General features: G+C 57.9%; 54 protein-coding genes, 1 other RNA gene and 1 pseudogene. 10 read left to right on the top strand and 46 right to left on the bottom strand.

The window, feature by feature from the left end; genetic code table 11:
• Nucleotides 1-55: 55 nt before the first annotated feature.
• The 6 genes and pseudogenes from NLU14_RS18520 to NLU14_RS18495 all read right to left on the bottom strand — a co-directional run bounded on the left by NLU14_RS18520 (nt 56) and on the right by NLU14_RS18495 (nt 5,312).
• A complete protein-coding gene (locus tag NLU14_RS18520; RefSeq protein WP_275709481.1) occupies nt 56-760 on the bottom strand; it encodes an ABC transporter ATP-binding protein in 705 nt (234 codons plus the stop codon).
• A 210-nt stretch (nt 761-970) separates the two neighbouring features.
• A pseudogene (locus NLU14_RS18515) lies at nt 971-1,399 on the bottom strand (hemerythrin domain-containing protein); the annotation flags it as partial.
• A 38-nt stretch (nt 1,400-1,437) separates the two neighbouring features.
• A complete protein-coding gene (locus tag NLU14_RS18510) occupies nt 1,438-2,196 on the bottom strand; it encodes an ABC transporter ATP-binding protein (protein ID WP_275709344.1) in 759 nt (252 codons plus the stop codon).
• A complete protein-coding gene (locus NLU14_RS18505) occupies nt 2,193-3,200 on the bottom strand; it encodes a branched-chain amino acid ABC transporter permease (protein ID WP_275709343.1) in 1,008 nt (335 codons plus the stop codon). Before NLU14_RS18505 ends, NLU14_RS18510 begins: the two co-directional genes overlap by 4 nt.
• The gene (locus tag NLU14_RS18500; RefSeq protein WP_275709341.1) at nt 3,200-4,075 is read right to left on the bottom strand and encodes a branched-chain amino acid ABC transporter permease; all 876 of its coding nucleotides are present in this window, start codon (nt 4,073-4,075) and stop codon (nt 3,200-3,202) included. Before NLU14_RS18500 ends, NLU14_RS18505 begins: the two co-directional genes overlap by 1 nt.
• 79 nt (nt 4,076-4,154) lie before the next feature.
• Entirely contained in the window at nt 4,155-5,312 is a 1,158-nt protein-coding gene (locus NLU14_RS18495) for an ABC transporter substrate-binding protein (protein ID WP_275709339.1), read from the bottom strand.
• Nucleotides 5,313-5,619: 307 nt separating this feature from the next.
• Between NLU14_RS18495 and paaX the strand changes: the two genes are divergently transcribed.
• Nucleotides 5,620-6,582 carry a phenylacetic acid degradation operon negative regulatory protein PaaX gene (gene paaX, locus NLU14_RS18490; RefSeq protein WP_275709337.1) on the top strand — a complete coding sequence of 321 codons (963 nt, stop codon included), beginning with the start codon at nt 5,620-5,622 and terminating at the stop codon, nt 6,580-6,582.
• A gap of 263 nt (nt 6,583-6,845) precedes the next feature.
• A complete protein-coding gene (locus tag NLU14_RS18485) occupies nt 6,846-8,363 on the top strand; it encodes a DEAD/DEAH box helicase (protein WP_275709335.1) in 1,518 nt (505 codons plus the stop codon).
• Here the strand turns inward: NLU14_RS18485 and NLU14_RS18480 are convergent.
• The 4 genes from NLU14_RS18480 to NLU14_RS18465 all read right to left on the bottom strand — a co-directional run bounded on the left by NLU14_RS18480 (nt 8,354) and on the right by NLU14_RS18465 (nt 11,752).
• Nucleotides 8,354-8,869 (bottom strand): dihydrofolate reductase, encoded by a 516-nt coding sequence (locus tag NLU14_RS18480; protein WP_275709333.1) that lies wholly within the window; start codon nt 8,867-8,869, stop codon nt 8,354-8,356. The genes NLU14_RS18485 and NLU14_RS18480 overlap by 10 nt on opposite strands.
• Before the next feature lie 448 nt (nt 8,870-9,317).
• The gene (locus NLU14_RS18475) at nt 9,318-10,157 is read right to left on the bottom strand and encodes a thymidylate synthase (RefSeq protein ID WP_275709331.1); all 840 of its coding nucleotides are present in this window, start codon (nt 10,155-10,157) and stop codon (nt 9,318-9,320) included.
• A complete protein-coding gene (lgt, locus tag NLU14_RS18470; RefSeq protein ID WP_275709329.1) occupies nt 10,154-10,942 on the bottom strand; it encodes a prolipoprotein diacylglyceryl transferase in 789 nt (262 codons plus the stop codon). The genes NLU14_RS18475 and lgt overlap by 4 nt, the downstream gene beginning before the upstream one ends.
• A gap of 15 nt (nt 10,943-10,957) precedes the next feature.
• Nucleotides 10,958-11,752, bottom strand: a complete 795-nt coding sequence (locus NLU14_RS18465) for a sulfite exporter TauE/SafE family protein (protein ID WP_275709327.1) — start codon at nt 11,750-11,752, stop codon at nt 10,958-10,960.
• Nucleotides 11,753-11,835: 83 nt separating this feature from the next.
• Between NLU14_RS18465 and NLU14_RS18460 the strand changes: the two genes are divergently transcribed.
• The 4 genes from NLU14_RS18460 to dxs all read left to right on the top strand — a co-directional run bounded on the left by NLU14_RS18460 (nt 11,836) and on the right by dxs (nt 15,892).
• The gene (locus NLU14_RS18460) at nt 11,836-12,621 is read left to right on the top strand and encodes an NRDE family protein (RefSeq protein ID WP_275709325.1); all 786 of its coding nucleotides are present in this window, start codon (nt 11,836-11,838) and stop codon (nt 12,619-12,621) included.
• Between the two features lie 47 nt (nt 12,622-12,668).
• Complete coding sequence (locus NLU14_RS18455; RefSeq protein WP_275709323.1) at nt 12,669-12,923, top strand: exodeoxyribonuclease VII small subunit; 255 nt, start codon at nt 12,669-12,671, stop codon at nt 12,921-12,923.
• Nucleotides 12,923-13,822: a polyprenyl synthetase family protein gene (locus NLU14_RS18450; RefSeq protein ID WP_275709321.1), complete on the top strand. Its 900-nt coding sequence runs from the start codon at nt 12,923-12,925 to the stop codon at nt 13,820-13,822. The genes NLU14_RS18455 and NLU14_RS18450 overlap by 1 nt, the downstream gene beginning before the upstream one ends.
• Nucleotides 13,823-13,957: 135 nt before the next feature.
• Nucleotides 13,958-15,892, top strand: a complete 1,935-nt coding sequence (dxs, locus tag NLU14_RS18445) for a 1-deoxy-D-xylulose-5-phosphate synthase (RefSeq protein ID WP_275709319.1) — start codon at nt 13,958-13,960, stop codon at nt 15,890-15,892.
• A gap of 18 nt (nt 15,893-15,910) precedes the next feature.
• Here the strand turns inward: dxs and ribA are convergent, their stop codons facing one another.
• The 6 genes from ribA to NLU14_RS18415 form a co-directional block, all read right to left on the bottom strand.
• Entirely contained in the window at nt 15,911-16,525 is a 615-nt protein-coding gene (ribA, locus tag NLU14_RS18440; RefSeq protein WP_275709317.1) for a GTP cyclohydrolase II, read from the bottom strand.
• 110 nt (nt 16,526-16,635) lie between these two features.
• A complete protein-coding gene (gene moaC, locus NLU14_RS18435; RefSeq protein ID WP_275709315.1) occupies nt 16,636-17,124 on the bottom strand; it encodes a cyclic pyranopterin monophosphate synthase MoaC in 489 nt (162 codons plus the stop codon).
• Between the two features lie 80 nt (nt 17,125-17,204).
• On the bottom strand, nt 17,205-18,164 hold the full coding sequence (locus NLU14_RS18430; protein ID WP_275709313.1) for a Nudix family hydrolase: 960 nt from the start codon (nt 18,162-18,164) through the stop codon (nt 17,205-17,207).
• 2 nt (nt 18,165-18,166) lie between these two features.
• On the bottom strand, nt 18,167-19,384 hold the full coding sequence (argJ, locus tag NLU14_RS18425; RefSeq protein WP_275709311.1) for a bifunctional glutamate N-acetyltransferase/amino-acid acetyltransferase ArgJ: 1,218 nt from the start codon (nt 19,382-19,384) through the stop codon (nt 18,167-18,169).
• A gap of 129 nt (nt 19,385-19,513) precedes the next feature.
• Complete coding sequence (gene secA, locus NLU14_RS18420; RefSeq protein ID WP_275709309.1) at nt 19,514-22,267, bottom strand: preprotein translocase subunit SecA; 2,754 nt, start codon at nt 22,265-22,267, stop codon at nt 19,514-19,516.
• A 175-nt stretch (nt 22,268-22,442) separates the two neighbouring features.
• Entirely contained in the window at nt 22,443-23,396 is a 954-nt protein-coding gene (locus tag NLU14_RS18415) for a M23 family metallopeptidase (protein WP_275709308.1), read from the bottom strand.
• Between the two features lie 292 nt (nt 23,397-23,688).
• Here NLU14_RS18415 and NLU14_RS18410 point away from each other — a divergent pair, with 292 nt between their 5' ends.
• Entirely contained in the window at nt 23,689-24,135 is a 447-nt protein-coding gene (locus NLU14_RS18410; protein WP_275709306.1) for a DciA family protein, read from the top strand.
• Between the two features lie 11 nt (nt 24,136-24,146).
• On the opposite strand, the gene lpxC is transcribed toward NLU14_RS18410, so the two are convergent.
• The 18 genes from lpxC to rsmI form a co-directional block, all read right to left on the bottom strand.
• Complete coding sequence (gene lpxC, locus NLU14_RS18405; RefSeq protein ID WP_250091080.1) at nt 24,147-25,061, bottom strand: UDP-3-O-acyl-N-acetylglucosamine deacetylase; 915 nt, start codon at nt 25,059-25,061, stop codon at nt 24,147-24,149.
• Between the two features lie 206 nt (nt 25,062-25,267).
• Nucleotides 25,268-26,425: a cell division protein FtsZ gene (gene ftsZ, locus NLU14_RS18400; RefSeq protein WP_275709303.1), complete on the bottom strand. Its 1,158-nt coding sequence runs from the start codon at nt 26,423-26,425 to the stop codon at nt 25,268-25,270.
• A 100-nt stretch (nt 26,426-26,525) separates the two neighbouring features.
• Complete coding sequence (gene ftsA, locus NLU14_RS18395; protein WP_275709301.1) at nt 26,526-27,761, bottom strand: cell division protein FtsA; 1,236 nt, start codon at nt 27,759-27,761, stop codon at nt 26,526-26,528.
• A 36-nt stretch (nt 27,762-27,797) separates the two neighbouring features.
• Nucleotides 27,798-28,637 (bottom strand): cell division protein FtsQ/DivIB, encoded by an 840-nt coding sequence (locus NLU14_RS18390; protein ID WP_275709299.1) that lies wholly within the window; start codon nt 28,635-28,637, stop codon nt 27,798-27,800.
• On the bottom strand, nt 28,630-29,607 hold the full coding sequence (locus NLU14_RS18385; RefSeq protein WP_275709297.1) for a D-alanine--D-alanine ligase: 978 nt from the start codon (nt 29,605-29,607) through the stop codon (nt 28,630-28,632). The genes NLU14_RS18390 and NLU14_RS18385 overlap by 8 nt, the downstream gene beginning before the upstream one ends.
• Complete coding sequence (murC, locus tag NLU14_RS18380) at nt 29,600-31,045, bottom strand: UDP-N-acetylmuramate--L-alanine ligase (RefSeq protein ID WP_275709295.1); 1,446 nt, start codon at nt 31,043-31,045, stop codon at nt 29,600-29,602. Before murC ends, NLU14_RS18385 begins: the two co-directional genes overlap by 8 nt.
• The gene (murG, locus tag NLU14_RS18375) at nt 31,038-32,123 is read right to left on the bottom strand and encodes an undecaprenyldiphospho-muramoylpentapeptide beta-N-acetylglucosaminyltransferase (RefSeq protein WP_275709293.1); all 1,086 of its coding nucleotides are present in this window, start codon (nt 32,121-32,123) and stop codon (nt 31,038-31,040) included. Before murG ends, murC begins: the two co-directional genes overlap by 8 nt.
• The gene (gene ftsW / locus NLU14_RS18370; protein ID WP_275709292.1) at nt 32,116-33,318 is read right to left on the bottom strand and encodes a putative lipid II flippase FtsW; all 1,203 of its coding nucleotides are present in this window, start codon (nt 33,316-33,318) and stop codon (nt 32,116-32,118) included. The genes murG and ftsW overlap by 8 nt, the downstream gene beginning before the upstream one ends.
• Nucleotides 33,318-34,658 carry a UDP-N-acetylmuramoyl-L-alanine--D-glutamate ligase gene (murD, locus tag NLU14_RS18365; protein ID WP_275709290.1) on the bottom strand — a complete coding sequence of 447 codons (1,341 nt, stop codon included), beginning with the start codon at nt 34,656-34,658 and terminating at the stop codon, nt 33,318-33,320. The genes ftsW and murD overlap by 1 nt, the downstream gene beginning before the upstream one ends.
• A gap of 14 nt (nt 34,659-34,672) precedes the next feature.
• Nucleotides 34,673-35,758 (bottom strand): phospho-N-acetylmuramoyl-pentapeptide-transferase, encoded by a 1,086-nt coding sequence (mraY, locus tag NLU14_RS18360; protein ID WP_275709288.1) that lies wholly within the window; start codon nt 35,756-35,758, stop codon nt 34,673-34,675.
• Nucleotides 35,743-37,134: a UDP-N-acetylmuramoyl-tripeptide--D-alanyl-D-alanine ligase gene (locus tag NLU14_RS18355; RefSeq protein ID WP_275709286.1), complete on the bottom strand. Its 1,392-nt coding sequence runs from the start codon at nt 37,132-37,134 to the stop codon at nt 35,743-35,745. The genes mraY and NLU14_RS18355 overlap by 16 nt, the downstream gene beginning before the upstream one ends.
• The gene (locus NLU14_RS18350) at nt 37,131-38,615 is read right to left on the bottom strand and encodes a UDP-N-acetylmuramoyl-L-alanyl-D-glutamate--2,6-diaminopimelate ligase (protein WP_275709284.1); all 1,485 of its coding nucleotides are present in this window, start codon (nt 38,613-38,615) and stop codon (nt 37,131-37,133) included. The genes NLU14_RS18355 and NLU14_RS18350 overlap by 4 nt, the downstream gene beginning before the upstream one ends.
• A 4-nt stretch (nt 38,616-38,619) precedes the next feature.
• Nucleotides 38,620-40,359 carry a peptidoglycan D,D-transpeptidase FtsI family protein gene (locus NLU14_RS18345; RefSeq protein ID WP_275709282.1) on the bottom strand — a complete coding sequence of 580 codons (1,740 nt, stop codon included), beginning with the start codon at nt 40,357-40,359 and terminating at the stop codon, nt 38,620-38,622.
• Nucleotides 40,360-40,389: 30 nt separating this feature from the next.
• Nucleotides 40,390-40,797 (bottom strand): cell division protein FtsL, encoded by a 408-nt coding sequence (gene ftsL / locus NLU14_RS18340; RefSeq protein WP_275709280.1) that lies wholly within the window; start codon nt 40,795-40,797, stop codon nt 40,390-40,392.
• 2 nt (nt 40,798-40,799) lie between these two features.
• Nucleotides 40,800-41,780, bottom strand: coding sequence for a 16S rRNA (cytosine(1402)-N(4))-methyltransferase RsmH (rsmH, locus tag NLU14_RS18335; protein ID WP_275709277.1), 981 nt, complete (start codon nt 41,778-41,780; stop codon nt 40,800-40,802).
• Complete coding sequence (mraZ, locus tag NLU14_RS18330; protein ID WP_275709275.1) at nt 41,777-42,229, bottom strand: division/cell wall cluster transcriptional repressor MraZ; 453 nt, start codon at nt 42,227-42,229, stop codon at nt 41,777-41,779. Before mraZ ends, rsmH begins: the two co-directional genes overlap by 4 nt.
• Nucleotides 42,230-42,534: 305 nt before the next feature.
• Nucleotides 42,535-42,896: RNase P RNA component class A (gene rnpB / locus NLU14_RS18325), an RNA gene on the bottom strand.
• A 52-nt stretch (nt 42,897-42,948) separates the two neighbouring features.
• A complete protein-coding gene (rsmI, locus tag NLU14_RS18320; protein ID WP_275709273.1) occupies nt 42,949-43,815 on the bottom strand; it encodes a 16S rRNA (cytidine(1402)-2'-O)-methyltransferase in 867 nt (288 codons plus the stop codon).
• A gap of 126 nt (nt 43,816-43,941) precedes the next feature.
• On the opposite strand from rsmI, the gene NLU14_RS18315 reads away from it, so the two are divergent.
• Genes NLU14_RS18315 through NLU14_RS18305 form a run of 3 tightly spaced genes read left to right on the top strand, consistent with a single transcriptional unit; the run spans nt 43,942 to nt 46,875 of the window.
• Nucleotides 43,942-45,888, top strand: coding sequence for a penicillin-binding protein activator (locus tag NLU14_RS18315; protein ID WP_275709271.1), 1,947 nt, complete (start codon nt 43,942-43,944; stop codon nt 45,886-45,888).
• Nucleotides 45,889-45,907: 19 nt separating this feature from the next.
• Nucleotides 45,908-46,282, top strand: a complete 375-nt coding sequence (locus NLU14_RS18310) for a YraN family protein (RefSeq protein WP_275709268.1) — start codon at nt 45,908-45,910, stop codon at nt 46,280-46,282.
• 2 nt (nt 46,283-46,284) lie between these two features.
• Entirely contained in the window at nt 46,285-46,875 is a 591-nt protein-coding gene (locus NLU14_RS18305; protein WP_275709266.1) for an SIS domain-containing protein, read from the top strand.
• 67 nt (nt 46,876-46,942) lie between these two features.
• On the opposite strand, the gene NLU14_RS18300 is transcribed toward NLU14_RS18305, so the two are convergent.
• From NLU14_RS18300 to NLU14_RS18245, 12 genes are all read right to left on the bottom strand, one after another.
• Nucleotides 46,943-47,365 carry a ClpXP protease specificity-enhancing factor gene (locus NLU14_RS18300; protein ID WP_275709479.1) on the bottom strand — a complete coding sequence of 141 codons (423 nt, stop codon included), beginning with the start codon at nt 47,363-47,365 and terminating at the stop codon, nt 46,943-46,945.
• Nucleotides 47,366-47,421: 56 nt separating this feature from the next.
• Complete coding sequence (locus NLU14_RS18295; RefSeq protein ID WP_027831043.1) at nt 47,422-48,051, bottom strand: glutathione S-transferase N-terminal domain-containing protein; 630 nt, start codon at nt 48,049-48,051, stop codon at nt 47,422-47,424.
• A 108-nt stretch (nt 48,052-48,159) separates the two neighbouring features.
• On the bottom strand, nt 48,160-48,915 hold the full coding sequence (locus NLU14_RS18290; protein WP_275709264.1) for a cytochrome c1: 756 nt from the start codon (nt 48,913-48,915) through the stop codon (nt 48,160-48,162).
• Nucleotides 48,915-50,147, bottom strand: coding sequence for a cytochrome b (locus NLU14_RS18285; protein WP_275709263.1), 1,233 nt, complete (start codon nt 50,145-50,147; stop codon nt 48,915-48,917). The genes NLU14_RS18290 and NLU14_RS18285 overlap by 1 nt, the downstream gene beginning before the upstream one ends.
• Complete coding sequence (petA, locus tag NLU14_RS18280; protein ID WP_275709261.1) at nt 50,147-50,743, bottom strand: ubiquinol-cytochrome c reductase iron-sulfur subunit; 597 nt, start codon at nt 50,741-50,743, stop codon at nt 50,147-50,149. The genes NLU14_RS18285 and petA overlap by 1 nt, the downstream gene beginning before the upstream one ends.
• 239 nt (nt 50,744-50,982) lie before the next feature.
• Nucleotides 50,983-51,375, bottom strand: coding sequence for a 30S ribosomal protein S9 (gene rpsI / locus NLU14_RS18275; RefSeq protein ID WP_275709259.1), 393 nt, complete (start codon nt 51,373-51,375; stop codon nt 50,983-50,985).
• A gap of 12 nt (nt 51,376-51,387) precedes the next feature.
• A complete protein-coding gene (gene rplM, locus NLU14_RS18270) occupies nt 51,388-51,816 on the bottom strand; it encodes a 50S ribosomal protein L13 (RefSeq protein ID WP_007154598.1) in 429 nt (142 codons plus the stop codon).
• Between the two features lie 230 nt (nt 51,817-52,046).
• Nucleotides 52,047-52,835, bottom strand: coding sequence for a TatD family hydrolase (locus NLU14_RS18265; protein ID WP_275709257.1), 789 nt, complete (start codon nt 52,833-52,835; stop codon nt 52,047-52,049).
• Between the two features lie 16 nt (nt 52,836-52,851).
• Complete coding sequence (prfC, locus tag NLU14_RS18260) at nt 52,852-54,432, bottom strand: peptide chain release factor 3 (RefSeq protein WP_275709255.1); 1,581 nt, start codon at nt 54,430-54,432, stop codon at nt 52,852-52,854.
• A gap of 101 nt (nt 54,433-54,533) precedes the next feature.
• Nucleotides 54,534-55,037, bottom strand: coding sequence for a ribosomal protein S18-alanine N-acetyltransferase (rimI, locus tag NLU14_RS18255; protein ID WP_338040807.1), 504 nt, complete (start codon nt 55,035-55,037; stop codon nt 54,534-54,536).
• Nucleotides 55,038-55,040: 3 nt separating this feature from the next.
• Nucleotides 55,041-55,859, bottom strand: coding sequence for a 2-isopropylmalate synthase (locus NLU14_RS18250; protein ID WP_275709253.1), 819 nt, complete (start codon nt 55,857-55,859; stop codon nt 55,041-55,043).
• 28 nt (nt 55,860-55,887) lie between these two features.
• Nucleotides 55,888-57,438, bottom strand: a complete 1,551-nt coding sequence (locus NLU14_RS18245; protein ID WP_275709251.1) for a 2-isopropylmalate synthase — start codon at nt 57,436-57,438, stop codon at nt 55,888-55,890.
• Between the last annotated feature and the right edge of the window lie 233 nt (nt 57,439-57,671).

Raw genomic sequence — 57,671 nt, 5'->3', positions numbered from 1 at the left:
CCCCGCCTCCGTGCGGGGCTTTTCGTGGCTGTTTTCGTAAAAAACCGGGAAAACACTACATGCCCAGGTACGCCTCACGGACTTTCTCATTACTGAGCAGTTCCCGGCCGGTGCCTTCAATCACCACCTTACCGGTTTCAAGCACATAACCCCGGTCTGCCAATGCCAGGGCCTGGGAGGCATTCTGTTCGACCAGAAAGATGGTAATACCCTCTTCCTTCAACTCTTTTACGATGTTGAAGATCTCTTCGATAATCAACGGTGCCAGGCCCATGCTGGGCTCATCCATCAGCAGCAGTCTTGGCTTGGCCATCAGTGCCCGCCCCATGGCCAGCATCTGTTGTTGACCACCGGACAGCTCACCGGCCAGGTTATGGCGCTTCTGGCGAAGTATGGGAAACTTCGTGTACATGCGCTCCAGATCGTCCATGACCTCTGGCGTCTTGCCACGGGTGTAGGCACCCAGCAGGAGGTTGTCATGGACACTGAGATCCTTGAACACCTGCCGGCCCTCAGGTACCTGCACAATGCCATCGGCCACTCGCTGATCGGCAGGAACCTTCGCCAGGTCCTTGCCCTCAAAGGTGATCACACCGCGGTCCGTCGGCTGCAATCCGGAGATGGTCATCAGCAGGGTAGACTTGCCGGCACCATTGGCACCCACAAGCGAGACGATCTCACCACTGTTGATATGGATATCCACATCATGCAGCACTTCAATCTGGCCATAGGACGTAGCCAGCCCCTTGATGGACAGCATCTCCTGCTTTGCGTGAGGTGCGGTCACCTGGTCTGCGTGCTTGAGCCCCAGCCCTCCGAACTGCTCCGGAGTGTAGCTGACAATCTGGTGGCGTAATTCCCGGAATTCTTCCCGGACCCGTTCGCCGAACAGTGGATCGTTCTCAACATCCCGGGACGCAACAATTTGCTCCCAGTCTTCCTCGGTCAGCAGTTTCCGGGCGCGGGGAATGACCACCCCTTCTTCCTTACGGATGTGCTTACGCAAGGATTCGGTGAAACGTGCCAGGGCATGACTGAACTCTTCACGCCCCTCTGGCCAGCCCTCCATGCAACTCTCCAGCAGCTGGCGCAACTCCATAAGCTTTTCGTGCCCGATCACGTAACCCTTGGCCAGTTTCTCCAACAGAGGCGCGGTCTCAGGGGATTTCTGACCAAGCCGCTTGTACAGCTCAATATCCGTGGGCGTGCTGTGAACCCGTTGGGAAAAATGCTGAATGTAATCAAAGATCGTTTTAAACAGTCGCTCGTCGGGGCGCTGTTCGTTCACGTTCATATCGCTGAGAAGCTGATCCAGCAGATCCAGAATCCGCCACAGTGCCTGATGCTCCTGAACGATAATTCGGACGGCCTGCTCACTGCGTGACTGGGCAGGCGCCATTTCAGTGTGTTGCTCGCTCATGTGAAATGTCTCCTTGCTCAGCCACCCAGATAGGCGGCGATAACGTCCGGGTTCTGACGGATTTCCTCGGGAATGCCCTCGGCCAGAACGCGACCATAGTTAAGCACCAGCAGGCGGTCGGATATTCCCATCACCAGTTTCATGTCGTGCTCAACCAACATCACGGTTATGCCCTGAGCCGCGATTTTCCGAATTAACTCCTCCAGTGCCGCGGTTTCCGTGGCGTTCAGGCCTGCCGCCGGCTCATCCAACAGGATGACCTTTGGTTCAGCCGCCAGCGCCCGGGCAATCTCGAGCCGCTTGAGCGCACCGTAGGACATGGCGGAGGCTTCCGCATCCAGATAATCACCACAACCGACGTATTCCATCAGATCCGCCGCACGCTTGCGGGCGGCAATCTCATTGCGACGCAGGGACGGCAACCTGAACAGAGTGGTGAACAGGCTGCTCCTGAGCTGGAGGTGTCGGCCGAGCATCACATTCTCGATGGCGGTCATATTCATGCAGATCTGCATCTGCTGAAAGGTCCGGCACATGCCCCGTTCCGCAAGCTGGTTCGGCTCGAGTTTCGCGGTACTTTCTCCGTTAAGCAGGACCTCACCCTTCGTGGGGATGTAGAGGCCGGTAATCAGATTGAACAACGTCGTCTTGCCGGCACCGTTCGGGCCAATGACCGAATAGACCTGCCCGGCCTCCACGGCGAAACTGACACCTTCCACAGCATGAACACCACCAAAGGCCTTATCCAGCCCTTTTACTTCAACCAGTGCTGTCATGCCTCACCTCCCGCTTTCTTGCGCATTCTTTTGGAAACGATCGCGGTGATGGTGGGCAACAGGCCCTTGGGCATAAAGATCATGGTCAGCATCAGGATCAGGCCGAACATCACTGTTTCCAGCTCCTGGAAATCCGCCAGAACCTGGGGCAACAGTTTCAGCACCACGGCACCCAGAATCACACCCAATGTAGAGCCCATGCCGCCAAGAACAACCATGGTGATAAAGAGAATGGAGAATTCGAAACTTGCCACCGCCGGCGTAATAAAGCCCTGGAAGTGGGCGTAAAGGCCGCCCATGATGCTTGCATAGATGGCGGAAATCACGAATACGAGGCTTTTGTACTTCGCAGTGTCGACTCCCACCACGCTAGCCGCTACTTCCGAGCCTTTCACGGAGCGTAAAGCCCGGCCGATGGGCGATTCGATCAGGTTCTGGGCGAACCAGACCGCCAGCAGAAGCACCACACTGACCAGGATATACCAGGCCTGAACGCCAGAAATGTCCAGTCCAAACAACGAATACTGGCCAAAGGTACTGAGCTCCCAGCCGAACAGGTCCAGGGCGGGAACCGGCATGCCGTCCGGGCCACCGGTAATGGCACGCTCGTTATTCAGAATGATGGCAATAATGAAGCCTACCGCGAGGGTTGCCATGGACAGGTAATGGCCCTTCAGTCGCAGGATCGGGCGACCCACAACCCAGGCAATGATGCCAACCGCAATGGCACCGACCACCAGCGCCGGCACAGAAGACCAGCCGTAGGTCCCGGTCGCGATACCCGTGAAGTAAGCACCCAGACCGAAGAACCCGGCATGACCAAGACTGATCTGGCCGGCAAAGCCCACCAGCAGGTTAAGGCCGACAACCGTAGCAGCAATGATGGCCATCTGGATGACCAGTTCATAGTGGAACGGGTTGCCCAGAAAAGCCGGAAGAATAATCAGGATTAGTGCGAGGACCATTAGCCCGCGGAGACGCGACTGCATAAACCGGTTCAGCATCAGACACGCTCCACGACTTTGGCACCGAAGAGTCCGCGGGGCATGAAAAAGAGCACCAGCAGAATCATGGAAAACGCCACTGCGTCCTTGTAATCGGATGAGATGTAGCCGGCCGTCATGGCTTCAACAATGCCAAGAGTAAGGCCACCGACAACAGCACCTACACCGCTGCCAAGTCCACCAATAGCCGCGGCGACAAAGCCTTTCAGGCCCAGGATGATACCGATGTCGTAAGAGGTGAAGGTAATGGGCGCCACCACGATACCGGCTACCGAGCCAAGCAGCGCAGACACCATAAAAGCTAGCATCAGCACCATCTGGGTCCGGATACCCACCAGACGCGCCGCTTCCTTGTTCATGGAGGTAGCAAGAATAGCCTTTCCAATCAATGTCTTGGTGAAAAATAACACCAATGCGACCACCATTACCGCACCGACACCCAGAACCCAGAGACTCTGACTGTTCAGCACTGCACCAAAAACCTGGATAGGCTCATTGGTACTGAAATTTTGCATAACATGATACTGCTTGCCCCAGACCATCTGAGCAATGCCGCGAATAAAGATCGACGCACCAATGGTGATAATAATCAGGGTAACCACATCGGCCTGTTTGGCCGGTGCAATGGCGAAGCGCTGAAGGGCAATCCCCAGCACACCCGCCAGAATGACCGCCAGCACGACCGCAAATACCATGGGCACTCCCATGGCCGTCAGGGAAACCGTCGCCATGCCACCAATCATCAGGAATTCGCCCTGGGCGAAGTTGATGACATGGCTGGCGTTGTAGATCAGGGTAAAACCCAGGGCTATCAGGGCGTACGTTGCGCCGATAGTAATCCCGGTGAACAGGTACTGTAAGAATTCTGCGAGCATAGCGGTGATTCCGGTCGAACATCGACTGGCGACTTACCCGAACGGGTAGTCGCCAGCCGCGAGACAGGTGAAAGGGAATTCAGTCAATCAGCTTCCAGTTGCCGTTCTGGACTTCCAGAATGCGGAAGGAATCTGCAGTGAGGCCATTGTGATCATCCGGAGACATATTGAATTCACCGGTTACCCCAACGTAGCCCTCAATGTTTTCCAACGCTTCACGAACTGCCTCAGGATCCGTCGACCCCGCCTCTTCAATAGCACGGACCGCCAGCATCAGGCCGTCGTAAGCGTAGGCTCCAAAGGTTGACACCTTGGCATCCCAGCGAGCCTCGTATTCAGACTTGTAGTTCTGAACCACGTCTTTCTGGGGATCGTCTTCCGGCAGTGAGTCCGGAACCAGCAGCGGTGACGCCGGCAGACGAAGACCTTCCGCCGCGGAACCGGCCAGCTCCAGGAAGCTGTCAGACGCTACGCCGTGAGACTGATAGAACGGAAGCTCTATTCCCAACTGGGCATAGTTACGGGTCACAATGGCCGGACCCTGACCGAAACCGAAATTGAGAACCGCTTCAACACCTTTTGTGTTACGGATATTGGTCAGCTGGGCGGTCATGTCTGTATCAGATCCACTGTAGGTTTCGTCGGCCACCACTTCCATACCCATCTGTTCGGCCACTTCCAGGGTCTGGGTACGGCCGGAGCTGCCGAAACCATCGGTACCGGAGATCAAGCCGATTTTGGTGATGCCTCGGTCTTTCATATCCGCCAGAATCCGCTCTGCCGCCATGCGGTCAGACTGCGGGGTCTTGAATACCCATTTTTTCACCGGCGTGGTGATGACTACCGCACCAGCCAGGGAGATAAAGGGGACCTGAGCCTGCTCCATCAGTGGGACCGCTGCCATGGTAGCACCGGTGGTGCTGCCACCCACGATGATATCGACCTGATCCGACCGGATCAGACGGCTGGCGAAGTTACGGGCAGAAGAGGCATTGCCAACGTCGTCGTAATGGATCAGCTCCAGCGGACGCCCCAGAACACCACCTTCTTCATTGATTTTTTCAACGTACATCTCGAGGGTTTTCAGCTCGGGATCACCGAGGAAGGATGCCGGACCTGTAACAGACAGGAACGACCCGATTTTGATTGGCTCAGCTGCCTGCGCACTCATCATCATGAGACCGGCAACAGCAACTACTGCGCATTTTCCTGCGCGACGCATCATTGTTTTAAGCATTGTTTTTGTTCTCCTGAATTGTGCAGGGGCTTGAGTGTGTTTTTGTCCCTTCATCCCTGGATTACAGCAATCCTGATTTTTCGCGGCCGGTATAATTTGATACCTTTGACGATTATCAAATGAAGTTATTGTATCATAACAACTATGTCAACTGATTTCAGGGAGTCCAACCAAGACCCTTTCAGTAAAGCCAGCACTCACGCAACGCGGCAGCACAGCAACCAGAGAGACAAGCCTTTACCTGACACACAAGACCCGCATAATACACACAACGTGTTTCATTGATTCTTATTTGCGAACCCAGACCATGACTGCAAAAAGCCAACTAGAACTGCTCGTCAAAAACTTCCAGGAGAAGCGGCCACTCCGAGCCGGCTCTCTGATCATTACCATCTACGGCGACGCCATCGTACCTCGTGGCGGTAATGTCTGGCTTGGCAGCCTGATGAAGCTGGTAGAACCCATGGGCATTAGCCAGCGGCTGGTGCGCACGTCAGTGTATCGCCTGGTTCAGGAATCCTGGCTGCAAACGGAAAAGGTAGGGCGATGCAGTTACTATAGCCTCACCGGCCCCGGGCTGCGCCGGTTCGAGCAGGCTTTTCAGCACGTATACATCCTTGATACCGAAGAATGGAGTGGCAGTTGGTGCCTGGTGTACCTGAATCAGCTATCGCCGGAGCTTCGCCAGAAAGTCCGGGAGGAACTCAAGTGGCTCAGCTTTGGCAGTATGGCTCCGGGCCTGATGGAACACCCTCGGTACACCCGCAGCGAACTGATTCCAATGCTGCAGGAATGGGGCGCTCTGGACGACACCATCGTGATGCAGACCATGCCCATGGAGCAGAAAAGCCCCAGAGCACTTCGCCTGCAGGTTCGCGAAAGCTGGAATCTGGATGAGCTGGGAGGCCGCTACCGACGCTTTCTAAGTCAGTTCCGCCCTTTGTGGCGCGAACTACAGTCCGAAGACACCCTCAACCCGGAGGAATGTCTGATTCTCCGGATACTGTTAATCCACGAATACCGCAAGATTCTGCTTCGGGATCCACTACTGCCCGACGAACTGTTGCCGGGTGACTGGGAAGGCCGCAGCGCCAAACAACTCTGCCGCAATTTGTACCGCCAGATCTATGTGCGGGCCGAGCAGTGGCTGGACGGGACCCTTGAAAATGCCTCCGGCCCTCTGCCTGGGCCGGGTGAAAAGTTCTACAAGCGGTTCGGGGGGCTGCGGGATTCAAGTACTTTTAGTGAAGCCGTGACCGAAACCGAATAACCGACCTCTGAAGCCAGCCTGTCCTGGAATGCACAATATCAAGTGCCCAAGTCAGGGAACTGGTTTTCACCTGCAGTTTTACATAGGGCAAAACTGCAGGTTGCAAATTGCCGAATGTCCGGCATCAACACAACCGCCCCTCCGGCAACTACCTACAGCCCCACCGGCATTAGCCGTGTTAAAGACACAACAAACCAGTTATAATCCCCGCCACAACATGCATTGCATTGCAATGCCCTACCCTCCGAATTCCGAGTACATTAATGTCTGAATTGTCTTTTGCCGAACTCGGCCTGGATCCAGCTGTCCTTGAAGCTGTTGCCGCCGTCGGCTATGAAAAACCCTCTCCCATACAGGCCCAGACTATTCCTGCGCTGTTGGCCGGTAAGCACTTGCTGGGTGTTGCCCAGACCGGTACCGGGAAAACCGCCGCTTTTGCGCTGCCGTTGCTGAGCCGCATTGACGCCTCTCTCATGGAGCCGCAGATTCTGGTTTTGGCGCCCACACGCGAGCTGGCCATTCAGGTGGCCGAGGCGTTTACCACCTACGCCAGCAAGTTCCGTAACTTCCATGTACTGCCGATCTATGGTGGCCAGGATTTCTTCCCCCAGATCAAGGGCCTGCGCCGCGGCGCCCAGGTGATCGTGGGCACCCCTGGCCGCATGCTGGACCACCTGCGCAAGGGCACCCTGAAGCTGGACAGCCTCAAGGCCCTGGTGCTGGACGAAGCCGATGAGATGCTTCGCATGGGCTTTATCGATGACGTGGAAGCGATTCTGGCGAAGACCCCGGAAAACTGCCAGCGCGCGCTCTTCTCCGCGACCATGCCACCGCAGATCAAGAAAGTTGCCCAGACCTATCTGCGCGATGCCACGGAAGTCAAAATCGAGAGCGAAACCCGCACGGTAGAGCGCATCTCGCAATTTGTACTGCCGGTGTATGCCGAGCGCAAACTGGACGCCCTGACCCGCATCCTTGAAGTGGAACCCTTGGACGCCGCCATCATCTTCGTGCGCACCAAGGCGGAAACCACGCTGCTGGCGGAAAAACTGTCAGCCCGCGGACATGCCGTGGCACCGCTGAACGGCGACCTGAACCAGCGTCAACGTGAGCAGACAGTGGAAGACCTCCGGCGCGGCAAGAAGGACATCATCGTAGCCACAGACGTAGCGGCGCGCGGCCTGGACGTGCCCCGCATTACCCACGTTATCAACTACGACGTGCCTTACGACACTGAAGCCTATATCCACCGGGTTGGCCGTACCGGTCGCGCTGGCCGCGAAGGCAAGGCGATTCTGCTGGTCACTCCCCGTGAGCGCAGCTGGCTACGTACGCTTGAGCGTGCCACCAACTCGCCGATGGAGTCCTACGAATTGCCCTCGCCAAACGCATTGAAGAAAATGCGCGAGGAGCAGTTTGAATCGCAACTGTTGGGCTTTGCCGAGGATGGCAAGCTGGCCAAGGCGATGTCGCTGCTGGATGAGATTGCAGAACGCAACGATATGGACATTGCGATGGTAGCCGGAGCCCTGGCCTGCTATCTGGAGGCGTCCCAGCCGGGCTCATTGCCCCTGGAGCAGCCAGAAGCACTGCCAGTTGTTTCGGCGACGGCACCACCACGTCGTGACCGCAAGGGTGGCGGTGGCCGCCCGGGTGGCAAGCCAGGATTCAAACCCGGCTTCAAGAAGGGCCCCAAGGGCCGTGGCGGCCCCGGCCAGAAGGGCAAGCCCCCGGGCAAAGGCGGCAAGCCCGCCGGTAAGCGCCCGCCCCGTCAGGGCTGATTGGTGCGCTGATAGACTACGAAGCTGTAGTCGTATGGGTTGTTGTCGGACGCGGAGAAATCCTCCCGTCCGATTTCTTCCCACTCTTCCCAGTTTACTTCCGGAAAGAACGCATCTCCCTCCACCTCGGCGTGCACCTGGGTGATGTAGATCCGGTCTACCATCGGCAGGACTTCTGCGTAAATCTGTCCGCCACCGATGATCATCACTTCGTCTCCGCCTTCAATCTCGGCCTGAGCTTCAGCTTTCACCAACGCTTCGTCCAGTGACTTTGCAGCGACCGTTCCGGCGGGTGCTTCCCATTCCGGGTTCCGGGATATAACCACGTTCATCCGCCCGGGCAATGGCCGGCCAATAGAGTCCCAGGTTTTCCGCCCCATGATGATGGGCTTGCCCATGGTGGCCTGCTTGAAGTACTTCAGATCCCCCGGCAGATACCATGGCAGCTTGTTATTACGGCCGATGACCCGGTTTTGGGACATGGCCACTATCAGGGCTTTCCTCATTGGTTGTTTATCCTCTTGCTTGGGAGCTGCCCGGATCCGGGGCCCTCGGGGTTTCGGGGGCTGCAAGAGGGCGGGAAGACGTGTCCAAAAAACGCCTCAAGGCATCCATGCGCGGCTTGGGCTCCGCCATCCATGGCTCCGCACATTTTTGGACACGTCTTCCCGCCCTCTCACGATTCAACGATACAGTCAGCTGATCCACGATCATTGCGGGATAGAGCACTTAACTGAGCTTAATTCGAAATAGCCCCTTAGTCTGGCTTAACCTTGCAGATAATCGAACTCTGTTGTTCCGTCGCAGGTCAGCGGGTGGGGCTTTCAGGAAATGTGCGGAGCCATGGATGGCGGAGCCCAAGCCGCACACGGACGTCTTGAGGCGTTTTCCTGAAAGCCCCACCCGCTGACCTGCAGCCCCCGAAACCAAAGGGCCGGAAACCAGGCCAAAAGGTCAAATAGCAATAGGCGCCTTAATCCCGGGATAAGGCTCATACCCGTCAAACTCGAAATCCTCCAGCTCGTACTCAAAGATCGATGAAGGCTTCCGTTTGATCACCAGTTTAGGCAACGCCCGGGGCGACCGTTTCAACTGCTCGAAGACAATGTCGTCGGTCAGGTGGTTCTGGTACAGGTGACAGTCGCCAAACGTATGCACGAACTCCCCGACACCCAGATCACACTGCTGGGCGATCATGTGGGTCAGCAACGCATACGACGCGATATTGAACGGCACGCCCAGGAACAGGTCGGCGCTGCGCTGGTAGAGCTGGCAGGAGAGTTTGCCGTCGGCGACGTAGAACTGGAACAGGCAGTGGCACGGGGCCAGCGCCATGCGGCCCTGGCGGACGTTGTCCTGGGGGCCAATGGATTCGTCCGGGAGTTCTGCCGGGTTCCAGGCGGACACAATTAGCCGGCGGGAGTTGGGCTTGTTGCGGATCTGGTCGATCACATCGCTGATCTGGTCCACCGTACTGCCATCCGGGCATTGCCAGCTACGCCACTGCTTGCCGTAGATGGGGCCCAGATCGCCATTCTCCAGCGCCCATTCGTTCCATATGGACACGTTGCGTTCTTTCAGCCAGTTATTGTCGGTTGAGCCCTGAAGGAACCACAACAGTTCCTGGATGATGCTGCGCAGGTGAACTTTCTTGGTGGTCACCAGGGGGAAGCCTTCCTGTAGGTTGAAGCGCATCTGGCGACCGAACACCGAGCGGGTACCGACGCCGGTGCGGTCACCGCGGTCCATGCCGTTGTCTACCACGTCTTTCATCAGGTCGAGATAGGCTTTCATTCAGCGTTTCTCCGGTATGCAAAAACCATCAGTGCAACGCCCGCAACAATCATCGGGAATGACAACACCTGCCCCATGGTCAGCCAGTCGAAAGCCAGGTAGCCCAGTTGCGGGTCCGGCTGGCGAACAAATTCCACCAGGAAGCGGAAGACGCCGTAGCATGCCAGGAACAGGCCGGACACCGCCATGCGGGGGCGTGGTTTGGAGGAAAACCACCACAGGATAATGAAGAATACGACGCCTTCAAGGGCGAACTGGTAAAGCTGGGACGGGTGCCTTGCCAGGGCGTCCGGAGCGGTGCGGAAGAGCATGCCCCAGGGAACGTCCGTTGGTTTGCCCCAGAGTTCACCGTTGATGAAGTTACCGATGCGGCCAGCGCCCAGACCCACCGGTACCAGAGGCGCGACGAAGTCCGCTATTTGCCAGAAGGTTCGGTCCACCTTGCGGCCGAACCACCACATGGCAAACATCACGCCCAATAGGCCACCATGGAAGGACATGCCGCCTTCCCATACCCGGAACAACATCAATGGATCCGCCGCAAAGGCACCAAAGTTGTAGAAGATCACATAGCCGAAGCGGCCACCGAGTATGACACCGAGGGCAATGTAGAACAGCATGTCCCCCATCTGGACTTCGGTGATCGGTGACCAGGGTTTACGCGCGCGGAGGCGCCCCAACCACCAGCCCACGAGAAATCCGACCAGGTAGGTCAAGCCATACCAGTGTATTTTCAAAGGCCCGATGGCGATGGCCACCGGATCGATTTGCGGATGCTGAAGCATCAATAACCCCTCAGGTCATAACAGGAAGCGGATACCCACCACGATCAACACGATGGCGAAGATTTTTTTCAACAGGGCCGCGTCCAGGCGGTGAGCCAGGTTGGCCCCGACACGGGCGAACAAAACACTGGTCAGGGCAATACCCAGCAACGCCGGCAGGTAAATGAACCCCAAACTGAGTTCCGGCAGATGCGGGTTCCGCCAGCCGGTACCGATATTTGCAAGTGCGCCAGCGATGGCAATGGGGAGCCCGCAGGCGGCAGAGGTCCCTACCGCCTGCTGCATTCGTACGTTGCACCAACTCAGGAACGGAACAGTCAGCGTACCGCCGCCAATACCAAAAATGGCCGACGCCCAGCCGATACCGGCGCCGGCACTGCCCAGGCCAACGGAACCGGGCACATCGCGGCCGGGTGTCGGATTTGCGCCGAACAGCATTTTCAGCGCCACCAGGATGACAAACACGCCGATGATCAGTTCCAGGGCCTCACCACTGAGCATGGAGGCTGTCCAGGCACCGAGGACAGCACCGACGACAATGCCTGCCGTCATAGGGCGAAAAACGTCCCAGCGAACGGCCTTGTGAAGGGAGTGGGAACGTATGGAACTAAGGGACGTAAAGACGATGGTCGCCAAAGACGTGCCAACGGCCAAGTGGGCGGTGATGTCGCCACTAACGCCCTGAAGGTCGAAACTGAAGATCAGGACAGGGACAATCACCAGCCCGCCGCCAATACCAAAGAGGCCGGCCATGGTGCCCGCGAGGGCTCCCAGGGCGAGATACAGGCCAATTACAGCAATCAGGGTCATACTCAGCCACACGCAGACAACAAATCAGGCTGGTATGATACACACCGACGCCCTTTTGTTCACTCGCCACTGATGAGCCCACCATGTGCCTGATTGTTTTTTCCGTGCGCCAGCATCCCGCCTTCCCCCTGGTGGTCGCCGCCAATCGCGATGAGTTCTTTCGCAGGCCCACAGCAACTATGGACTGGTGGTATAGCGAGACCGCAGGTCGCGATGTGCTGGCTGGCCGTGACCTGCTGTCCGGGGGCACCTGGCTGGCTGTGGATGGTGCCGGCCAGGTCTCTGCTGTCACCAATGTGAGGGAAGGCACCCAGGTACAAGGCACCCATTCCCGGGGCGAGCTTCCGTTACTGGCGCTGGCCGAAGAAAACAACGCCCTGGAAGCCCGACTGCAACAACACAAGGGACGTTATTCCGGGTTCAATCTGGTCAGGCTGGACGGACAGGCCGGCTGGTATTTCAGCAACCGCGATGCCCACCCCGGGCGCCATGTTCACCGGGGCACCTACGGCCTGAGCAATCACCTTCTGCAAACCCCCTGGCCAAAACTGCTCCGGCTCCGGAACTCAGTAACCAGCCTGCTTGAGGATGCCTCTTCAGAAAATACCGATGAACTCCATCAGCGTCTTATCGAGCGCTTGCAGGACACCACGCCTGCACCGGACCAAGAATTACCGGACACCGGCGTTGGCAGGGACACGGAGCGCTTTTTGTCATCGCCCTTTATTGTTGGGAGCGATTACGGCACCCGGGCGACCACCGTGGTCACTGTCAGTGCTTCCGGTGATATCCGGGTGACAGAGCAGGGTTGGGGCCCTGAAGGTGAAAAGGAGGACATAAGGCGGTTCCGCTGGCAGCGGTCTGCCTGAAGCTTTGATATAATCCGCCAAATTCCGCGAAGCAACCGGAGGCCCCTATGGCCGGTGAGAAAAGCGCGGCGTCCATCGCCGACTTTGAAAAATCCCTGGATGAACTGGAGAAGCTGGTCCACGACCTGGAACAGGGCGAACTGTCCCTGGAGCAGTCACTCACGGCTTTCGAACGCGGTGTGAAGCTTACCCGCGAATGCCAGCAGGCGCTCAAGACTGCGGAGCAGCGAGTGGAACAACTGGTTGAGAACAGCGATGGCACTCTGGAAACCAGACCTTTTACCCCGGACGAATCTGCCTGATGCCAACACCGAACACCCGCCTGACGACGTTCCTGGACAACTGCCGCAACCGGATTGATGCGGAGCTGGAGCGTCAGCTTTCCTCCGCTGGCAACGGGTCTGAGCGCCTTCAGGCGGCCATGCGTTACAGCGTACTGGGCGGGGGCAAGCGTATTCGCCCCGCCCTGTGCCTGGCAGCTGCGGCAGCCGTTGGACAGGCGCACGAAAATGCCATTGTTCCTGCGAGCGCCCTGGAACTGATCCACGCCTATTCGCTGATTCACGATGACCTTCCGGCAATGGACGATGACGAACTGCGCCGGGGCCGCGCCACCACCCACATTGCCTTTGACGAGGCCACTGCCATATTGGCGGGCGATGCCCTGCAGACCATGGCCTTCGGCTGGCTGGCTGAAGCACCAGGGCTGGTCGATCAGGTTCGCCTGGCGATGATCCGCGAACTGGCCTCCGCCAGCGGTCACCTGGGTATGGTTGGGGGCCAGGCGATCGATCTGGAATCCGTGGGCAAAAGCCTGACCATTGAGCAGTTGGAGAAGATGCACCGCCACAAGACCGGAGCCCTGATTGCTGCCAGTGTGCGAATGGGCGCCCTGACCGCTGCGGATGTGACCGAAGACCAACTGGCAGCCCTTACCATTTATTCACAAACCCTTGGGCTGGCATTCCAGGTACAGGACGACCTGCTGGATATCGAAGGCGACACCACGGTGATTGGCAAACCCCAGGGATCGGACCTTGCCCGCGCCAAGCCAACCTACCCGTCGCTGCTGGGAACCGCCGGTGCCAGGGACTACCTGTCGCAGTTGCTGGAGTCCGCGCTGGCCAGTCTGGAAGGCTTCGGCAAGGAAGGTGACCTACTCAGGGACATGGCCGGTTACGTGGTGGCCCGCACCCATTGATCCACGGCCGCACTGGCATGCACACTGACCATGAAGGACTGGAAGGGCCCGGCTGGCCCAATCAGTATGAAACCGGGTGCCTTCATCCCCTATAATAGAACTTACATTTTGACCACCCGGAAAAGACCCGAGCAGATGCAGGATACATATACATTCAAGGAAATCCCGTCCCAACGGCCCAACACGCCGCTGCTGGACAGGATTGACACTCCCGGGCAGTTGCGTGAGCTGGCAGCGGATCAGCTGACCCAACTGGCACGGGAGCTTCGCGCGTTCCTGCTGTGGTCAGTGGGACAGACCGGCGGCCACTTCGGTGCCGGCCTTGGCGTTCTGGAACTGACCGTTGCCCTGCACTATGTGTTCAATACGCCGGAAGATCGCCTGGTATGGGATGTTGGCCACCAGGCCTATCCTCACAAGATCCTGACCGGTCGTAAGGGGCGCATGAACAGCATTCGCCGCAAGGGGGGCCTGGCAGGCTTCCCGAAACGGGCCGAGAGTGAATACGACACCTTCGGCGTGGGGCATTCCAGCACCTCCATCAGTGCCGCCCTGGGCATGGCCATTGCCTCCCGCATGCAGGGCACTGGCCGCAAGAGTATTGCCATCATCGGCGATGGTGCCATGACCGCCGGCATGGCCTTTGAAGCACTGAACCACGCGGGGCACCTGGATGCCAACATGCTGGTTATCCTCAACGATAACGACATGTCGATTTCCCGCAATGTGGGGGGGCTGTCGAACTATTTCGCCAAACTGCTGGCAAGCCGCACCTACAACCAGGTTCGCGACAGCAGCAAGCGTGTGTTGCAGGGCACGCCACAACTGATGGCCCTGGCCCGCAAGACCGAGGAACACTTCAAGGGCATGATTTCTCCGGGCACCCTGTTTGAGGAACTCGGCTTCAATTACATCGGCCCCATTGATGGTCACGACCTGCCGCTGCTGGTGGAAACCCTGGAAAACATCCGCGAGCTGGACGGGCCACAATTCCTCCACGTGGTCACCACCAAGGGCAAGGGCTTTGCCCCGGCCGAGGCGGACCCCATCGGCTACCACGCCATCAACAAGATCGAACCGGTGCCGCCCAGCAAGCCAGAGCCGGTCGCACCCAAACCGTCCAAGCCGAAGTACGCCAATGTCTTTGGCCAGTGGCTGTGCGACGCTGCGGAGGCCGACGAACGCATCGTGGGCATCACCCCGGCCATGTGCGAAGGCTCGGACCTGCTGGCCTTCTCCCAGCGTTTTCCGGACCGCTATTTCGACGTCGCCATCGCTGAACAACATTCCGTGACCCTGGCCGCCGGCCTCGCCTGCGATGGCGCCAAACCGGTGGTTGCCATCTATTCAACCTTCCTGCAGCGCGCCTACGACCAGGTGATCCACGACGTGGCCATACAGAACCTGGATGTGTTGTTCGCTATTGACCGTGCCGGCCTGGTGGGCGAAGACGGCCCCACCCATGCCGGCGCCTTTGACATCAGCTATCTGCGTTGCGTCCCCAATATGATCGTGATGACGCCGTCCGATGAAAATGAAACCCGACAGTTGCTGCATACCGGCATGCTGTTCGAGGGTCCCGCAGCGGTACGCTACCCACGCGGAACCGGCCCCGGCGCCGAGATTGTCCGGGAACTGGCCCCCCTGCCCATCGGCAAGGGGCGTGTGGTAAGAGAGGGTTCAGGCATTGCCATCCTCAACTTTGGCACCCTGCTGACGCCTGCCATGGAAGCGGCGAAGGCACTGGGCGCAACCGTGGCGGATATGCGGTTTGTGAAGCCGCTGGATAAGGAATTGATCCTGTCGCTGGCAGAGCAACACGACCTGCTGGTGACCATCGAGGAAAACGCCATCGCCGGCGGTGCCGGCAGTGCCGTGACGGAGTTGCTCAACAGTCATGATGTCAGCCAGCCGGTACTGCAGATTGGCCTGCCAGACACCTTCATCGACCACGGCAAGCACGGGGAGTTGCTGTCTTCCTGTGGCCTGGACGCTGAAGGTATTCAGGGCTCCATTGAAACCCGCCTGGAGCGCATGAAATACAACCAGTCGCTCAAGGCGGTTCAGTAAGCAGGTTACCGGAAAAAATCAGACGGCGGGGTCGTCGTCCTGGTGGGTCTCGAACCAGTGGCCAAGCTTGCTCTGCTTGGTGTTCAGGTAATGCTCATTGTGGGGGTTGCGCCCCACGTGCAGCGGCACACGTTCGGCAATCTCAATTCCCAGTTCGGTGAGGGCGTCGACCTTGCGGGGATTGTTGGTCATCAGCTTCAGGCTGTGGATGCCGAGATGCTCCAGCATATCCCGGCACATACTGTAGTCGCGCAGGTCCGCCGCGAATCCGAGTTGCTCGTTGGCCTCGACTGTATCAGCGCCCTGGTCCTGGAGGTTGTATGCACGGATCTTGTTCAGCAGACCAATACCACGCCCTTCCTGACGCAGATACATCAGAATACCGCGACCTTCCCGGGCAATACTGCGCAGGGCCTCTTCCAACTGGTAACCACAGTCACACCGCATGCTGTAGAGCGCATCGCCGGTCAGGCATTCCGAGTGAGTCCGTGCCAGCATTGGCTCGGGACTGCCAAGATCACCCAGCGTGAGCGCCACATGTTCCTTCCCGGTGTCCGGCTCTTCAAAACCGTGCATGTCGAAAACGCCGAAGGGGGTTGGCAACCGGCATGTCTGGATGTAACGAACGGCCACAGTGCTTCCTCGTGGTTCAGTCAATCGGGCCGCGCATTCTATCACGTGGCCACCTTCCTGGCGTAGTCTCTGCACGGTCATTCCTCCGGTTAGGCTGATGTATACAGCACTTACGATCCGGAGCCTGGAGCAGACCAGTGGCCGCTGCGACCGCCCTTCTTCTCCAACAGGCGAACATTGTCCACCACCATGCCGCGATCGACGGCCTTGCACATATCGTACAGGGTCAGAGCTGCCACGCTGGCGGCTGTCAATGCCTCCATCTCCACGCCTGTCTGCCCGGAGAGCTTGCACAGGGTAGCGATATGAACGGAGGCACCGTCGTCGCCCGGCGTCAGGTCCACCTTGACCGAGGTCAGGTTGAGCGCGTGACACAGTGGAATCAGTTCATGGGTCTTCTTGGCAGCCATAATGCCGGCAATCCGGGCCACCGCAAGTACGTCCCCCTTGGGGTGCTGGCCCTCCACAATCATTGCCAGGGTTTCCGGCGCCATCCGGATCAGGGCCTCTGCCCTGGCCTCACGTTCGGTGACGGCCTTGGAGGTCACATCCACCATGCGCGCGGCGCCTTTATCGTCAAGATGCGTCAGTTTGCTCACAGGGTCTCCCGGTGATCATTGATGAAGGTGGTATTGGGCCTATCATACCAGAGCACGCAAGCCCTGCGGCCTGATCAATATCAGACCCGTGGCCACCAGAAACTGATACCGGCAATACCCTGGGCGCCAGCACGGCGGGCTTCGGCAACGTCCTGCGGAGAAAGCCCTCCCAGGGCGTAAACAGGGACCGTAGCGGCTGCAACAAGTTCCCGGAAACGGCCCCAGCCCATCCCTGGCGCACCGGGATGAGAGGGTGTGGGCTTAACCGGACCAAGGGTAATGAAATCCGCCTGTAACTGCCCGGCGTGGGCAATCTCCTCCTCGTTATGGCACGAGATCGCCAGCAGGTATCCGCTGGGTACCGGCCGTGCTGAGTGCTGCCTCGCTTCCTGCCAGGGAAGATGCAAGCCGGAGACCCCGGGGGAATGCTCAAGCAACGACGGCGCGCCATGAAGCATCAGCGCGGATTCGCTAGCCTGGCAGACCTCCAGTGACCAGTCCGCAAGCTCGACATAGACCTCTTCACTGAATTCCGGCGCCCGGAGCAGGCACAGTTCAGGGGGTGCCTCCTTCACGCGCTCTTGCACCTGTTTAAGGAAAGCCTCCGCACTTAAGGCCGAACCGGTAATGGCATAGTGGCGTGGCAGCCGCAACGCCCTGATAATCGGCCGGTTTGCAGCAGGGAAGTCAGCATCGGCCAGTTCCCGGACATCCAGCCAGCGTATTTCCTGCCCTTCGCGGCCTTCCGGTTCACCCTCGGCCGTTGACGTTTCCCAGACATCGAGAATTACCCGCTTGTCACCGTAGTCATGACGAATCTCTATGACCGGTTCAAGGGTATCAGGGGGTATCCGCAACCCGGTTTCTTCCCTGATCTCCCTAACCAGCGCCTGCTGGACCGTTTCTCCGGCCTCAACCTTGCCACCCGGAAACTCAAGCAGACCACCCTGGTGGACGTGGTCCGGGCGACGGGCAATCAGCACGTTTCCCTCGCGAAAGATAACCCCAACCGCGACGTGAATATCCTGAACAGCCGTCATAATCAGGTACGGTACTCCGCATTGATGGTCACATAGTCGTGGGAGAAGTCGCAGGTCCAGACCCGCTCCATGACATCACCACGCCGGAGGTCAATGTGAATGGTAATCTCCTCGCCATCCATCACCGCCTGCCCCCGGGATTCGCTGTAGTCCTCGGCGCGGCCGCCGTTGCGCACCAGGCAGACATCCCCCAGCCATATCTCCAGGGCATTGAGATCCAGCCTTTCAACACCCGCACGGCCCACCGCTGCCAGTATCCGACCCCAGTTGGGGTCGGACGCAAACAGCGCAGTCTTGACCAGCGGTGAGTGCGCCACGGTATAGGCCACATCCAGCGCTTCCTGTACCGAGCCCGCGCGGCTGACCTCAATGGTCACAAACTTGGTCGCACCTTCGCCGTCCCGGACAATGGCATGCGCCAACTCCAGGAACACCTCGCGCAGGGCGTCCCTGAGTGTCGGCAGACAGGGACTGTCGGCGGTAATCTCCGGACCACTGTACTGGCCGCTGGCCATCAGCATGCAGGCGTCGTTGGTGGAGGTATCGCCGTCAATGGTGATGCGATTAAAGGATTTCTCACCGAGCTCCGAGGCCAGGGAGGACAACACATCCGGCGCAATCTTCGCGTCGGTGGCAATAAAACCCAGCATGGTGGCCATGTTCGGGCGAATCATACCAGCACCCTTGCTGATACCGGAGATGGAAACGGTGTGGCCGTCCAGGTCGATCTGGCGGGTCGCCCCCTTGGGGCGGGTATCCGTGGTCATGATCCCGGAGGCGGCCTCAGCCCAGTGGGATTCTGACACATCCGCCAGCGCCTGCGGCAGGGCTCCGACGATCTTCGCCACCGGCAAGGGCTCCCCAATGACGCCGGTGGAAAACGGCAGCACCGAGCCTGAAGCAACACCCGCATGGTCCGCCAGTGCCTGACAGCAGGCCTGGGCATCTTTCATGCCCTGTTCGCCAGTGCCTGCATTGGCGTTACCGGTATTGATCAACAGGTAACGTGGCGCGTCACTGGCAAGGTGGTTCCGGGTTACATGGACCGGGGCCGCACAGAACTGGTTACGGGTAAAGATTCCGGCCACGCGGCTACCGGGGGCCAGCTCAATAACGACCAGATCTTTCTTGCCCGGTTTCTTGATGCCGGCGCTACCAATACCCAGCCCGACACCGGCCACCGGATAAAATGTCGGCAAGGCTCCTGGACCAACTGCCATCTTCACTCTCCTTTCGTCATGATCGGTCTGTGTCCGGCAGACCGGCCGGAACGCCGGTTACCAAACGAAAAACCCGCAGCCTGAATCAATCAGGGTGCGGGTCATTATGCTACTGGTCAGTGCAGGGAATCAGCTGACCTTTCCGCAGCACTGCTTGTATTTCTTGCCAGACCCGCAAGGACAAGGTTCATTACGACCCACTTTCCGGTCCTGTCGCACGAAGGTTTCCGGTGTTCCCTGCGGCTGCTGGGCACCGGAACCACCGGCATTTTCATCCTGCCGGTGCTGGGCGGTGGCGCTGGTCTCGTCGTGGCGCAGGCGGGCCTGGGCAAGCTCGCGCTCAAGCTCTTCCTTGCGGCGACGCTCCACTTCTTCCATTTCTTCACGGCTCTGCACACGAACATGGGAAAGCACCCGCACCACGTCACGCTTCATGGTTTCAAGCATGCTTTCAAACAGGTTGAAGGCCTCGCGCTTGTATTCCTGCTTGGGGTTCTTCTGGGCGTACCCCCGCAGATGGATACCACGGCGAAGGTGGTCCATGTTTGAGAGGTGTTCTTTCCACAGGGTATCGAGTACCTGCAGGAACACCTGCTTCTCGAACTTGCGCATGGGCTCGGAACCGGCCAGCTCCTCCTTGGCCTCGTACGCCGCGACGATCTCTTCCAGAATGCGCTGACGGAGATTCTCTTCGTAAAGCTTGCTGTCTTCGTCCAGCCACGTCTGAATGGGAAGATTGATAGCCATTTCCGATTGAAGCTGGCTCTCCAGGCCGGCAACATCCCATTGTTCCGGCATGCTCTGGGGCGGAATGAACTCACTGACCAGCGAATCCACCACATCTTCACGGATGGTCTTGATCATGTCGGAAATGTCTTCCGAGGACATAACCTCGTTACGCTGATCGTAGATAACCGTACGCTGGTCGTTGGCAACGTCATCGTATTCCAGCAGGGTTTTCCGCATATCAAAGTTGCGGCCTTCCACCTTGCGCTGGGATTTTTCAATGGCGTTGGTGACCATGCGGTGTTCGATGGCCTCGCCCTTCTTCATGCCCATGGCCTGCATCAGGCTCTTTACCCGGTCCGGGGCGAAGATCCGCATCAGGTTATCTTCCAGGGACAGGAAGAAGCGTGAGGAGCCAGGATCCCCCTGACGACCGGCACGGCCCCGGAGCTGGTTGTCGATACGGCGGGACTCATGGCGCTCGGTACCGATTATATGCAGGCCACCAGCCTCCAGCACCTGGTTATGACGCTCCGTCCACTCGGCCTTGATACGGGCTGCCTCTTCTTCCGTGGGGTTCTCCATACCCGCGACTTCAAACTCCCAGTTGCCACCCAGTACGATGTCGGTACCACGGCCCGCCATGTTGGTGGCAATGGTAACCGCACCCGGGCGGCCGGCCTGGGCGATGATCTGGGCTTCACTTTCGTGCTGTTTGGCGTTGAGGATCTTGTGGTCGATCCGCGCCTTCTTGAGCAGCATGGACAACAGCTCGGACGCCTCGATGGAGGCGGTACCCACCAGAATAGGGCGGCCCTCGGCGGTAACGTCCTTGATCTCGTCGATGATGGCGTGGAATTTTTCTTCCTGGGTCAGGTAGATCAGGTCGTTGTAGTCGATCCGCTGAATCGGCTTGTTGGGCGGAATAACGACAACGTCAAGGCCGTAAATCTGGCGGAATTCGAACGCTTCCGTGTCGGCGGTACCGGTCATGCCGGCCAGTTTGTCGTATAGCCGGAAATAGTTCTGGAAGGTGGTGGAGGCCAGGGTCTGGCTCTCTGCCTGGATACGGACACCTTCCTTGGCCTCAATCGCCTGGTGCAGGCCCTCACTCCAGCGACGCCCCGGCATGGTACGGCCAGTGTGCTCGTCAACGATCACCACCTGGTCGCCCTGAACGATGTAGTCCACGTCTTTCTGGAACAGATGGTGAGCCCTGAGGGCGGAATGGACGTGGTGCAACAGGCTGAGGTTGGCGGCGGAATAGAGGCTCTCACCTTCCTTCAGCAGCCCCCTCTCCAGTAGCAGCTCTTCCACTTTCTCGTGACCGTTCTCGGTCAACTCTACCTGGCGCGATTTCTCATCAATGGTGAAATCGCCGCTGGGCTCACCTTCTTCCTCACTGACTTCGCCCTCTTCAAGGCTTGGCACCAGTTCGTTGATGGCCAGATACAGTTTCGAACTGTCTTCCGCTGCCCCGGAAATAATCAGCGGGGTGCGGGCTTCATCAATCAGGATGGAATCCACTTCGTCCACGATGGCGAAGTGCAGGCTGCGCTGCACCTTGTCTTCAGTGCTGAACGCCATGTTGTCCCGCAGATAATCAAAGCCGAATTCGTTATTGGTGCCGTAGGTGATATCGGCCTGATACGCCGCCCGTTTTTCTTCCGGGGGCTGGCCCGCAGCCACAACACCCACCTGAAGACCCAGGAAGCGGTAGAGCTTTCCCATCCACTCAGCGTCCCGGCGTGCCAGATAGTCGTTCACGGTTACCAGATGAACACCTTTGCCAGTGAGGGCATTCAGGTACACGGCCAGGGTTGCCACCAGGGTTTTACCCTCGCCGGTTTTCATCTCGGAAATCCGGCCTTCATGAAGCGTTATACCGCCAATCATCTGCACGTCGTAATGGCGCATTCCCATCACCCGCCGGCTTGCCTCCCTGGTGGTGGCAAAGGCTTCCGGAAGCAGTGCATCAAGACTCTCGCCTTCTTCGTAACGGCGGCGAAATTCTGCGGTCTTACCCTGCAACTCTGTGTCGGACAAATTGCCATACTGCTCTTCAAGCTCGTTGATACGCGATACGGTTTTGCGCATTCGCTTGATTTCTCTGGCGTTCTTACTGCCGAACATCTTGGTTGCAAGCTTTGTGAACATAGACCACTGCTTCTTTGATTAAACGGAGGAAGCCGGCATTCTAACCTTATTTCGCGGCAGTACAAAAGTCAGGCCTCACAGAAGCCTGTCACAACGCTGAAAAGATTGGAAAAAGATAGCCGGACCGGGGCAACAGGAAGAAATCAGGCGCCCTTTGAGGCGCCTCAGCAGACGCCTAGCGGCTGGCCCGCTTGATATAGGTTTCGGGGTTCTCGGATTTGCCGTTGCGGATAACTTCGAAATGCACGTGAGGGCCGGTAGAGCGCCCTGTGCTGCCCATCAATGCCAGCACCTGGCCCTTCTGGACAACATCGCCCACCTTGACCTTGATGGCCTTGGCATGCGCGTAGCGGGTTACCAGGCCATCACCATGATCCACTGCAACGAGGTTGCCGTAACCATAGCGCTCATCTGCATAGGTAACCACACCGCCGGCAACGGCTATGATATCGCTGCCTTCCTTGCCAGCCAGGTCCACGCCGGCATGCCAGGTGCGTTTGCCCGTGAAAGGATCGGAACGATAGCCATATTTCGACGACAGCCACCCCCAGGTAATGGGGCGACCTTCCACGAAAAGCTGGTTTTCGAGTTTCTGGCGGGAGGCGACCATATCCAGCATGCGCAGTTGTTGCTCCCGGTCCTCGATACGGCTCCTGAGCTGATCAATCATATTGGTCAGCTCAGGAGCCGTGAAAGAGTCACCGTCGAGACTTTCCTCAGGGCCACCAACAGCAGCCGGCTGGTCAAAGTCGAACTCATCGCTGGCCACCAGGCCGGATTCCAGAAAGCGCTGGCCGAGAGCATCAAGCCTCAGGAGGCGCCCCTGCATCTCACCCAGCCGCAGCGTCAGGGCGTCAACCTGCTGCTGGACATTCTGTTCAATCCGGGACAGTTCAGTCTTTTGCTCACTCAGCCTGGACTGCCACTCTGCCACCAGTTCTGATTCAGCAGGTTCGGCCGGTTCAATCTGGCTCACAGCCACCCGGTAACCAGACCAACCCGCCAGTACCAACAGTGCGGTCACGGTAAACACCAGTCCTGCCAGGACCGGGGCATTTATCGAAACCGTACGGGATTTCCCATGGCGTTTGCCAACGAGGATAATATTCATATCGTCTTCTGGTTTCATGGGGACGCAACCTGATCCTGTAGTGTTGCATCCCGAGTGTTCTGACTGGGCCTGCCGGGGCATCCTTTGCCAGATTGCGGAGGTCCTCTCCAACTACTCAATCCTGGGCAGCATAGACCGCGTCTGGAAACGCACGTGCTATCCCTTGCAACGACTACGTTTAAAAAATAGCAGCCACCCGTGGACATACACGCGCCAGACAATGTAAAACGAGTGTAATACAGGCTCTGCCTATTAACCGTGCCGAAGTGTAACCAATCGTTACCGTTGTCGTCGAGAAATACTGATTGCCATGAAAAAGAAAACCGACCTCGAATTGACTCCGGACAGCTTCTCCAGGGCCTCAACCCTGTGGGAACTGATGGCCAAGGCCCAGCATCATGCCCAGGCCGAGCAACTGGTTATTGCGGCGCTCCCTGAAAGCCTGGCAAAGGGTACACGCTTCGTCAGTTGTCGGGAGGGTGAGTTGATCATTTCCGCCGCTGCGGCTACCACCGCCAGCCAGATCCGCTTCCGCCAACATGAAATCATGGAAGAACTGCGCAAACAGGAGCTGTTCCGTTTCGTGTGGAAACTGAAGGTCAAGGTTGCCCCGCAAAGATTCAGCGAGCGGCCGAAGGTAAAAATGACACCCCTCAGTAACGAAAATGCCCGACTCCTCAAAGAGGAAGCCGGGCACACGAAGGACAAACAATTACGCGAGGTTCTCGAAAAACTCGCAAGCCACGTCCGGGATTAAGGCGTCCTGCCTCAGCCCGCCGCCAGCACAGGTTTCATGTAGGAAATCGGGGCAGCGGCCTCATCGTCGAAGGTGACCACTTCCCACGCATCCTCTTCCGCCCTGAGCTTGCGCAACAGCTTGTTGTTCAGGTCGTGTCCGGATTTAATACCACGGAACTCGCCAATCAGGCTATTACCCAACTGGTAGAGATCACCGATGGCATCCAGCAGTTTATGCTTTACAAATTCATCGTCGTAACGCAGCCCGTCTTCGTTGAGGATTTTGTAATCATCAACGACGATGGCGTTATCCACGCTTCCACCGAGCGCAAGGTTCATCGCCCGCAGCTTTTCGATGTCACGCATGAACCCGAAAGTCCGTGCGCGGCTGACTTCCTTCACGAAAGACGTACTGGAGAAGTCAACGGTTGCGGTCTGGGCGCGCCCCTTGAAAACAGGGTGGTCGAAGTCGATGCCAAAGCTGACCTTGAAGCCCTCGAACGGCAGCAGGGTTGCTTTCTTGTCGCCTTCTTCAACCGTCACTTCGCGCTTGATGCGAATGAAACGCTTGGCCGCGTCCTGCTCGGCAATGCCGGCAGACTGCAGAAGGAACACAAATGGGCCGGCCGAGCCGTCCATAATGGGCACTTCCGCGGCGCTGAGTTCGACGAAGCAGTTATCAATCCCGAGACCAGCCATGGCTGACAACAAATGCTCTACTGTTGCAACCCGGACACCGTCTTTCAGCAGTGTCGTGGAAAGCATGGTCTCACCAACGTTTTCCGCACAGGCACGGATGTCGACCACAGGGTCAAGATCAGTGCGTCGAAAAACGATACCCGAGTCCACCGGGGCGGGCTTCAGGGTCAGGTAAACCTTTTCACCTGAGTGAAGGCCAACACCGGTGGCGCGGATGGTGTTTTTGAGTGTCCGTTGTCTGATCATCGGTACATATTTCCGTCACATAAATGCGATATAGTCTGGGCAAAATTCTGCCCGGAGAATACCAGAAAATAAAACTGAATACCATTTAACCAATCGTAACTCTTCGTAACACCCCGACTGGCTGACCGGCGCAAGGCCGGGCTGATAGTCAGCACACGTCAATCAGCGTAAATGGTTCCACTTTTGAACGCATTTGCAACAGATTATCAGTCAGCCTGACGACGAAGGAATGCGGGAATATCGAGATAGTCGACTCCCTGCTCTTCCCTGTCCTTGCTCTGATCAATCGCCACGTTGCCATGGGCTACTGCCCTGCGACGCAGTACAGCCGGACGATCGAGCTGATTGTAATCCGTTGTGCCATCAAGGCTGCGGGTGTTGTCCACTACCTTGGTAGGCTTCTCGCGATCGCCACCCAGGCCGGTTGCAACCACCGTTACCTTGAGTTCGTCGGTCATTTCCGGATCGATCACGGTACCAACCACCACTGTGGCGGAATCCGATGCGAATTCGCGAACAATATCGCCAACCTCGGAGAACTCGCCCAGGTTGAGATCCATCCCCGCGGTGATGTTGACCAGGATACCCTTGGCGCCCTGCAGGTTGATGTCTTCCAGCAGCGGACTGCGTACAGCGGCTTCCGCGGCTTCGCGGGCCCGGTTTTCGCCAGTGGCACGCGCCGTGCCCATCATGGCGTTGCCCATCTCGGACATAACCGTTTTTACGTCGGCGAAGTCCACGTTGATCATACCGTTGCGGGTGATCAGGTCGGCGATACCCTGAACGGCCCCCAACAGCACGTCGTTAGCCGAGGCAAACGCGTCCAGCAGGCTGGTTTTCTTGCCCATCACCGCCAGCAACTTCTCGTTGGGGATGGTGATCAGCGAGTCCACGGTTTCTTCCAGCTCTTTAAGGCCGGCCTCAGCAACGCTCATGCGCTTGCCGCCTTCAAACATGAACGGCTTGGTAACCACCGCAACTGTGAGGATACCCATTTCCCGGGCCACTTCCGCCACTACTGGCGCGGCCCCGGTCCCGGTTCCACCACCCATGCCGGCGGTGATGAAGACCATGTCAGCCCCTTTCAGCGCCTCTGCGATGCGATCGCGGTCTTCAAGGGCGGACTGGCGCCCCACTTCCGGATTTGCGCCGGCACCCAGGCCCTTGGTGATGTTGCCACCAAGCTGGATGATCTGGCGGGCGTCCAGGTCGGTCAGGGCCTGGGCGTCGGTATTGGCGCAGATGAACTCCACACCTTCGATATCACTGTTGAGCATGTGGCGAACGGCATTGCCGCCACCACCGCCAACGCCAACTACTTTAATGACAGCGTTTTGCTGGACATTATCGACGAGTTCAAACATTCCCCTACTCCTTCGTGCTGTTTATCAGCCTTTTCCAGACTGATTTTTCGAGATTATGATTTTCGAGATACCTTCGTGTATGTCTTACCCCGGTTCGCCGTCAGAAATGACCGGTAAACCAGGCTTTCATGCGCTCAAACAGCGAGGGTGCATCTTCACCCTTAAGCGCCGGCGCCCGCCCCAGATCCATCTGGCGGAAGCCATGGATCAGCAACCCCACGCCCGTGGCGTAGATCGGGTTATTGACCACTTCCGTCATGCCGGAGACCGCCTGCGGACAGGCCAGCCTTACCGGCATGTGGAAGATCTCTTCGGCCAGCTCCACCACCCCTTCCATGGTGGAGGAACCGCCGGTAATCACGATGCCGGCCGGGATCAGGTCTTCAAATCCCGAACGACGGAGTTCTGACTGCACCAGGGTGAACAGCTCTTCGTAACGCGGCTCCACCACCTCGGCGAGGGCCTGGCGGGAAAGATCCCGCGGTGCCCGATCGCCCACACTGGGCACCTTGATGGTTTCGTCCGCGCCGGCCAGCTGTGTCAGGGCACAGGCGTACTTGATCTTGATTTCCTCGGCATTCTGCGTGGGTGTACGCAGGGCCATGGCAATGTCATTGGTGACCTGGTCACCGGCAATGGGGATCACCGACGTATGGCGAATGGCGCCACCTGTGAACACCGCGATATCCGTGGTACCCCCGCCGATATCCACCACACAGACGCCCAGTTCCTTCTCATCCTCGGTGAGGATGGCGTGGCTGGAGGCCAGCTGTTCCAGGATGATGTCATCCACTTCCAGGCCGCAGCGTTTGACACACTTTTCAATGTTCTGGGCGGCGTTCACCGCGCATGTCACCAGGTGTACCTTGGCCTCCAGGCGAACACCGGACATACCCATCGGCTCCTTGATGCCTTCCTGGCTGTCAATCACAAACTCCTGCGGCAGGATGTGAAGGATTTTCTGGTCCGCCGGGATCGCCACCGCCTGGGCGGCATCAATCACCCGGTCAATATCAGCCTGGGTAACCTCCCGGTCACGGATGGCGACAATGCCATGGGAGTTCAGGCTCTTGATGTGGCTGCCTGCAATACCCGCGTATACCGAGTGAATGCGGCACCCGGCCATCAGCTCCGCTTCCTCCACCGCACGCTGTATTGCCTGGACCGTGGTTTCGATATTGACCACCACGCCACGCTTGAGCCCGCGGGATGGGTGGGAGCCAATACCCACCACCTCAATGGTCCCGTCCATTTTGCGCTTGCCGACGATCGCAACCACTTTCGAGGTTCCGATATCGAGGCCGACAATCATGTTTTCCGTTTCAACCGATGACATGTATTCCACCAAACCGTAGGTCTGAATTTAGCGTTGCTATGATTTTGTCCGCGAGGCCGTTGCTGCCGGCTTCCACTGAACCGCCACCCCATTGCTGTAGCGGGCATCCACCCGGCTGACTTCGTCTGAACGCGACGCCAGCCGTTCCTGATAAACCGTGATAAACCGTTCAAAGCGTTCCTCAACCTGATCCCGCCCAAGAACCACTTCAATGCCGTTGGCAAGGGTCAGCGTCCAGGCGCCGCGCTGCTCCAGGCTCAGCCCCGCAAAGCCGAGATTGTGGCCAGTAAGCGTGTCCGACATGGTCTGCGCCATGCTGATAACTTCCTTGACCCGCTCATCCGGGCCGGCCAGTCGCGGCAGGCGTCCCGCCACTTCCGGGTTACCCGGTGCAAACAATTCGCCGTTACGGCTCACCAGCCGATCACTGTTCCAGTAAGCCAGCGGCTTTTTCTCACGAATCTCGATCTGCAGCCGGTCCGGCCAGACGCGCTTGACTGCCGCCGACTCCACCCAGGGGCGCTGCTCCAGACTCTCCTTGATGTCAGAGAGATCGGTGGCGAAGAAACTCCGGCCAATCCACTTGCCGGCACTTCGCTCCAGCTCGGTGCGGCTTTCGCCCACCAATTTGCCGGTCACGTCGATGGCCATAACCTGTCGGTCCATGGCGTTCAGCACTTCACTGGTTCCCCAGGGCACCAGCGCCGCCAACAGGACAATAGCGGCGCCCATCACTGCCTGCCCCCAAGGCACAGCAGCCAATACGGCTTTCAGTAAACCAAACCGGTCCCTGTCCGGCCCAAGGGAAGTTGCCCCCCTGCGCTTCGGCGGGTCGGACGGTACCGCCCGGCTCCGGATCAGCAGCCTGTCAAGCATCGCTTGCCTCCAGCGTGTCTGTCAGAATCCTCACCACCAGCTCTTCGAAACTGATGCCGGCCGCCCTGGCCGACATGGGTACCAGGCTGTGGTCGGTCATGCCCGGCACCGTGTTCACTTCCAGCAACCAGAAGTCACCTTTGCTGTCCTGCATGATGTCCACCCGGCCCCAGGTACGGCAGCCCAATACCCGGAAGGCATCCAGTGCCAGATGCTGGAGCTTCAGTTCGCTGTCCGGGTCCAGGCCACAGGGGATTTGGTAACGGGTGTCGTCAGCCAGGTATTTGGCATCGTAGTCATAGAACACATGGTCCGTACTCAGGCCGATGGCCGGCAATGCCTGGTCCTGGAGCAGGCTGACGGTAAACTCCGGCCCTTCGATCCACTCCTCTACCAGCACCAACGGGTCGAGAACCGCCGCTTCGGTGTATGCCTCAACCAGTTCCTGCTGATTGCTCACCTTGCGGATACCAATGCTGGACCCCTCCCGCGAAGGTTTAACGCTTAGCGGCACTGACAGCGACTGCAGGATGCTCCCGGCCTCATCCGCCGACCCCATGGCGCGGAATTTCGGTGTTGGCAGACCACAGCCTTCGAAAACGTATTTGGTGCGCAGCTTGTCCATGGCCAGAGCAGAGGCCATAAGCTCGCTGCCGGTGTACGGAATACCCGCCTGGGACAGAATCGCCTGAATGGTGCCGTCTTCCCCACCACGGCCATGCAGGGCAATAAAGACCCGGTCAAACTGCGGGTCTTCCACGGTCTTGAGCAGACAACCACGTACATCCACGGCATAGGCATCAACACCGGCAGACAGCAATGCGGAGAGCACCGCCTGTCCACTTTTCAGGGAGACCTCACGCTCGGCGGAATCACCGCCCATGAATACGGCCACCCGTCCGAGTGCCTTCAGGATCTCCTGATCGGCCTGATAACCTTGTGTATCCACCGCCCGGCTCACCTCACTCATCCGCAATCACTCCCGCTGCCGCCAGCCGCGCAGCCACACCACCAATATCACCCGCGCCCTGTGTAATCAGCAGGTCACCCTCTTTCAGGGTGTTGGCGAGCAGGTTTTCAATCTCGCCGTTTTCCTCGACAAAAATCGGCTCCACGTTGCCCCGCTGACGAATACTGCGACACAATGCGCGACCATCCGCGCCTGGTATTGCCGGCTCGCCCGCTGAATAAACGTCCATAAGCAGCAAACCATCCACTTCCGAAAGCACCTTCACGAAATCCTCGTAAAGATCACGGGTACGGCTATAACGATGTGGCTGGTAAAGCATCACCAGCCGACGATCCGGCCAGGCGTCACGGGCAGCACGGATCACGGCTTGCACCTCCGTGGGGTGGTGCCCGTAGTCATCGATCAGCGTGACGGTTCCCTTGCGGGTCTTGTAGTCGCCGTACACCTGGAAGCGACGGCCAACGCCGGCAAAACCAGCCAGGCCCCGGCAAATGGCAACATCATCCACACCTTCGTCGGTGGCCACGGCAATCGCCGCCAGCGCGTTCAGCACGTTGTGGCGCCCCGGCATTTTCAGTTCCACATCCAGGTCACTGCGACCACCCGGGCGTCGAACCACAAAGTGCGTCCTGAGCCCATCGGATTTAATACTCTCAGCCCGGTAATCGGCGTCCGGATTGTCGATGCCATAAGTAATGATGGCGCGGGAGATCCGGGGGATGATTTCCTGCACGTAGTCGTCATCCACGCACATCACAGCAACACCATAGAACGGCAGGTTATGGAGGAAGTCCACGAAGGTCTGCTTCAGGCGCTCCACATCGCCGCCATAGGTATCCATATGGTCGGCTTCAATATTGGTGACGACAGAGATGACCGGCGTCAGATGCAGGAAAGACGCGTCGCTTTCGTCAGCCTCCGCCACCAGATAGCGGGAACCACCGAGCTGTGCGTTGGTGCCAGCACTGTTGAGCTTGCCACCGATCACGAATGTGGGGTCAAGGCCCGCCTCTCCCAGCACCGATGCAATCAGGCTGGTGGTGGTGGTTTTTCCATGGGTGCCGGCAACGGCGATGCCATGGCGATAACGCATGATCTCCGCCAGCATTTCCGCCCTGGGCACAATCGGTACCCGGCGGCTGCGAGCTGCTGATACTTCCGGGTTCTCACCCGTCACCGCCGAGGACACCACAACGACGTCCGCATTGGCGCTATTTTCCTCACGATGCCCGATGAACACAGTGACACCCATGGCGGTAAGCCGGTCTGTCACCGCACTTTCGCGAATATCAGAGCCGGAAACGTCGTATCCCTGGTTCTTCAGCACCTCGGCGATACCGCTCATGCCGGCACCGCCAACGCCCACAAAATGAATGTTGCGGATACGGCGCATCTCGGGCACCTGGTAGACCAGGGGGGGATTAGTGGATTCAGCCATTGGCGGCCTCCAGACAGTAATTCACGACTCTCTCCGTTGCATCGGGGCGGGCCAGCGTCTTTGCGGCCTTCGCCATATCCGTAATCCGGCGACGGTCCTTTCCCAGGTCCGTCAGGGTTTCCGCCAACAGATCCGCCGACAGTTTTGGCTGCGGGATCAGGATGGCGCCTTTGGCATTGACCATTTGCTGTGCGTTTTTTGTCTGATGATCATCCACGGCGTGAGGAAAGGGCACCAGAACCGCGCCAACACCCGCAACACACAGTTCGGAGACAGTCAGTGCGCCTGAGCGGCAAAGCACTATGTCTGCCCAACCGTAGGCCTCCGCCATATCCTTGATAAACGGCTCCACTGAGGCTTCCACGCCGTGTTCGTTATAAGCTTCACGGGCTTCTTCAACATTTTTCTCACCACACTGATGGCGCACCGTCGGGCGCTCGGCTTCCGACATCTTCGCCAGTGCTGTCGGCAGCGTCCGGTTAAACACCTGGGCGCCGAGACTGCCACCCACCACAAGTAGCCTGAGCGCCCCGGAGCGGCCCGACATTCGCTGCTCGGGCTCCGGCAATACCGCCAGGTCCTGCCTCACCGGATTGCCGGTACAGCGGGTGACTACTTTCGCACCAAAACTGCCGGGAAAGGCCTCCAGCACAGTATTGGCAAAGCGCACCAGAATCCGGTTGGTCATCCCGGCGATGGCATTCTGTTCATGGATTACCAGCGGCACCCGGGTTAGCCAGGCCGAGACACCACCGGGGCCGGTGACAAATCCGCCCATACCAATTACGCAATCAGGACGAATCCTGCGGACAACGGTAAAGGCCTGGCCCAAGGCACGCATCAGCCGTAACGGTGCCATCACCAGGGCCAGCTGGTCCTTGCCCCGCAGGCCTGAAACCTGGATCAGCGACAGCGGTATGTCGGTCTCGCCGATCAGCCGCTCCTCCATGCCGCCACGGGATCCCAGCCAGAACACCTCATGGCCTTTCTCCTGCAGTTTTCTCGCCGTCGCCAAGGCCGGGAAGACGTGGCCACCGGTACCGCCGGCCATCATCAGAAAGCGCCGTTTTTCAGTCATAAACCGCACCTCCCCTGGCCGCCGGTTTACGAGTCTTTTCACTGGCCACTTTCTCGCGGTCCAGCCGTTCCATTTCCACCCGCGCCAGAACGCCGATACAGACTGCGGTGATCATCAGGCTTGAACCGCCGTAGCTCACCAGGGGCAGAGTCAGCCCTTTGGTGGGCAGCAATCCGGTACTGACCGCCATGTTGATGCCGGCCTGCAAACCGATCAGTAGTGTGATGCCATAGGAGAAACAGGCCGCAAATGGCATCCCGGCCTTCTCCGCCCTCCGGGCGATCACGAATCCGGTCACCACCAGCACCGTAAACAGGCCCAGGACAATCAACGACCCCAGCAACCCGAATTCTTCGGCAATAATCGCGAAAATAAAGTCGGTGTGGGCCTCCGGCAGATAGAAAAGCTTCTGCACCGAATTGCCAAGACCGGTGCCTGCCCAATCGCCACGACCGAACGCGATCAGCGATTGGGTAAGCTGATACCCGGTGTCAAACTGGTCTTTCCAGGGGTCCAGGTAGCTCACAACCCGTTTCAGCCGGTAGGGCTGGGTGAACACCAACACCGCCCCCATTATCACCAACACACCGATCAAAGGCATAAACCGGCTGAGCCGGACGCCACTGAGGAAAATCATGCCGGCTGATGCAGCCACGAGCACCACTGTGGCGCCGAAATCCGGCTCGATAACCAACAACACCGAAGCAATACCAAGCACGCCAAGGGGTTTGAGAAATCCGGGCCAGGTATTCAACAATTCATCCCGACGACGCACCACATACCCCGCGAGGTAGGCGATCAGGCAGAGCTTGGCGATTTCAGACACCTGGACATTGAACAGGCCAAACGAAATCCACCGTGTGGAGCCGTTCACAGTACGACCAAGGGGGGTCAGCACCAGAAGCAGCGACAGTAAACCAACCCCCAGCAGCAACCAGCCACTGCGCTCCCACCAGGAGATCGGCACGTTAACGGCAACCAGCGCGAACACGCAGCCGATGCCGGCAAAAATCAGCTGCCGGATCACATAGTGGTAACTGTTACCCATGGTCTCCGCTGCCATATCCATGGACGCGGACGAGATCATCACGACGCCTATCACCAGCAAGGCAGCCGCGCTGATAATCAGCATCGGCAGCGGGCGCAGGTCACGGAACAGGCTCTGGTGGTTGGGGAGCGACAGGTCAACGTGCATCACAGCCCCTCCACCTGTTTACGAAAACTGTCTCCACGATCGTTGTAATCGCGGAACATGTCGAAACTGGCACAGGCCGGCGACAACAGTACACGGTCTCCCGGCGTTGCCAGCTTCGCCGCCTTCCGTACCGCATCGCCCATGTCGGCGGCATGGACCGTCTCAACCCGGTCGCCCAGGGCGGACTCGATAAGCCCGGCATCGGCGCCAATCAGGACGACAGCCCGGCAATGGGCCGTTACCGGATCCGCCAGCAGTGAGAAGTCGGCACCCTTACCTTCACCGCCGGCAATAAGGACGATTTTTCCATCGGCCGGTACCAGGCTTTCAACGGCGGCCACGGTAGCTCCCACGTTGGTGCCTTTGGAGTCATTGATGTAGTCCACATCGCCAGCCCGGCGAATGAACTCGCAACGGTGCGGCAACCCCCGGAACGTTCGGGCTGTGTCCAGCATCACATCCATTGGTAAGCCCGCCGCGTACCCAAGCGCCAGCGCCGCCATCACGTTGCTGATGTTGTGGCTGCCCATCAGGCCAAGTTCTTGCGCGAGCAAAAGATTGTCGAAACCGAAGGTAATCCAGGTTCCTTCATCATCCTCTCGGGTACTGAATGTATCCGGGTTGACGCGATGAAAGCCGAAACACAGGAACCGGAGAGTGTCGCGCGCCATGGGCGTACTCAGGGCTTCATCCAGGTTGACCACGGCATTCTGACAGCCGTTGAAAATCCGCTGCTTGGCCTGGAAATAGGCCATCTTCGTGGGATAGCGGTCCATGTGGTCATCGCTGACGTTCAGCACCGTTGCGGCCAGGGCGTTCAGCTCATGCGTCGTCTCGAGCTGAAAGCTCGACAGTTCCAGAACGTAGAGATCCGCACCGCGACCAAGAAGGTCCAGCGCCGGGGTGCCGATATTTCCACCCACTTCCACATGGCGGCCGGCAGCGCGAGCCATTTCCCCCACCAGAGTGGTCACCGTGGTTTTACCATTGGAGCCGGTAATGGCAATGATTGGTGCTTCCGCCGCTTCCGCGAACAGATCAACGTCGCCACGAATAACCGCACCTTTTTCGGCGGCGCGGCGGATAGCAGGCTCTGCAATGCTGATGCCGGGGCTGACTACCAGTTCGTTGAAGCCGGCGAACAGCTCACCGTCGAAATCGCCGAGATACACGGGCAGCTCTGGCCAGCCAGCCCTGAGTTCGTCCAGGCCCGGAGGTGCCATACGGCTGTCGGCCACGGCCACGTCGCGGCCTTGTTCGCACAGATAGCGCACGCAGGAGAGCCCGGTTTTACCGAGCCCTACAACCAGCGTACGACGATCTGAAACGATGACACCCATGGTGCTCTGCTTCCCTATCTCAGTTTCAGGCTGGCGAGGCCAACCAGTACAAGTACAACGGTGACGACCCAGAAACGCACGATAACGCGCGGCTCCGGCCAGCCTTTCAATTCAAAATGGTGATGCAGCGGCGCCATGCGGAAGATCCGCCGGCCGGTAAGCCGGAAAGACGCCACCTGCAAAATCACGGACACGGTTTCCATCACGAACACACCGCCCATAATGAACAACACAATTTCCTGCCGTACGATGACTGCAACCACACCCAGGGCGGCCCCTAGTGCCAGGGCACCCACATCCCCCATGAATACCTGGGCCGGATAGGTGTTGAACCACAGGAATCCCAGCCCCGCGCCCACCAGTGCGCCACAGAACACAATCAATTCGCCGGTTCCCGGCAGGTGTGGAATCAGCAGGTAATCGGCAAACTGCGCATGACCGGATACGTAGGCAAAGATGCCAAGTGCCGCCGCCACCATCACCGTTGGCATGATTGCCAGGCCATCAAGGCCATCAGTCAGGTTGACCGCGTTGCTGCTGCCAACAATCACGAAATAGCTCAGCAGGATGAACAGCACCGGTCCCAGGGTCAGCGACACGTTCTTGAAAAATGGCACGTAGAGCGACGTTTCCTGGGGCAACGAAGAGCTCATGAACAGTGCCACTGCCGCTGTTGCTCCGATGACGGACTGCCAGAAATATTTCCAGCGCGCTGGCAATCCACGGGGGTTACGCTCTACCACCTTGCGATAGTCGTCCACCCAGCCAATAGCCCCGAACAGCAGGGTGACAAGAATCGCCACCCAGACATACCGGTTGCTCAGATCCGCCCACAACAGTGAGCTGACACCCACTGCCACTAGAATCAGGGCTCCACCCATTGTCGGCGTGCCGGCCTTGCTCAAATGCGTCTGCGGGCCATCGTCCCGAACCGCCTGGCCGATCTGATACTGGCTCAGCTTGCGGATCATCACCGGGCCGATAAGCAGGGAAATCAACAGCGCCGTCAGCACTCCGAAAATCCCCCGCACGGTCAGGTACTGGAACACCGTCAGCGCGGAAAAGTATTGTGAAAGAGCCTCTGTCAGCCAGAGCAGCATGCGTTACCCACCTTTTCTTTTATTCCCTCCACCACACGATCCATGGCGGAACTGCGAGAACCTTTGACCAGTACCGTCTGCGAATCGGCAGGCCCCTCAAACAGACGACGCACAGCGTCGTCATGGGTCGCACATACCTCAGCGGTATCACCGAACCCTTCAACATATCCTTCACAGCCAGCGCCTACTGCCAGCAGTCGCTCGATTCCCCGGGATCGTGCAAATTCCCCGACTTCCCGATGCAGCGCAAGACTGTCGGGCCCCAGCTCTGCCATCGCCCCCAGAACGGCGACACGGCTGGTACGGCGCTCAGTCAACACACCCAGAGCCGCCTTCATTGAGGCCGGATTGGCGTTGTAGCTGTCATCGATGATGGTCAGCTTCGGTGCCAGTTCAATCACCTGAAGGCGTCCCTTGACCGGCTGCAAAGCCGCCAGCCCTGCCTTCACCGACTCGTCGCCGGCACCCAGTTCGCGGGCGGCGGCGATAGCCAGCAGGGCATTGGTAATATTGTGGTCTCCATGGAGGGAAAGGCGGATGTCACAACTCCAGCCCTTCGGTCCCTTCGCGCTGAAAACCCGCTGGTCACCCTCGTTACGGATGTCCTGAGGGTAATAATCAGTGCCTGCACCTGTCTGGCCACTGACCGACGCAACCCGTCGTTTCCCAGCCCGCTGGTGCCATTGGCCAAAAGCGGGGTCATCCCGATTCAGGACCACCAGGCCAGCACCCTCCACGCCATCAATGATTTCGCCCTTGGCACGCACCACATTGTCGTAGCCACCAAAGCCTTCCAGATGGGCCTGCCCGGCATTGGTCAGGATCGCCACGTCCGGGCGCACAATATTTACGGTGTGGGCTATTTCCCCCAGGCCGCTGGCACCAAGTTCAATAGCGCCCAGCTCATGATCCGGTTCCAGCCTGAACAGGGTCAGGGGAACACCGATGTGATTATTGAGATTGCCCTCGGTAGCGAGGGTATGACCCACTCGCGAGAGGATTGCCGCCACCATTTCACGTACGGTGGTTTTGCCGCTGCTGCCCGTAATAGCCACAAATCGCGCAGAACTGGCGTTGCGGTTACCCGCTGCCAGTTTTGCCAAGGCATCCACGGTGTCCGGCACCAGTATCTGCGGAAGGGCCAAGTCCGGGTCTGCCTTGTCCACCACTGCAGCAACGGCGCCAGCCTGTTCGGCCACGGACAGATAGTCATGGCCGTCGAAGTTTTCACCCCGTAGTGCCACAAACAGGTCCCCGTTGGCGATCCGGCGCGTGTCGGTCGAGACACCGCTGAACACCAGCCCTTCCAGGCGGCCCACCGCCACAGTGCCGGCAAGCCAGTTGATGGCATCGGCCAGCGCGAATGGCCGCATCATGCGACACCCCCATTCAATGACAGCGCATGACGAACCTGCTCGGCATCGCTGAACGGGATACGCTGGCCCGCCAGTTCCTGCCATGCCTCATGTCCCTTACCGGCGATCAGGACGATGTCCCCCGCCACAGCGGAGTGAATAGCCTGGCGAATGGCTTCGGCACGGTCGTGGATAACCGCCACCTGCTCCGGGTGATGGAACCCCGCCACGATGTCTGAGGTAATGGTGTCCGGGTCCTCATTGCGGGGGTTGTCGTCGGTCACGATCACCACGTCAGCCCCCTTTTCCGCTTCCCTTGCCATGTCTGGACGCTTGCCGGTGTCACGGTCCCCACCGCAACCGAAGACGCAGAACAGGCGACCACTTACGTGAGGGCGCAAGGCTGCCAGCGCACTGTTCAGGGCATCCGGGGTATGGGCGTAGTCCACCACGACCCGTACTCCGTTACTGCCAGCAAAAGGCTCGAGGCGTCCCGGCGGCGGTGACAGCCGCTCAACGGCTCGTTGAACCCGTTCCACCGGCACACCCAGGCTTAGTACTGCTGCCATGGCTGCAAGAATATTGCTGACGTTAAAGCTCCCCAATACCCGGGCGGATAGGTCGAACCTGCCCCACAGTCCGTCAACACTCGCACTGAACCCATCAATGGAAGGCGAGAATTCCGTCAGCCAGAGTTCGGTCTGGGCCTCGTGCAGGCTGTAACGGACGCGATCGCATTTGCCCTCAAGCTGCTCATATAGCTGCCGTCCGAACGGGTCATCAAAATTGACCACGGCAAAGTGCAGCTCCTCGCGCCCAAACAGACGCGCTTTCGCTGCACCATAGGCTTCCATCGACCCGTGGTAGTCGAGATGATCACGGGTCAGGTTGGTAAAGACTGCCCCGGTCATGGTCAGGTTATCGATGCGGCCCTGATCAAGGGCATGGGAGGACACCTCCATCGCCGCTGCGCGCCCGCCCTGGGCAAGAATCCGGGACAGAACCCGGTTCACCTGCACAACATCCGGTGTGGTGTGGGTTCCGTCCTGCAGCGCCCCGGGCATGCCATAACCAAGTGTTCCGATAACGCCACAGGGGGTCCCGGTTTCCTGCAATAAGGTCGCAATATAATGGCTCACCGAGGTTTTGCCGTTGGTGCCTGTCACGCCTATCAGGCGCAGCCGCTGGGACGGATGCTCGAAGAACCGATCCGCGATCTTCCCCAACTGGGCCCGCAGGTTTGTCACCGGCACGATCAGCACACCTTCGTGCTCGTGGCATTCATCCGGTTGCGGCACTTCAAGCAGGACAACGGTGGCACCAGCGCTGATCGCCTGCTCAATGTAGTGGTCCGCCGGCGTTCGGGCGCCGGCCAGGGCGACAAACGCATCGCCTGCCCTGACTTCCCGACTGTCGGTTTTCAGGCCGTGGATCGTGACATCAAACACCGATGGCACCGGCGCGATTCCCTGCAACAATGTGCTGAGTGATGTAATACACATAACCCTAACCCCGCTCCCCGGATGCCTGACGCGGCGCCTTCGCCTCGCCCAGCTCCAGTTCCGGCTTTACGTTCAGCAGCCGCAACGCGTCTCCCATCACACGGGCGAATACCGGCGCCGCCACTTCGCCACCGTAGTATTCCCCCGACTGGGGCGCGTCGACAGCCACTACTGTGACAATCCTGGGATTGTCGATAGGAGCCATACCGGCGAATATTGCCTTGTACTGGCTATCCTCATATCCGTTCTTTCCAACCAGGTGGACGGTTCCGGTTTTGCCGCCGGCGGAATACAACCCTGGCTGCGCACGTTTTCCAGTCCCGTTCTCCACCACTTCCCGCAACATTTCCCTGATCTGGAATGAGACGTCCTCAGAGAGAACTCGTTCCCCAACTGGCTTTTCATCGGCCTTCAGTAGGCTCAATGGATAACGAATGCCGCCGTTGGCCAGCACCATGTAGGCTTGGGCGAGCTGAAGCGCGTTGACGCTCATGCCATAGCCGTAGGACAGCGTTGCCTCTTCAACCGGCCGCCACTTCGGCGGCGCCGGCAGGACGCCAACTGCCTCACCGGGGAAACCGATACCCGTCGGCTGCCCTAGCCCCAGGCGGGCATAAAGATCCCGTATGGTGTCGCCGCCCAGCTCAGTGGCAATCTTGCTGATACCCACGTTGCTCGATTTCGCAATCACGTCGGTCAGGCTTATCACGCCATAATTCCGATGATCACGGATCGTAAAACGACCAAAGCGCCGATACCCCGGCGCTGTGTCTATGGTGCTTGTGGCCTTGAATTTTCCCGATTCCAGTGCAGCCGCCATCGATACCGGCTTCATCGTGGAACCCGGTTCAAACAAATCGGTAATCGCCTTGTTCCTCAAACGGTCAGAGCTGAGCTGACTGCGGTCGTTGGGGTTATAGGACTCTTGATTCACCATGGCCAGCACTTCACCGGTATCCACATCCAGCATCACCAGCGTACCCCCCCTGGCGTTGTGTGCACCAACCACCGCTTTCAGCTCGCGGTAAGCCAGGTACTGCAGCCGTAAATCGATACTGAGCTCAAGGTCGCGGCCGGGCTTGGCATCGCGGATCAATGTGAGATCCTTGATGACCCGCCCACGATTGTCCTTCAAGACCCGCTTGCGACCGCTCTCACCGCTCAGCCATTGGTTGTAGGCCAGCTCGATGCCTTCCTGGCCATTCTCATCAATATTGGTGAACCCGACGACGTGGGCAGTCACCTCTCCAGCCGGATAGTAACGACGGTACTCCTGACGGCTATAAACCCCGGGGATATCCATCGCCAGTACCTGTCGCGCAATCTCCGGCTGAATCTTACGACGCAGGTAGATAAACTCCCTGCCCGCGTATTTGCGCAGCCGCTCACGAAGCTCAGCCTCCTGGAGACCCAGCAACCGCGCTACGTTTGTCAGCCTCGGTTCATCCGCATCAATTTCAGACGGATTGGCCCAGATGGTCTGGACCGGTGTACTCACGGCCAGCGATTCGCCGTGGCGGTCCGTCACAACGCCCCGATGGGCATCAATGCTTTCGACCCGTATGGTGCGCACGTCGCCCTGCTTGCGCAGGAACTCGTTATCCACCACATGCAGATCGACCAGACGCCATGCGAGGGCGCCCACCACCATCAGGAAAACACCCAACACGGTGCCGTACCGCCAGGCTCCAAGCCCGGCAGCCAGTCGCTGGCCCCATGTTGCTGTCTTTCCCTGATCCGACAATGTCTTCACCTTACGGTTTGTTGTTTTCGTTTAACGCACCCCGACAAGGGGCGCCATCAATGGCACCAGGACTATGTCCTGCCTACCTGGCACGACCATTCCAAAGCGTTCGGATGCCAGCTGTTCCACCCGGCCATGAGCACTAAGGGCGCTTTGCTCCAGCAGTAGCTGACTCCACTCCCGCTGGTAGTTGTCCCGCTGCTCCTGCAACTGGGACAGGGTGTTGAATAGCTCCCGGTTCTCGTGGGCACTGACCACAACCCCCAGCGAGGACACAATCAGCAGCATCACCAGCCCCATGGATATCAACACGCGCTTCTGCTGAAGTGCGGTAAATACTTGCTGAGACAACCTGACCGCCGTGGCCACACCGTCCCTGACACGCTGCTTGTTCAGTCGTGCTGTTTTCGTTGGTTGCTCAATGGCTACCGCGCCCATGATTACGCGCTCCCCTGCTTGTTTTCTTCCGGTATCCGTTCGAGTACGCGCATAACCGCGCTTCTCGCCCGCACGTTGTCACTCACTTCTTCTGTGTCCGCCTTGTTAGCCTTGCCAATCAGCCGGAACGCCGAGGCTTCCTCCTTGGCTGTCACCGGCACCCCTTTTGGCAACCGTGGGCCACGAGCCAGATCCCGCATAAACCGCTTGACCAGCCGATCTTCCAACGAGTGGAAGCTGATCACTACCAGCCTTCCGCCAGGCATCAGTTTTTCAACGGCAGCACTGAGCCCGGTTTCCAGGTCTTCCAGCTCCCGGTTGATAAAAATCCGGATTGCCTGGAATGTCCGGGTGGCCGGATGTTTGTGTTTCTCTTTTTTAGGAACCGCCTCGCTGACCAGTGAAGCCAGTTGGTGGGTGGTTTCCAGCGGCGCTTCCTTGCGGCGCTCAACAACGAGACGGGCGATACGGCGGGAGAACTTTTCCTCGCCGTATCGCCAGATCACGTACGCGATGTCTTTTTCGTCAGCCTCGGCCAGCCACTGCGCCGCGCTCGGCGCCTGCCCGGGGTCCATCCTCATATCCAGCGGACCGTCCCGCATAAAGCTGAATCCCCGGGTGGCATCATCCAGCTGCGGGGATGAAACACCAAGATCCAGCAACACGCCATTAACCTTCATCCATCCCTGAGCTTCCACAGCCTCTCCCAGCCGGGCAAAGGAGCCGTGAAACGGTTGAAACCGCGAGTCTTCAAGTGCCAGTTCACGGGCCACCTGAATAGCCTCCGGATCCTTATCGATGCCCAGCAGTTTTCCGCCTGACCCAAGCTGGCCAAGAATCAGACGGCTATGACCACCACGGCCGAAGGTCCCATCGACATAGACACCCTCCGGGTCGTTAACCAGCAAATCGACCGCCGAGTCCAGGAGCACGGAACGGTGCCGGTACTGACCGGCTGGCTCCTGCCTGCGGCCGGCGGTCATAGTGACAATGCCTCCATTTCCGGTGGCATTTCGTCTTCATCCGACGACTCGTCAAGCCATGCGAACCAACGCTCCTCACTCCACAGTTCCAGCTTTTTGCCCTGGCCAATCAGCATCAGTTTTTTCTCAAGCCGCGCGTAACTGCGCAATGTGGGTGGCACCAGAATACGGCCGGCGGAATCCAGTTCCAGTGGCGTGGCATGCCCCAGCAGCAGGCGCTGCAGCCTGCGGGCGGCCTTATTCATATTGGGAAGTGCTTCGATTTGTGGCCTCAGTGCCTCCCACTGAGGCTCCGGGTACATCAGCAGGCAACGTTCTTCATCGGCATTCGCCGTCAATACAATGCGCCCACCACAGGCGTGCGCGAGCTCTTCACGCACCCTGGCGGGGATCGCCAAGCGACCCTTCACATCCATATTGATGGCATGACTGCCAAGAAAATTGCTCATTTTCACCAATTCCGGGGTTCAGAAACCACAAATAACCACTAGAAACCACTTTTTCCCACTTGTGCACACTATAGAAACACGCAATACACAATGCAAGCGCCGCGAACAGCGCCACACCCGGGAAAGTTCCTTTTATGACAAGAGGTTACGGAACAAGGTTGGCAACAGGCTGGAGATTACGGAAAAGAAAAACCCAAAAATCAATCACCTGCAGACAGATCTGAAGACGACAAGTGAGCTCTAAGATTTTTTGGCTATAAAAGCTGGCTGGTGAGAATGACAAAAATCACATAAAGCGGAAAAAGAAAAAGAGCTCGCCGGTAAGCCGGGTTCTGTCTGGGACAGTCATTCATCTAGGGCCTGCGTCACCACAGGCCTCAAGCGACCTACCCGAATCCAGCGCGGGCCGCGCCATAGGATTCCTATTTGGTCTTGCTCCAGGTGGGGTTTACCATCGCCGTGAACTGTTGCCAGTCACGCGGTGCGCTCTTACCGCACCATTTCACCCTTACCGGTGGCCGCGAACATGTCACGGCCACTTAGGCGGTATACTTTCTGTTGCACTTTCCGTCGGCTCACGCCGCCCAGGCGTTACCTGGCACCTTGCCCTGTGGAGCCCGGACTTTCCTCCCCCGGTGAAACCGGCGGCGACTGTCTGGCGAGCTCGGGCGAGACCATACTCCAGCAAGGGGTGGCAGGCAAGGAAAAACGATACCCTGTTATTCAGCCTTCAGTTCCAGCGCTCGCTGATAAAGCTCGTTCTTGGAGCGGCCCGTCAACTCCGCCGCCAGCTTCGCCGCCTTTTTGACTGGCAATTCCGCCAGCAACAACACCAATACGCGATCCACCTCCGCTGAGCTGGCGGACAATTCTTCCGCACTGGCGCCATGCACCATCACCACAAACTCGCCGCGACTGCCATGGGGATCAGCCTCGATGTTTTCCCTGACCCCGGCCGCATGACCGGCATAGAAAGTTTCGAAGGTCTTGGTGAGTTCCCGAGCCAGAACCAGTTCCCGCTCCGCCCCCATCACCTGCTCTATATCCCTGACCGTATCGACAATCCGGTGGGGCGACTCATAGAACACCAGGGTTGCGGATTCCCTGGCCAGACGTTCAAGCGCTGTCTTCCGCGCCCCCTGCCTTGCTGGCAGAAAGCCCTCAAACAGAAACCGGTCGGTGGGCAACCCGGCGGCGCTCAACGCCGAAATAAGGGCGCAGGCACCGGGCACCGGACTGACGCGATACCCCCTGGCCCTGGCCTCCCGCACCAGCACGAAGCCCGGATCAGAGATCAGCGGTGTTCCGGCATCTGAGATCAGTGCCACATCCTGGCCTGCAGCAAGCTTTTCCAGTACCTGCCCGGCCTTGTCCCGCTCGTTGTGCTCGTGCAGGGCCATCATCGGCTTGCTGATCCCCAGATGCTGCAACAGCCGTCCGCTATGCCGGGTATCCTCAGCAGCAATCACGGCCACCCGCGACAAAATGGCCGCAGCCCTCGGGGACATGTCGTCCAGGTTACCGATTGGAGTGGCGACGATATACAGGGTGCCACCCTGTTCTGACAGCGTGTTCTCTGAGTTCACAAATCCCTCTCTTTGCCCCTGCGCATGACACCAACGTCATGTGAATTCACGTGGGAGCTGTTAAACTTGCGGCCTGATATACAGCAAACCATTTATGGGAAGCCCGGCGGAATCAGGGCTCCCGGCATGATGCCGCCGATTACCCGGCGCCACAAGCGTAATAACCCGGAGTATTGTGAGCCAGCCATGACCAAATACCGCCTGAACCTGCCAACCATCGCCACACTTCTGGCCATGGTCGTGCTGTCTGCGGGCTGCGCCAGCGTGAATCTGGAATCCCACGTTGCCCAGACCGCCAATGAAGCCCTCGAAGTCGCAGCCAGCGAAGCCGACAGGCAAAATGCCCAGGCCTACCTGTTAAGAGCGGCCGACAGATTTCAGGGCCAGAATGAACACAGGGATGCCCGGGCACTTCTCCAAAGTGACCAGTTTTCGTCCGCCACGGAAGAAACCGAGAACCAACGGATCCTGCTGTCCATGGCCAGCGCCACTGCACTTGGAGACGACCGTTGGGCCGAGGAAATTGTGTCCGGTATAGCGCCGGATCATTTCCTGAATTACGACAGAAACCTGATCAATCGTGCCGCAAGGCTTCAGGAACAGACCTATCGGCTCGCTGGCGATAATCTCGCCGCCGCCATTACCCTTATCCTACTGGCGGAAGCGGATACCGATGCCAACACCCAATCCGTCCACGACGACATCTGGAAAAACCTGAAACAAACCTCTGATACACAACTTGCCGATAGGGAAGGCCGGGCTATTGGCTATGAAGCCCAGGGCTGGCTTGAACTGGCCGGCATGCTCCGGAAACCGGAAGCCAACCTGGAGGAACAGGGAAGAATGATCCGTAACTGGCAGAACCATTGGCCGGATCACCCCGCCTCGGCGATTTTACCCGCCGAATTACAACTGATTGCCGGCCTTGCGGAGAGCCGTCCGGAGAAAATCACTCTTGCACTGCCTCTACACGGTCCACTGGCCAGCGCGGGGGCGGCCATTCGGGATGGCTTTTTTGCTGCTTATTATGAGGATGAATCAGCCGATCGCGGGGAAATCAGCATTCGGGTGGTCGATACGTCCGACAGAGCCTTCCCCAAGCTTTACGATGAGTTGGCAAACGAGGACCAGGACCTGATTGTCGGCCCACTCGAAAAGGACGCCCTGGCAACACTTTCTGACATGACCACCCTACCCGTGCCGGTTCTGGGTCTGAATTACCTGCCACCCAATACTACCGCGCCGGCAGGACTCTACCAGTTTGGACTGTCCGCAGAAGATGAGGCCAGACAGATCGCCAACCGTCTCGATGCCGAGGGCATCGACCAGATTCTTGTACTGATCCCCACGGGAGAGTGGGGGGACAGGCTGGAAAGTGCACTACTTGAACAGTTGGCACAGAATAACGGTATCGCCCTGGACATTGAACGCTACTTCCGGGAAGACAACCTTCGCGCCGTGACGGCGGATTTATTGGGCATAACTGTTTCCCGCGACCGGGCAATTGACGTTGAACGCACTGCGGGTATCGACGTGGAGTTTGAGCCCCGGCGTCGCCAGGATGCCGACGGCATCGTGATGGTCGCCGAGCCTACCGTCGCACGACAGTTCAAGCCGCTTTTTGCTTTCTACTTCGGTGGGGACCTGCCCGTATACTCGCCCTCCATGGTGTACGAGGGAAACCCGGATCCATCACGGGACCGCGATCTGAACGGTGTCACCTTCACTGATACGCCTTGGATTCTGGAAGAGGACAACCGCTTTCGTGACACTGTGAAAGAAGCCATGCCCGATGTCAGGGGCCAGCTTGGCCGACTGTTTGCCATGGGAGCAGACGCCTGGCAACTGAGCAAGCGCCTGCCCCTGCTGAGGCAAGTTGAAGACGCCACCATCGACGGCCAGACCGGCGTATTGACAATGACACCCCAGGGCAGCATTTACAGGGAACAACTCTGGGCCAGGTTCCGCGAAGGAACCCCCGAGCGGTTGGCACCACTGGAAAACAAAGAGTCGGATAGCGAGCAGACCGAACCTGAAGCCACGAATGCGGAACGCTCATCCAGCCAGGAATAACGATCAGGACAGTAATGCCATGGATGGCAGACCAACAACGAGAAAGTCCACTGGCGACCACGCCGAAGGCGTGGCCGCGCGCTATCTGCAGACCCGTGGCGTTACCATTCTTGAGCGCAATGTCTTCAGCCGTGGTGGCGAGATTGACCTCATAGGCCGGGACAATGACACCCTGGTATTCTTTGAGGTGCGGTACCGGGGGAGCGGCAGCCTGACCGGCGCGGCCGAATCGATAACTCTTACCAAGCAAAAGCGGCTCGTCAGGGCGGCATCCTTCTACCTCCACAAGCATGGCCTGTGGAACACCAATGCCAGAATTGACGTAGTGGCAATCGCACCGGGCGAAAACAAAAAATACCGGATACAATGGATTAAAAATGCCATTCAGGTCTGACTATGACGGATACCGAACAACAGATAAACCAGTGGTTCGCCAATCACATGGAACATACGGCACATGCCGCAAGCCTGACCGTACCTGCCATTGAAAGAGCTTCGGATGCGCTGGTCAACACGCTGTTGAATGATGGCAAAATCATCACCTGCGCCAACGGTAATGCCAACGTTCTGACGCAGTACTTCTGCACCGCCCTTTTGAACCGTTTCGAGCATGACCGCCCGGCACTCCCTGCCATCAACCTGGGAGCGGATGCAACGACCTATTCGGCAATCTGCCGTGACAACCGTTTCAATGACACATTTTCCAGGCAGGTCCGCGCCATTGGGAAGGCCAACGACCTTCTCCTGGTCATTGTTGACGACGGCCACAAGGCCAACCTGATCCAGGCGATACAGGCAGCACACGACCGGGAAATGAATGTGGTAGTGTTGAGCGCCAAGGAAAAAACCGATATTACCTCACTGCTACACCCGGAAGACCATGAAATAGCCCTCGATAATTTATCGCCGACTGCTGCGACACCCATCCTGCTGGTGATCATCAACGCTTTGTGCGGACTGATCGACGAAAAACTGTTTGGCGGGTAAGCAAAAAAGCCAGCTGTTTATCGCAGCTGGCCTTGAAGTTCCATCCTGTTTTCTCGACTGAGGCGAGCTACTTCACAACCTTAAGGGTTGGCCGGCCACTGGGCCGGTCTCCACCTTGACTGCCCTCACCACCGTTCTGGTCTGAATCCTTGCCTCCGGGGCCATCCGGGTCCGGTGAGCCAGGCTCGCTACCGAAGACCATGCCCTCTCCATTTTCCTTTGCATAGACCGCCATAACGGCTTGCAGCGGAATAAAGACCTGCATCGGTACGCCACCGAACCGGGCACTGAACTCCAGGGCACCATTACCAATCACCAGACCGCGCACGGCGCCGGGGCTGATATTGAGCACGATCTGCCCATTGGCAACATGCTCGGTTGGTACCTGAACCCCCTGAACCCCCGCATCCACAACAATATAGGGTGTGCAGTCGTTATCGAGGATCCACTCGTTGAACGCCCGGACGAGATAAGGGCGGCTCGATGTCATGGTTATCTTGCTATCAGGCACTGCCGTTCTCCTGAACCGGTTTCAGGCTCTGCATATCAGCTGCGAATATCTTCTTCCAGATCCGACAGGCTTGCCTTGAAACCTTCACGGCTGAAAATACTATCCATATATTTTTGAAGCGGCTTTGCCTGCTTTTCATTCAGCTCAATGCCCAGCGATGGCAAGCGCCAAAGAATGGGAGCAATGCAGCAGTCCACGATCGTGAACTCTTCCGACAGGAAAAAAGGCATTTCACCGAACAGTGGCGCGGTGGCCAACAGGCTTTCGCGTAGCTCCTTGCGTGCAGCATCCGACGCCTTGGCGTTGGGCTGTGCCAGGATCTGGTCAACCAGTCCACACCAGTCCTTCTGAATACGATGGATCATCAGGCGGCTGTTGGCACGGGCAACGGGGTATACCGGCAGCAATGGCGGATGCGGAAACCGCTCGTCCAGGTACTCCATCATGATATTGGGCTCGTAGAGCACAAGATCACGATCCACCAGTGTCGGCAGGGCATTGTACGGGTTCAGGTCGGCCAGCTCTCCGGGAGGGTTGTCCGGGTCGACATTCACTACGTCAACCGTTACACCCTTCTCTGCAAGCACAATACGGACTCTGTGGCTGTAATGACTGGCCGGGTCCGAGAAAAACGTCATTGATGACCGCTTGGTCACAACGCCCATAGAACTACCTCACGATTTGACTAACCGAATTGATCCTGAAAAACGCAAAAATCCAGCGGGCCGGCTATTGCCCGCTGGAACTCAGGGATAAAGATTATACCTGAAATATCAGTGTACGTCCTTCCAGTACTCGCGATTAAGCAGGTAGGCAAAGATAAAGAAGATCGCCACAAAGATCAGTACGAACATACCCAGCCTTTCACGCTCGACCTTCACCGGATCGCCCATATAGGACATGAAATTGGTCAGATCATACATGGCCCGGTTGAACTCCTCCGGAGACATCGACCCTTCCGTTTCCCACTCAGGGCAGGAGTCAGCATTCCGGACATCACCGCTGAGCGGGTCAACACTCGCACCTTCACCAATTCTTGGCTCAACAGCACAGAGTCCCTGCAAGCCAACCAGCACGTGGGGCATGCCGACGTTCTCAAAGACAACGTTGTTCACACCCATCGGACGGCTTTCATCCTTGTAAAAACCACGAAGGTAGGAGTAAATCCAATCTTCACCACGAAGGCGCGATTCCAGCGTCAAATCCGGTGGCGGAGCACCGAACCAGTCCGCAGCCATATCCTTGTTCATGGCGTTTTTCATGAGTTCACCGATTTTTGCGCCGGTAAAAATCAGGTTTTCCTCGTAAATGTCATCGGGAATCCCCAAATCCTCCGCAACCCGCATATAGCGGGCATATTCCATGGAATGACAGCCCATGCAATAGTTCGTGAACAGGGCAGCACCACGCTGGAGGGATTCCTTGTTCGTATGATCCGGCTCCATAGTGTCAAGTGTCACCGATGGCGCGGCTGCCAGCCCGAGAGCCGGCAGGATAGCGATGAAAAGACCAATAATCAGCTTTCTCATTATCCTGTCACCCTCTCTGGAACTGGCTTGGTTTTCTCCATGCGTGTGTAGAACGGCATGAGGATAAAGTAGAGGAAGTACAACGTTGTCAAAATCTGGGCAACGGTGGTACGCCCCTCTGTCGCCGGAACAATGCCGAGGTACCCCAGGATAACAAAGCTTACGGCGAAGATGGCCAGGGCAATCTTGCTCAGCCAGCCTTTATAACGCATTGAGCGCACAGGGCTCCTGTCTAGCCAGGGCAGGACAAACAGTATGGCGATCGCCGCACCCATGACCACGACGCCCCAGAACTTCGCATCCAGACCGAAGAGGTCCACCGTGACCGCCCGCAACATGGCGTAGAATGGCGTGAAGTACCACACCGGTGCTATATGGTCCGGCGTTTTCAGTGCGTTTGCCGGCTCGAAGTTCGGTTTCTCAAGGAACAACCCACCCATCTCGGGGAAGAAAAACACCACGATAAAGAAGATAAAAAAGAATACGCCCACACCCAAAAGGTCATGCACGGTGTAATAGGGGTGGAACGGTATACCGTCTTTGGGGATGCCGTTTTCATCCTTGTTCTTCTTGATGTCGATACCGTCCGGGTTGTTGGAGCCAACCTCGTGCAGCGCAAGAATATGCAAAACCACCAGACCAAGCAGAACGATTGGCAATGCAACTACGTGCAGTGCGAAGAAGCGGTTCAGGGTAATACCGGAGATCAGATAGTCACCACGAATCCACAGCGACAGGTCATCACCGATCACCGGAATAGCACCGAACAGGTTTACGATAACCTGTGCACCCCAGTATGACATCTGACCCCAGGGTAACAGGTAACCCATGAAGGCTTCCGCCATCAGAACCAGGTAGATCAGCATGCCGAAAAGCCAGATCAGCTCACGCGGTTTCTGATAGGAGCCATACATCAAGCCACGGAACATGTGGAGGTAGACCACCACAAAGAAGGCCGAGGCGCCGGTGGAGTGCAAGTAACGGAGCAACCAGCCCCACTCGACATCGCGCATGATGTATTCGACCGACGCGAAGGCACCCTCTGCCGTGGGGTTGTAACTCATGGTCAGCCAGATGCCGGTTATCAACTGGTTTACCAGCACCAGCATCGCCAGCGAGCCAAAGAAATACCACATATTGAAGTTCTTGGGCGCGTAGTACTTGCCAACGTGCTTGTTCCAGGCGTCAACAACCGGAAGACGCTCGTCTACCCAATTCAATAACTTATTCATTATGCGGCCCCCTCAGGATCCAGACCGACGGTTACGGTATTCTCGTCGTCAAAGCGATAGGGAGGCACCTGAAGATTGGCCGGTGCCGGCTGATTCGGGAATACCCGGCCTGCGAGATCGTATCGTGAACCGTGGCAAGCGCAGTAAAAACCACCAAGCCAGTCTTCTCCGAGATCGGCAGGAGCAACTTCAGGCCGAAACTGGGGGGAGCAACCAAGGTGGGTACAGATACCAACAATGACAGCGTACTCATCCTTGATGGCACGCAGTGCTCCATCAATGTAGGCAGGCTGTTCGGCTTCCTTGGAAAGTGGATCCTTGACCCGATCGTTCAGCTCGATAATGTTTTCATTCATCGTTTCGGTACGGCGAATAATCCACACCGGCTTACCGCGCCACTCGACGGTCATCTGCTGACCGGGCTCCAGTTTACTGACATTGACGGTGACCGGTGCACCGGCTGCTTTCGCTTTGGCACTGGGGTTCCAGGATGCTACGAAAGGTACGGCCGCACCGACGACGCCGACACCACCCACCACAGACGTGGCACCGATCAGAAACCGGCGCCTGCCTTGGCTCACGTCGCCATTACTCATTATGGTTATCTCCCATCAGGCGACATGCAGCCCTGCTCGCAGGGAAACTGCATATCGAAAAGGACTTCTCTCAACCCAAAATTATAAGCGCTCAAATGGTAATGAAATTACCCTGCCCTTACAAGTCGGAAAGGTCTTGAGCCGGGCCATTACCTGTTCCGGATCAAATTGATATTGATTCCCCGAACAATAAAAAACCCGGCCAAGGGACCGGGTTTTTCGGGTCTGCTCCAGCGATCTTAACGCTTGGAGAACTGAGGACGCTTACGCGCCTTGCGCAGACCAACCTTCTTACGCTCAACTTTGCGAGCATCACGGGTAACATAACCCGCCTTGCGCAGCGCCGGGCGCAGCGTCTCGTCGTAATCCATCAGGGCGCGTGTCAGGCCATGGCGAATAGCGCCGGCCTGACCACTGATACCACCACCTTTAACGGTGATGTTGATATCAAAACGATCGGTAGATTCAGCAGCCACCAGCGGCTGACGAACGATCATCTGCAAAGTCTCACGACCGAAAAACTGTTCGATAGTGCGACCGTTGATAGAAATGTTACCGCTTCCCGGCTTGATGAACACCCGAGCCGTGGATGTCTTGCGGCGACCAGTACCGTAATTTTGTGCTACAGACATATCCGCCTTCCGTTAAATGTCGAGTTCTTTGGGCTGCTGGGCTGCATGAGGATGCTCAGCGCCGGCATAAATTTTCAGCTTCTTGAACATGGCCCGGCCAAGCGGGCCATTCGGAAGCATGCCTTTAACAGACTTCTGGATGATTTGCTCAGGAGCCTTGTCGACCAGCTTCTCGAAGTTGATGGACTTGATTCCACCCGGAAAGCCGGTGTGACTGTAGTACATCTTGTCAAATGCTTTTTTGCCGGTAACCCGTACCTGACTGGCATTGATAACAACAATATAATCGCCAGTATCGACGTGAGGGGTATACTCAGGCTTATGCTTGCCCCGCAGACGACGGGCGATTTCAGTTGACAGACGACCCAGCGTCTTGCCGGCTGCGTCTACAACGTACCAGTCACGTGTTACTGTTTCTGGTTTCGCACTCAGAGTCTTCATTGATTCCGCCTTGAACGCTATATAAGAAACGTTAAAAACCACCACCGGTAAATGCTCGGCATCCGGAGGAGGTTCTTTACCTGTATGTTAAGCGGCAGTGACATCATTCGGGGCTGAGATGATGGCATCGCCTTGAAAAGCCAGGGCGCGAAGTATATCCGAACCAAAAGGGAAAGCCAACCCTGAGGCAGCCTGTTTCGTTATTCACTTACCCTTGCTGCCCGTATACCCTACCGCTCTGAGGCGCCTATCTCATTCCAGTCATACAGGCGCTGCACATTACCGAGCAGCGACCGGGCAAGATCCTCGCGGCCAGCGCCCCGCAACCCGGCGAGGACATTGAATATCAGCGGCAGGTAGGCCGGTGAATTATGCCCCGCTTCAACACTTTCCGGCGCCATGTCCGGAGCATCCGTCTCCAGGATCAATGCGTCCACAGGCAAACGGGCGATGGTATCGCGGGTCTTTCTGGCACGAGGGTGGGTGATGACACCACCGACGCCAATAAAGCAGCCGAGATCAATCAACTTGGAAGCCTGCTCGTAGCTGCCCGAAAACCCATGGACCAGGACCCTCCCCGGAAAACCTTTCCGGCGCAGAACCTCGTACACCTCGTCATGAGTCTTCACGGAGTGGACAACCAACGGCAAGCGCAACTGCTTTGCAATATCTACCTGCCGTTCAAACCAGGGGTACTGCTCCTTTAAATCACCGTGGATACGGTCAAGGCCACACTCACCCAGGGCCACGCAATGCCCTGGACGACTCTCCAACGCCCCCTGTAGCGCATCAAGGTCGTCAGCAGTGTGCTCCCCTACATACCAGGGGTGGATACCGAGACAGTAGTACAATCCGTCGTATTCCGAGGCAATACGACTTACCCGACCCCAATTACTGCGACGAACACCAGGAATGACGAGATTGGAAAGCCCACTGCTGCGAGCCTCTTCAAGCACAGCGTCACGACGCCCGTCGAATTCCGGGAAATCGAAATGGCAGTGTGCATCAATGAACCTCATCTACCGCTCCAGCGTGCTAGTGCTCCCGTGTTTTGTGGAAGCTGATGTCCGGGTGCCGCTCCTGGGCCAGTTGCAGGTTTACCATTGTGGGCGCGATATAGGCCAACCGGTCGCTACCGTCCAGTGCCAGGAAATCGTTGGCCTTGCGCTCGAACTCATCCAGTTTGCGCTCATCAGAGGCCGTTACCCATCGCGCCGTCGCAACATTGATGGGCTCATACACAGCATCCACCTTGTACTCACTCTTGAGCCGGCTGACCACCACGTCAAACTGCAACACACCCACCGCCCCAACGATCAGGTCGTTGTTACGCAGTGGGCGGAAAACCTGGACAGCGCCCTCTTCCGCAAGCTGGATCAGTCCTTTTTGCAACTGCTTGGACTTGAGCGGGTCCTTCAGGCGAATCCGGCGGAACAGTTCCGGGGCGAAATTGGGAATACCGGTGAATTTCATGTCCTCACCGGAGGTGAAGGTATCACCCAACTGGATCGTGCCATGGTTGTGCAGGCCGATAATATCACCGGCAAACGCCTCCCCCGCATGTTCACGATCTCCGGCCATAAAGGTCAGGGCATCCGAGAAACGAACCTCTTTACCGATCCGGACGTGACGGGCCTTCATGCCCTGGTTATACCGCCCCGACACAATCCTAAGAAAAGCCACGCGGTCCCGGTGTTGCGGATCCATATTGGCCTGGATTTTGAATACAAAGCCGGAAAATACGTCTTCTGCGGGCTTGACCAGGCGCTGGTCAGTCTCCCGGGGCTGCGGTTCCGGAGCCCACTCCACCAACCCATCAAGCATATGGTCGACCCCAAAGTTGCCCAGGGCGGTGCCAAAAAATACAGGCGTCAGCTCGCCCGCAAGGAAGGCGTTCAGATCAAACTCGTGGGATGCGCCCTTTACCAGCTCAATCTCATCCCGCAGTTCACCCGCGTAGCCTCCAAGGACTTCGTCCAACTGCGGGTTGTCGATTCCCTCGATCACCCGCTTTTCCTGTATTGCGTGCCCCTGGCCGGATTTGTAGAGAATCACTTCGTCACGGGTCAGGTGATAAACCCCCTTAAAATTCTTGCCCATGCCAATGGGCCAGGTGATCGGGGCACAAGCAATCTTGAGAACATCCTCAACCTCGTCCATCAACTCCACGGGATCCCGCGTATCCCGGTCCAATTTGTTCATGAACGTGAGGATGGGCGTGTCCCGCAAACGGGTTACCTCCATCAGCTTGATGGTACGTTCCTCAACACCCTTGGCACTGTCGATCACCATCAGGCAGGAATCCACGGCTGTGAGCGTGCGGTAGGTATCCTCGGAGAAATCCTCATGGCCCGGCGTATCCAGCAGGTTCACCAAACGCCCGCCGTAAGGAAACTGCATCACAGAGGTGGTTACGGAAATGCCACGCTCTTTCTCCATTTCCATCCAGTCGGATTTAGCGTGCTGGCCCGATTTCTTTCCCTTTACCGTACCGGCCTTCTGTATGGCCTGACCGAACAGCAGAACCTTCTCTGTGATCGTGGTTTTACCGGCGTCCGGGTGCGAGATAATCGCAAACGTGCGGCGATGGGATACTTCGCTGTCTAGGCTGGTCATAATTGGTAACAACCTGAATCGGAGAGACTGAAAAAACGGTCGTCATTATAAGGATATTAGTGCACTGACGCGAACCTGTATCAGCCTCACCAGTGCCAACATTATTGGTGTGAATCCGGAAGCCCGCCTTCAAGCGGCAACGCCATGACCAGTGCGTCTTCACGCTCTTTGCCCGAGGGGTAGTAGCCGGGCCGGCGTCCGATAACATCAAAGCCCTCGCTTGTGTACAGGTCAATTGCTGCCTGATTGCTCATTCTCACCTCAAGCAGCACCTGGGTCATACCGTCCCGCGCTGACTCCACAATCAAGTGCCGAAGCAGCCGGCGACCGCCACCACTGCCACGCTTCGCAGGTGCCACACAGAGATTGAGCAGATGGGCCTCACCGGCCATATAGGCAACCACAGCGTACCCGGTTAGCCAATGCCCTGACTCAAGGGCCCAAAGCCGGTAGTCGGGGCGGAAACACCCACGGAAAATGGACTCACTCCAGGGAAAAGAGTAACCCTGGCACTCGATGCCGAGGACATCGGGCAGGTCTTCGTGGCACAACGCCCGGATGGTCATATCAACGCTTTCGATCTTGCGGTAAAGGTCCTGTCCCACAACTCAGGCTCCGATGGAGGACTTCAACTGCTGCCAGAGTTCACGCTTGTGGGCCGGCACAGCGGCAAGTTCGGCAAGAGTGTGAGGGAAATCAAGGCTTGCCCTGCCGAATACGTTGGCCAGCCAGTCGGCCCGCTCCGGTTGTAGATCATCGACCAGTACGCCGAGCAGAATGACCCGGCGGGAACCAAAGTCAGATGACAAAACACGAAGGGTATCCCGGAAGTCGTCAGGACTATTGCCCGGCACCCTGGAGTTACCGAACACCGGCCAGCGAACCTCCCGCCATTTATCAATGCGGATTTCACCAACCGCCGCCAGGATATTCCGGGCCAGCACATCCTGCAGGCGTTCACTGGCCTGGTCTGACACTCCGCTGATCAACACCAGGCGATCGGAAACCCAAAACCCGAGATGGGCGCTGATCTGGCCGGGCACACCAACGCCAGAACCCAATGCCTCTATGGGCTCCGCCTCAACCAGCGGCTCTGTCTCTGGCACTGACTCGGCAACGGTATCCGGCGACTCTCGACGTTCTTCAGACGCCGGAACGTCGGGGGATTTCGCTTTGCTCTCCGCCATCAACGCCTGGATTCCGGCGAGCCGGTCTTTTCCTATACCGTCGGCCTCCGGCCGTTGCCTTGGTGGGTGAGTAGCCCCCCTGGTCGGCGGAATCACCACTGGCTCAGGCTCAGGATTATCCTCCACGGGGAAAGTGAACTCGGGGCTGGGAGCAGCACCCGGTAACGGCTTTCTGGCGTACCAAAGGTGAATACCCGCTTTCCCCAGGTAAAACTGACGCTCTGCCTCTGACCTCATCATAATGCTTATCCGTTTTTGCCCGCTTTACTCAGACATCAGCGCCTTGGGGATGCTGCCTGACACCACCCCGACTGATCAGGTTAAGGGCTTCAATATAGGCCTTTGCGGACGCAATGATAATATCGGTATCCGCGCCTATACCATTCACAATTCGACCTCCCCGCTCCAGGCGCACTGTCACTTCGCCCTGGGCATCGGTGCCACTGGTGATATTGTTCACGGAATAGAGCTGCAGATTGCAGCCTGAATCAACCAGCGACTCGATGGCCTTGAAGGTCGCATCAACCGGACCGCTGCCCTCGGCCTCTGCCTTGTGCTCCTTACCATCCATCAACAGGGTCAGGCGGGCCCTGGGCACCACTCCGGTTTCAGAACACACCTGCATGGTCACAAGACCATAACGGCCCTCCTCCTCTTTCTGGCGAGTGTCACTGGCAATGGCTTGCAGGTCTTCATCGAAAATCTCGTGTTTCAGGTCAGCCAGTGCCTTGAAGCGGGTAAAGGCCTCATTCAGCTCGGTCTCGGTTTCAAACTGTATACCCAACTCCAACAATCGAGACCGGAATGCGTTACGGCCGGAATGCTTGCCAAGCACCAGACTGTTGGTATGCCACCCCACGTCCTGGGCCCGCATGATTTCGTAGGTTTCCCGGTGCTTCAGGACGCCGTCCTGGTGGATCCCCGACTCATGGGCGAAAGCATTTGCACCCACAATGGCCTTGTTGGGCTGCACCGGAAACCCGGTGATGGTCGAAACCAGACGAGAGGCAGGCACAATGTGCTGTGTATCTATCCGGGTGTCGATTGAATATAGATCCTGGCGAGTGCGAACAGCCATCACCAACTCTTCAAGAGACGCATTTCCAGCCCTCTCACCAAGCCCATTGATAGTGCACTCCACTTGCCGGGCTCCGCTGCTGACCGCCGCCAGTGAATTTGCGACTGCAAGCCCGAGATCATTATGGCAATGCACGGAAAACACAGCTTTATCCGCATTCGGAACCCGATTCAGCAACTGGCGTATCGTCTCACCGAATTGCTCTGGAATGGCGTAGCCCACCGTATCCGGGATATTGATCGTTGACGCTCCGGCATTAATCGCTGCTTCAATGATACGGCACAGGAAATCCAGTTCGGAACGGCCAGCATCTTCACAGGAGAACTCAACATCATCAACATGGCTGCGGGCACGCTTGACGGATCTCACCGCCTGCTCCACGACCTCGTCCGGTTGCATCTGCAGCTTGTGCCGCATGTGGATGGGAGAGGTTGCAATAAAGGTATGGATACGACCACGCTCAGCAGGTCTTATGGCCTCGGCGGCGCGGTCAATGTCTTTGTCGAGGGCTCTGGCCAGGCTGCAAATGGTGGAGCCTTTTATCGACTCTGCTATGGACTTAACCGCTTCGAAGTCACCCTGACTCGCGATCGCAAAGCCAGCTTCTATAACGTCAACGCGTAGCTTTTCGAGCACTTTGGCTATGCGGAGCTTTTCGGCTTTTGTCATGGTGGCGCCTGGGCTTTGCTCACCATCGCGTAACGTTGTGTCAAAGATAATAAGGTGATCTGTCGCAGACATGGCGACCTCCGTTGAGGGCAACTGAATCAGGGTCTTGTGTGGGAGTATATCACTGACTGATGTTAGCGAGTTGCGTGTGTGCCCAAGCACAAGGTGCTCGAACTTTTGCCTGGCCAATAAAAAACCCCGGCAGCTTCCGCTGTCGGGGTTTAAGGTATTAAGAGCCTGACGATGACCTACTCTCACATGGGCAGAAGCCACACTACCATCGGCGCTGGTCTGTTTCACGGCTG

It is taken from the genome of Marinobacter iranensis, assembly GCF_029207565.1.
GTDB classification, from domain to species: Bacteria; Pseudomonadota; Gammaproteobacteria; order Pseudomonadales; family Oleiphilaceae; genus Marinobacter; species Marinobacter iranensis.
The sequence above is the reverse complement of the archived record's forward strand: the minus strand, read 5'-3'. Positions and strand labels throughout refer to the sequence as shown.

Bases quoted from the DNA above. Each gene is read 5' to 3' on its own strand.
- ftsW (WP_275709292.1), bottom strand. From the start codon at position 33,318: ATGCACGTTGACCTGTCGCTCCCCAACCACCAGAGCCTGTTCCGTGAC.
- paaX (WP_275709337.1), top strand. From the start codon at position 5,620: ATGACTGCAAAAAGCCAACTAGAACTGCTCGTCAAAAACTTCCAGGAG.
- NLU14_RS18465 (WP_275709327.1), bottom strand. From the start codon at position 11,752: ATGACCCTGATTGCTGTAATTGGCCTGTATCTCGCCCTGGGAGCCCTC.
- NLU14_RS18355 (WP_275709286.1), bottom strand. From the start codon at position 37,134: ATGATGCGGCCATTCGCGCTGGCCGATGCCATCAACTGGCTTGCCGGC.
- petA (WP_275709261.1), bottom strand. From the start codon at position 50,743: ATGAGTAATGGCGACGTGAGCCAAGGCAGGCGCCGGTTTCTGATCGGT.
- NLU14_RS18390 (WP_275709299.1), bottom strand. From the start codon at position 28,637: ATGCTTGACAGGCTGCTGATCCGGAGCCGGGCGGTACCGTCCGACCCG.
- mraY (WP_275709288.1), bottom strand. From the start codon at position 35,758: ATGCTGCTCTGGCTGACAGAGGCTCTTTCACAATACTTTTCCGCGCTG.
- NLU14_RS18510 (WP_275709344.1), bottom strand. From the start codon at position 2,196: ATGACAGCACTGGTTGAAGTAAAAGGGCTGGATAAGGCCTTTGGTGGT.
- NLU14_RS18315 (WP_275709271.1), top strand. From the start codon at position 43,942: ATGATGCCGCCGATTACCCGGCGCCACAAGCGTAATAACCCGGAGTAT.
- murG (WP_275709293.1), bottom strand. From the start codon at position 32,123: ATGACTGAAAAACGGCGCTTTCTGATGATGGCCGGCGGTACCGGTGGC.
- ftsZ (WP_275709303.1), bottom strand. From the start codon at position 26,425: ATGTTTGAACTCGTCGATAATGTCCAGCAAAACGCTGTCATTAAAGTA.
- NLU14_RS18455 (WP_275709323.1), top strand. From the start codon at position 12,669: ATGGCCGGTGAGAAAAGCGCGGCGTCCATCGCCGACTTTGAAAAATCC.
- NLU14_RS18495 (WP_275709339.1), bottom strand. From the start codon at position 5,312: ATGCTTAAAACAATGATGCGTCGCGCAGGAAAATGCGCAGTAGTTGCT.
- NLU14_RS18520 (WP_275709481.1), bottom strand. From the start codon at position 760: ATGCTGTCCATCAAGGGGCTGGCTACGTCCTATGGCCAGATTGAAGTG.
- prfC (WP_275709255.1), bottom strand. From the start codon at position 54,432: ATGACCAGCCTAGACAGCGAAGTATCCCATCGCCGCACGTTTGCGATT.
- NLU14_RS18450 (WP_275709321.1), top strand. From the start codon at position 12,923: ATGCCAACACCGAACACCCGCCTGACGACGTTCCTGGACAACTGCCGC.
- NLU14_RS18305 (WP_275709266.1), top strand. From the start codon at position 46,285: ATGACGGATACCGAACAACAGATAAACCAGTGGTTCGCCAATCACATG.
- murD (WP_275709290.1), bottom strand. From the start codon at position 34,658: ATGGGTGTCATCGTTTCAGATCGTCGTACGCTGGTTGTAGGGCTCGGT.
- NLU14_RS18285 (WP_275709263.1), bottom strand. From the start codon at position 50,147: ATGAATAAGTTATTGAATTGGGTAGACGAGCGTCTTCCGGTTGTTGAC.
- NLU14_RS18250 (WP_275709253.1), bottom strand. From the start codon at position 55,859: ATGATGAGGTCAGAGGCAGAGCGTCAGTTTTACCTGGGGAAAGCGGGT.
- dxs (WP_275709319.1), top strand. From the start codon at position 13,958: ATGCAGGATACATATACATTCAAGGAAATCCCGTCCCAACGGCCCAAC.
- NLU14_RS18485 (WP_275709335.1), top strand. From the start codon at position 6,846: ATGTCTGAATTGTCTTTTGCCGAACTCGGCCTGGATCCAGCTGTCCTT.
- mraZ (WP_275709275.1), bottom strand. From the start codon at position 42,229: ATGAGCAATTTTCTTGGCAGTCATGCCATCAATATGGATGTGAAGGGT.
- rpsI (WP_275709259.1), bottom strand. From the start codon at position 51,375: ATGTCTGTAGCACAAAATTACGGTACTGGTCGCCGCAAGACATCCACG.
- argJ (WP_275709311.1), bottom strand. From the start codon at position 19,384: ATGGCAGTTGGTCCAGGAGCCTTGCCGACATTTTATCCGGTGGCCGGT.
- NLU14_RS18295 (WP_027831043.1), bottom strand. From the start codon at position 48,051: ATGGGCGTTGTGACCAAGCGGTCATCAATGACGTTTTTCTCGGACCCG.
- NLU14_RS18385 (WP_275709297.1), bottom strand. From the start codon at position 29,607: ATGAGTGAGGTGAGCCGGGCGGTGGATACACAAGGTTATCAGGCCGAT.
- NLU14_RS18290 (WP_275709264.1), bottom strand. From the start codon at position 48,915: ATGAGAAAGCTGATTATTGGTCTTTTCATCGCTATCCTGCCGGCTCTC.
- NLU14_RS18430 (WP_275709313.1), bottom strand. From the start codon at position 18,164: ATGACGGCTGTTCAGGATATTCACGTCGCGGTTGGGGTTATCTTTCGC.
- NLU14_RS18350 (WP_275709284.1), bottom strand. From the start codon at position 38,615: ATGTGTATTACATCACTCAGCACATTGTTGCAGGGAATCGCGCCGGTG.
- secA (WP_275709309.1), bottom strand. From the start codon at position 22,267: ATGTTCACAAAGCTTGCAACCAAGATGTTCGGCAGTAAGAACGCCAGA.
- NLU14_RS18480 (WP_275709333.1), bottom strand. From the start codon at position 8,869: ATGAGGAAAGCCCTGATAGTGGCCATGTCCCAAAACCGGGTCATCGGC.
- rsmH (WP_275709277.1), bottom strand. From the start codon at position 41,780: ATGACCGCCGGCCGCAGGCAGGAGCCAGCCGGTCAGTACCGGCACCGT.
- rplM (WP_007154598.1), bottom strand. From the start codon at position 51,816: ATGAAGACTCTGAGTGCGAAACCAGAAACAGTAACACGTGACTGGTAC.
- NLU14_RS18415 (WP_275709308.1), bottom strand. From the start codon at position 23,396: ATGAAACCAGAAGACGATATGAATATTATCCTCGTTGGCAAACGCCAT.
- NLU14_RS18500 (WP_275709341.1), bottom strand. From the start codon at position 4,075: ATGCTCGCAGAATTCTTACAGTACCTGTTCACCGGGATTACTATCGGC.
- NLU14_RS18310 (WP_275709268.1), top strand. From the start codon at position 45,908: ATGGATGGCAGACCAACAACGAGAAAGTCCACTGGCGACCACGCCGAA.
- NLU14_RS18410 (WP_275709306.1), top strand. From the start codon at position 23,689: ATGAAAAAGAAAACCGACCTCGAATTGACTCCGGACAGCTTCTCCAGG.
- ftsL (WP_275709280.1), bottom strand. From the start codon at position 40,797: ATGGGCGCGGTAGCCATTGAGCAACCAACGAAAACAGCACGACTGAAC.
- NLU14_RS18460 (WP_275709325.1), top strand. From the start codon at position 11,836: ATGTGCCTGATTGTTTTTTCCGTGCGCCAGCATCCCGCCTTCCCCCTG.
- NLU14_RS18505 (WP_275709343.1), bottom strand. From the start codon at position 3,200: ATGCTGAACCGGTTTATGCAGTCGCGTCTCCGCGGGCTAATGGTCCTC.
- NLU14_RS18265 (WP_275709257.1), bottom strand. From the start codon at position 52,835: ATGAGGTTCATTGATGCACACTGCCATTTCGATTTCCCGGAATTCGAC.
- murC (WP_275709295.1), bottom strand. From the start codon at position 31,045: ATGGCTGAATCCACTAATCCCCCCCTGGTCTACCAGGTGCCCGAGATG.
- lpxC (WP_250091080.1), bottom strand. From the start codon at position 25,061: ATGATCAGACAACGGACACTCAAAAACACCATCCGCGCCACCGGTGTT.
- NLU14_RS18475 (WP_275709331.1), bottom strand. From the start codon at position 10,157: ATGAAAGCCTATCTCGACCTGATGAAAGACGTGGTAGACAACGGCATG.
- NLU14_RS18300 (WP_275709479.1), bottom strand. From the start codon at position 47,365: ATGACATCGAGCCGCCCTTATCTCGTCCGGGCGTTCAACGAGTGGATC.
- ftsA (WP_275709301.1), bottom strand. From the start codon at position 27,761: ATGTCATCGGTTGAAACGGAAAACATGATTGTCGGCCTCGATATCGGA.
- lgt (WP_275709329.1), bottom strand. From the start codon at position 10,942: ATGCTTCAGCATCCGCAAATCGATCCGGTGGCCATCGCCATCGGGCCT.
- NLU14_RS18245 (WP_275709251.1), bottom strand. From the start codon at position 57,438: ATGTCTGCGACAGATCACCTTATTATCTTTGACACAACGTTACGCGAT.